This is a genomic window from Bacteroides sp. AF20-13LB (genome assembly GCF_003603065.1).
In the GTDB taxonomy this organism is placed as follows: Bacteria; Bacteroidota; Bacteroidia; order Bacteroidales; family Bacteroidaceae; genus Bacteroides; species Bacteroides uniformis.
Window position 1 is genome coordinate 230,687 of record NZ_QTMH01000001.1, and the last position, 57,671, is coordinate 288,357.

31 protein-coding genes and 1 tRNA gene (2 of these 32 running past the window's edge) are annotated in these 57,671 nt (G+C 48.2%); 28 read left to right on the forward strand and 4 right to left on the reverse strand.

Annotated features, from left to right (window positions below; all coding sequences use genetic code 11):
• The 9 genes from DWX62_RS00940 to DWX62_RS00980 form a co-directional block, all read left to right on the forward strand.
• Positions 1-656, forward strand: the 3' portion of a protein-coding gene (locus DWX62_RS00940; RefSeq protein ID WP_005824968.1) for a DUF4922 domain-containing protein. It extends 277 nt beyond the left edge of the window; 656 of the gene's 933 nt are visible here — the last part of the coding sequence; the start codon falls outside the window, past its left edge; its stop codon occupies positions 654-656.
• A 41-nt stretch (positions 657-697) separates the two neighbouring features.
• Entirely contained in the window at positions 698-2,017 is a 1,320-nt protein-coding gene (locus DWX62_RS00945) for a SpoIID/LytB domain-containing protein (RefSeq protein WP_005834675.1), read from the forward strand.
• Positions 2,018-2,044: 27 nt separating this feature from the next.
• Complete coding sequence (locus tag DWX62_RS00950) at positions 2,045-3,367, forward strand: MFS transporter (protein WP_005824972.1); 1,323 nt, start codon at positions 2,045-2,047, stop codon at positions 3,365-3,367.
• Between the two features lie 48 nt (positions 3,368-3,415).
• Positions 3,416-4,657: a DUF1343 domain-containing protein gene (locus tag DWX62_RS00955; RefSeq protein WP_005834674.1), complete on the forward strand. Its 1,242-nt coding sequence runs from the start codon at positions 3,416-3,418 to the stop codon at positions 4,655-4,657.
• Between the two features lie 175 nt (positions 4,658-4,832).
• Entirely contained in the window at positions 4,833-7,793 is a 2,961-nt protein-coding gene (locus DWX62_RS00960) for an FAD-binding and (Fe-S)-binding domain-containing protein (protein WP_120172526.1), read from the forward strand.
• A 33-nt stretch (positions 7,794-7,826) separates the two neighbouring features.
• Positions 7,827-9,011: a heparan-alpha-glucosaminide N-acetyltransferase domain-containing protein gene (locus DWX62_RS00965; protein WP_008662773.1), complete on the forward strand. Its 1,185-nt coding sequence runs from the start codon at positions 7,827-7,829 to the stop codon at positions 9,009-9,011.
• 129 nt (positions 9,012-9,140) lie between these two features.
• Positions 9,141-9,980, forward strand: a complete 840-nt coding sequence (locus DWX62_RS00970; protein WP_005824980.1) for a BadF/BadG/BcrA/BcrD ATPase family protein — start codon at positions 9,141-9,143, stop codon at positions 9,978-9,980.
• A gap of 53 nt (positions 9,981-10,033) precedes the next feature.
• Positions 10,034-10,843, forward strand: coding sequence for an N-acetylmuramic acid 6-phosphate etherase (gene murQ / locus DWX62_RS00975; protein ID WP_005824981.1), 810 nt, complete (start codon positions 10,034-10,036; stop codon positions 10,841-10,843).
• A gap of 28 nt (positions 10,844-10,871) precedes the next feature.
• On the forward strand, positions 10,872-12,728 hold the full coding sequence (locus DWX62_RS00980) for a serine hydrolase (RefSeq protein WP_034532758.1): 1,857 nt from the start codon (positions 10,872-10,874) through the stop codon (positions 12,726-12,728).
• Between the two features lie 153 nt (positions 12,729-12,881).
• Here DWX62_RS00980 and DWX62_RS00985 read toward each other — a convergent pair whose 3' ends face one another.
• The 3 genes from DWX62_RS00985 to DWX62_RS00995 form a co-directional block, all read right to left on the reverse strand.
• The gene (locus DWX62_RS00985) at positions 12,882-13,526 is read right to left on the reverse strand and encodes an FKBP-type peptidyl-prolyl cis-trans isomerase (RefSeq protein ID WP_008662765.1); all 645 of its coding nucleotides are present in this window, start codon (positions 13,524-13,526) and stop codon (positions 12,882-12,884) included.
• Positions 13,527-13,593: 67 nt separating this feature from the next.
• Entirely contained in the window at positions 13,594-15,135 is a 1,542-nt protein-coding gene (locus DWX62_RS00990) for a glycine--tRNA ligase (RefSeq protein WP_057253822.1), read from the reverse strand.
• A 246-nt stretch (positions 15,136-15,381) separates the two neighbouring features.
• Complete coding sequence (locus tag DWX62_RS00995; RefSeq protein WP_120172527.1) at positions 15,382-16,908, reverse strand: hypothetical protein; 1,527 nt, start codon at positions 16,906-16,908, stop codon at positions 15,382-15,384.
• Positions 16,909-17,046: 138 nt separating this feature from the next.
• On the opposite strand from DWX62_RS00995, the gene DWX62_RS01000 reads away from it, so the two are divergent.
• Positions 17,047-18,147, forward strand: coding sequence for a glycoside hydrolase family 43 protein (locus DWX62_RS01000; RefSeq protein ID WP_008662759.1), 1,101 nt, complete (start codon positions 17,047-17,049; stop codon positions 18,145-18,147).
• 81 nt (positions 18,148-18,228) lie between these two features.
• On the opposite strand, the gene DWX62_RS01005 is transcribed toward DWX62_RS01000, so the two are convergent.
• Positions 18,229-20,226 carry a glycoside hydrolase family 2 gene (locus DWX62_RS01005; RefSeq protein ID WP_057253820.1) on the reverse strand — a complete coding sequence of 666 codons (1,998 nt, stop codon included), beginning with the start codon at positions 20,224-20,226 and terminating at the stop codon, positions 18,229-18,231.
• Positions 20,227-20,470: 244 nt separating this feature from the next.
• Between DWX62_RS01005 and DWX62_RS01010 the strand changes: the two genes are divergently transcribed.
• The 18 genes from DWX62_RS01010 to DWX62_RS01095 all read left to right on the forward strand — a co-directional run.
• Positions 20,471-24,481 carry a hybrid sensor histidine kinase/response regulator transcription factor gene (locus tag DWX62_RS01010; RefSeq protein WP_120172528.1) on the forward strand — a complete coding sequence of 1,337 codons (4,011 nt, stop codon included), beginning with the start codon at positions 20,471-20,473 and terminating at the stop codon, positions 24,479-24,481.
• 119 nt (positions 24,482-24,600) lie between these two features.
• Positions 24,601-27,777, forward strand: a complete 3,177-nt coding sequence (locus DWX62_RS01015) for a TonB-dependent receptor (RefSeq protein ID WP_005830275.1) — start codon at positions 24,601-24,603, stop codon at positions 27,775-27,777.
• 43 nt (positions 27,778-27,820) lie between these two features.
• Positions 27,821-29,443, forward strand: coding sequence for a RagB/SusD family nutrient uptake outer membrane protein (locus DWX62_RS01020; protein ID WP_005830278.1), 1,623 nt, complete (start codon positions 27,821-27,823; stop codon positions 29,441-29,443).
• A gap of 40 nt (positions 29,444-29,483) precedes the next feature.
• Positions 29,484-30,941 carry a glycan-binding surface protein gene (locus DWX62_RS01025; protein ID WP_034525954.1) on the forward strand — a complete coding sequence of 486 codons (1,458 nt, stop codon included), beginning with the start codon at positions 29,484-29,486 and terminating at the stop codon, positions 30,939-30,941.
• A 130-nt stretch (positions 30,942-31,071) separates the two neighbouring features.
• Positions 31,072-32,505 (forward strand): cellulase family glycosylhydrolase, encoded by a 1,434-nt coding sequence (locus tag DWX62_RS01030; RefSeq protein ID WP_005830286.1) that lies wholly within the window; start codon positions 31,072-31,074, stop codon positions 32,503-32,505.
• A 31-nt stretch (positions 32,506-32,536) separates the two neighbouring features.
• A complete protein-coding gene (locus DWX62_RS01035; RefSeq protein ID WP_057256297.1) occupies positions 32,537-34,609 on the forward strand; it encodes a glycoside hydrolase family 97 protein in 2,073 nt (690 codons plus the stop codon).
• Positions 34,606-38,331: a glycoside hydrolase family 2 TIM barrel-domain containing protein gene (locus DWX62_RS01040; protein ID WP_229126651.1), complete on the forward strand. Its 3,726-nt coding sequence runs from the start codon at positions 34,606-34,608 to the stop codon at positions 38,329-38,331. Before DWX62_RS01035 ends, DWX62_RS01040 begins: the two co-directional genes overlap by 4 nt.
• A gap of 26 nt (positions 38,332-38,357) precedes the next feature.
• Positions 38,358-40,418, forward strand: a complete 2,061-nt coding sequence (locus DWX62_RS01045; protein ID WP_035447046.1) for a beta-galactosidase — start codon at positions 38,358-38,360, stop codon at positions 40,416-40,418.
• 22 nt (positions 40,419-40,440) lie between these two features.
• Positions 40,441-43,548, forward strand: a complete 3,108-nt coding sequence (locus tag DWX62_RS01050; protein WP_117588734.1) for a glycoside hydrolase family 2 TIM barrel-domain containing protein — start codon at positions 40,441-40,443, stop codon at positions 43,546-43,548.
• 57 nt (positions 43,549-43,605) lie between these two features.
• A complete protein-coding gene (locus DWX62_RS01055; RefSeq protein WP_117588735.1) occupies positions 43,606-45,222 on the forward strand; it encodes an alpha-L-fucosidase in 1,617 nt (538 codons plus the stop codon).
• A gap of 14 nt (positions 45,223-45,236) precedes the next feature.
• Positions 45,237-47,627, forward strand: coding sequence for a TIM-barrel domain-containing protein (locus DWX62_RS01060; protein WP_057256301.1), 2,391 nt, complete (start codon positions 45,237-45,239; stop codon positions 47,625-47,627).
• 49 nt (positions 47,628-47,676) lie between these two features.
• On the forward strand, positions 47,677-50,517 hold the full coding sequence (locus tag DWX62_RS01065; protein WP_229031904.1) for a family 43 glycosylhydrolase: 2,841 nt from the start codon (positions 47,677-47,679) through the stop codon (positions 50,515-50,517).
• On the forward strand, positions 50,517-50,801 hold the full coding sequence (locus DWX62_RS22115; protein ID WP_070100546.1) for a hypothetical protein: 285 nt from the start codon (positions 50,517-50,519) through the stop codon (positions 50,799-50,801). The genes DWX62_RS01065 and DWX62_RS22115 overlap by 1 nt, the downstream gene beginning before the upstream one ends.
• Positions 50,802-50,938: 137 nt before the next feature.
• Entirely contained in the window at positions 50,939-53,620 is a 2,682-nt protein-coding gene (locus DWX62_RS01075; RefSeq protein WP_009037727.1) for a DNA gyrase/topoisomerase IV subunit A, read from the forward strand.
• 61 nt (positions 53,621-53,681) lie between these two features.
• Positions 53,682-54,536, forward strand: coding sequence for a DUF3316 domain-containing protein (locus DWX62_RS01080; protein ID WP_005830316.1), 855 nt, complete (start codon positions 53,682-53,684; stop codon positions 54,534-54,536).
• Between the two features lie 44 nt (positions 54,537-54,580).
• Positions 54,581-55,597: a S41 family peptidase gene (locus tag DWX62_RS01085; RefSeq protein WP_085931088.1), complete on the forward strand. Its 1,017-nt coding sequence runs from the start codon at positions 54,581-54,583 to the stop codon at positions 55,595-55,597.
• A 76-nt stretch (positions 55,598-55,673) separates the two neighbouring features.
• A tRNA-Leu gene (locus DWX62_RS01090) sits at positions 55,674-55,755 on the forward strand.
• Positions 55,756-55,923: 168 nt separating this feature from the next.
• A protein-coding gene (locus DWX62_RS01095) for a hypothetical protein (protein ID WP_005830320.1) crosses the window boundary here: on the forward strand, positions 55,924-57,671 show its 5' portion. It continues 1,117 nt past the right edge of the window; the window shows 1,748 of its 2,865 coding nt (coding positions 1-1,748); its start codon is at positions 55,924-55,926; its stop codon lies off the right edge, out of view.

A 57,671-nucleotide genomic window follows, 5' to 3' on the forward strand; every position in this document is an offset into this window, starting at 1 on the left:
CGTTCCCCATCTTCCCCCGCCACCTGACAGTACCGGAACTGGCACATACCCCTCAACGCATAGCCACCCGCTTCACCGACATGCTGGAGCTGGCCGAGGCGCTGACGGATTACACCATCTTCTACAACGGTCCCAAATGTGGTGCTTCCGCCCCCGACCATGCTCATTTCCAGGCAGGAAACAAAGGGTTCATGCCTATTGAAAAGGACTGGCGCGGACAGACTGCCGGGAAAATAGCCGATTATAGGAAAGCAGCACTGTGGTATCTTGACGACGCTCCCCGTGCCACACTTGTGATTGAATCCACCTCCAAAGAGGACGCGGCAGACTTGTTCGACATCATTTACCGTTCTCTGGACGTGAAACCCGAAGAAGACGAGCCGATGATGAACGTACTGGTCCTATACGAGGCCGACCGTTGGGTGGTCTTTGTCTTCCCGCGCGAGAAACACCGCCCCGCCTGCTATACTGCCGAAGGAGAAGCCAATCTGTTGAGCAGCCCGGCATCCGTCGACTTGGGAGGTGTCTTTATCACCCCCGTAGAAAAGGATTTCTTGAAAATCACTGCGGAAGACGTGGCGCAGATATTAAGTGAAGTATGCCTCTCTGCCACAGATTTCCACAAGGTACGGCAGCGTATCAGGGAAAAAATATGACTTCTGAAATCCAAGAACTCTAATTTTAAAGAAATACCATTATGAAAGAGCCCAAAGTACAAGTAGGCATTCTGTTTGAACCGCAGATAGAATTCGTTTTGCTGAATCCGTATCGCATGGACGGAACGGAAGTCAGCGGCAAGCAGGTAGTGACCTACGACGAAGGCAAGATTCTCTGGAATGGACGCCGGTATGACGAACTGCTGTTTGAACCGCAACACGAGCAGACCGATGCCTTCGAACTATTGGACGTTACCATCGGCATCAATTTCCATTGGGAGCGCAAGGAAGACCAGCGTTTTCTGGGTGCTCTCAAAATCATCGTTGAGAATGGAAAGCTCACCGGCATCAACGTCATCCATGTAGAAGATTATCTGACCAGCGTCATCTCCTCCGAGATGAGTGCCACCGCTTCTCTGGAGCTGCTCAAGGCACACGCTGTCATCTCCCGAAGCTGGCTACTGGCACAAATACAAAAGAATAAGGAAATCACCGAAGCCCAAGCTAACTACTCGGCCTTTACGCAGACCGACGAAGAGCTGATTCGCTGGTACGACCGAGAAGACCACACACGTTTCGATGTATGCGCCGACGACCATTGTCAACGCTACCAGGGCATTACACGTGCCTCTACCGATATTGTGAAACAAGCCATCTCCGCTACCCGCGGCCAGGTACTGACATCTGATGGTAAGATTTGCGACGCCCGTTTCTCCAAATGCTGCGGCGGTGCTTTCGAGGAGTTCCAATACTGCTGGGAAGACATCAAATACCCCTATCTTGCCCAACAACGAGACAGCAAAACGCACGCCACACTGCCCGATTTGACGCAGGAAGTCGAAGCGGACCGCTGGATTCGTACCTCCCCCGAAGCATTCTGCAACACCACCGACAAGAAAATCCTCTCGCAGGTACTCAATAACTATGACCAGGAGACTACGGACTTCTATCGCTGGAAAGTGGAATATACCCAGGAAGAGCTTTCAGCCCTCATTCTGAAACGTTCAGGCATTGACTACGGACAAATCATCGACCTTATCCCCATAGCCCGCGGAACCAGCGGACGCCTCTGGAAACTGAAGATTGTGGGAACCAAACGCACACTCACCATCGGCAAGGAACTGGAAATCCGCCGCACGCTCTCCACTTCACACCTCTACAGCTCTGCCTTCGTGGTAGACAAAGAGGAGTTGTCCGCCGAAGGCATTCCCGGACGCTTCATCCTCACCGGTGCCGGTTGGGGGCATGGTGTGGGACTTTGCCAAATAGGTGCAGCCGTGATGGGCGAGCAAGGGTATAAGTATGATGCAATACTGTTGCACTACTATATAGGTGCCAGCATTGACAAGCTGTATGAATAATCGAATAGAACACAATAAATCAATATCATGAACCATACAAAAAACATATCGCCATGGGCATGGGTACCCACCTTGTACTTTGCACAAGGCATTCCATATTTTATCGTAAACAACATCTCCGTGATGATGTTTACCAAAATGGGCGTACCGAACGGAGAAATGGCCTTGTTCACAAGCCTGCTCTATCTGCCATGGACTATCAAACCCTTCTGGAGCCCGTTTGTCGACATCATCAAGACCAAAAGATGGTGGACCCTTTCCATGCAGATTCTGATGTCTGTGGCATTCATCCTGCTGACGCTGTCCATTCCACGGCCGGACGAGGCGACTATGGCGGCCGGAACAACCCCCATCAGCATGTTCAGCATCACGCTGATGCTGTTCATCATCACGGCTTTTGCCTCTGCCACACACGACATTGCCGCCGACGGCTTCTACATGCTGGCACTGAAACAGAGTGACCAGGCAGCCTTCGTTGGCATCCGAAGCACGTTTTACCGGCTCGCCTCTATCTTCGGACAAGGCGTGCTCGTAGCCATTGCCGGCGCCATCGAACTGAGAACCGAAAACATTCCGCTGTCATGGACCATCACGATGCTGGTTACAGCCGTTCTGTTCAGCCTGGTGACGTTCTATCACCTCTTTGCAGTCCCCAAACCCACCTCAGATAAGTCAACACTGGCTGCCGATGCCGCCACTGCAGGAGCTATATTCAGAGAATTCGGACGAACATTCGCCACCTATTTTACCAAACCGGGCGCATTGCTGGCCATCGTGTTCATGTTGCTGTACCGCCTGCCTGAAGCATTCCTCATCAAAATGTGTATGCCTTTCCTGGTTGCCTCCAAAGAATCGGGAGGTCTGGAACTATCGACAGCAGAAGTAGGTATCGTATACGGCACCATCGGAGTCATATTCCTCACCCTGGGCGGTATCCTCGGAGGATTGTTCGCATCACGCATTGGCTTGAAAAAATCCATCTGGTGGATGGCAGGATGCATGACTCTGCCATGCCTGACGTTTGTCTATCTTGCCATTGCCCAGCCCGACAATCTGTTTGCTATCTCAACCGCCATCGCCATCGAGCAATTTGGCTACGGCTTCGGTTTCACGGCCTACATGCTCTACATGATGTACTTCTCCGAAGGTGAATTCAAAACATCCCACTATGCCATCTGTACCGCATTCATGGCACTAAGCATGATGATACCAGGTATGTTTGCGGGATATATCCAGGAGGCTATCGGATATACGGACTTCTTCTGGTTGGTAATGATATGCTGTTTCGCCACGGTTGTTGTCACCATTTTTGCAGACAGAAGGATAGACCCGGAATATGGAAAAAAATGATTAATGGTTAATGATTAATGTTTTGTGAGTAATATTTAGTGATTGGTTATGAAGAGGACTATTATTATATCCTTGCTCTGCCTCCTTTGCGGAGGTGCGATGCAAGCACAGAAGATCAGAATAAAGACCGGTATCGAGGTACTGAAAGAACAGAATTTCCGATGCCTGGAAGGTAAGCGTGTAGGATTGATTACCAACCCGACGGGGGTGGACAACCGGATGAGGTCCACCATTGACATCCTGCACGAGGCGCCCAACGTGAACCTTGTGGCACTCTACGGCCCCGAACACGGCGTGCGCGGCGATGTGCACGCAGGCGACCATGTGACGGACATCAAAGACGCGACTACCGGACTGCCCGTCTATTCGCTTTACGGAAAGACCCGCAAGGCCACGCCGGACATGCTGAAAGATGTGGATGTATTAGTGTATGATATCCAAGACATCGGTTGCCGTTCCTTTACCTACATCAGCACCATGGGACTGGCCATGGAAGCCGCTGCCGAAAACGGCAAGGAATTCATTGTGCTGGACCGGCCCAATCCCGTAGGCGGATTGAAGATTGAAGGCAACTTGGTTGAAGATGATTGCATTTCTTTTGTAAGCCAGTTTAAAATTCCGTACCTTTACGCCCTCACTTGCGGTGAGCTGGCACTGATGCTCAATGGCGAGAAGATGTTGAAGGATGGGGAACAATGTAATCTCCACATAGTGAAGATGAAAGGCTGGAAACGCAAGATGGATTATACCCAAACCGGACTGCAATGGGTTCCCTCCTCTCCACACATTCCACATCCTCATTCTGCATTCTTCTACCCCGTCAGCGGCATTCTGGGCGAACTAGGATATATGTCTATCGGCGTGGGGTATACCATTCCGTTCCAGATGTTTGCCGCACCATGGATGGAAGCGGAAAAGCTGGCCGGAAACCTGAACCGTCTGAACGTACCGGGGGTCATCTTCAGACCGATGTACCTAAAGCCGTTCTATAGTGTAGGCAAAGGCGAGTTGCTGCAAGGTGTGCAAGTGCACATCATGGATTTCGGCAAAGCACCGTTGAGCGACCTGCAATTCCTGGTCATGCAGGAAGTCGCCGCCCTCTATCCTGACCGTGCCGTGTTTGACCATGCCGACAAGGGACGTTTCAACATGTTCGACAAAGTAAGCGGTTCGCGGCAGATACGCGAGCGCTTCTCGAAACGGAACCGTTGGGAGGACATACGCGACTACTGGTATAAAGATGCCGAAGACTTCCGTAAGTTGTCGAAAAAGTATTATTTATATAAATAAATTTACAGATAAATAAGGAAGGGAAAAGAGCCTGATACGGAGACTATTTCAGTCGTATACAGAACCACATTCAGTCGTATACTTAAATATATTCAGTATACGACTGAATGTACCCCCTCGTAAGACACGTTTACAGAGCACTTTGAAGCGAAGTGATGCAATAAAAAAAGTGAACATGAAAGAGCATAGTTACATGGCTTTCCTGCAGGAAGCAAAACAATTCATTCCGCAGGAAAGGATTTACACCGACGAACTTCGCCGGCTGGCTTGGGGTACGGATGCCGGTTTTTACCGACTGATTCCCCAGATTGTAATCCGTTCGAAAGACGAAGATGAAGTTTCACAACTGTTGAAACTGGCGAGCCGCCACGGGCTGCCCGTCACCTTCCGAGCGGCAGGGACCAGTTTGTCGGGTCAAGCCATTAGCGACTCCATCCTCATCGTAGCCGGTAAGAATTGGGAAAAATACAGCATATCCGCCGACTACGAACAGATAACCCTCCAACCGGGCATCATCGGACAACGTGTGAACGAACTGTTGGCTCCCTACGGCCGTAAGTTTGCACCGGATCCCGCCTCGGTGAAAAGCGCCATGGTAGGCGGTATTGTCATGAACAATGCTTCCGGCATGAACTGCGGTACGCACGCCAATAGCGACAAGGTGCTTGTTTCCGCCCGTATCATCCTAATGGATGGTACCCTGCTGGATACCGGAAATCCCGTCAGCCGCGCCTCCTTCGAAGTGAGTCACCGTGACTTCATTCGCCGCATCTGCGAACTGCGCGATGAAATACGTACCAACGAAAAACTGGCCGAACGCATCCGATACAAATATTCCATCAAAAATGTAACCGGGCTCAATCTGCTGCCCTTCGTCCGTTTCGACGACCCATTCGAAATCATTGCCCACCTCATGGTAGGTTCCGAAGGTACACTGGCGTTCCTTTCGGAAGTGACGATGAAGACTGAATATGATTATCCCTACAAGGCCAGCGCTATGCTCTACTTCAAGACCATCAAAGAAGCGAGCCGCGCTGTGGTAGCCATGAAGAAGCTGGTCGACGAAACCGGCGAATGGACAGTAAAAGGGGCTGAAATGCTAGACTATAAGAGCCTTTCTTCCGTCAATGACCCCGTATTCCTAAAATACAAAGGCAAAGTTGCCTCCTCTGCCCTCCCCGGCGTGGAGCCCGGCGACGAAACCGGGTTGACAGCAGTGCTGACCGAAACCAAAGCCCGTACCCCGGAAGAACTGCAACAGAACATATCTGCCATTGAAGCTTGCCTGCAAGCCTTCACCACCTATATTCCGGTACGCTTCACCGACCGTCCGGAGGAATATTCCAAATACTGGGCCATCCGTTCCGGCATCTTCCCCTCTGTGGGAGGTACGCGCCAGCCGGGAACCACTTGCCTCATCGAAGACATCGCCTTCCACATTGAAGACCTTCCGGAGGCAACGGCAGAACTGCAACAGCTCATAGCCCGCCACGGATATAATGACGCCTGCATCTACGGCCATGCTCTCGAAGGCAACTACCACTTCATCATCAACCAGTCCTTCAGTACCCAAGCGGAAGTGAAACGCTACGAAGACTTGATGAATGACATCAAGACCTTGGTAGTAGATAAATATGACGGTTCCCTGAAAGCCGAGCATGGCACGGGCCGGAATATGGCTCCCTTTGTCTGCCATGAATGGGGAGATGACGCCTACAAAGCCATGAAAGCCGTCAAAGAGCTGTTTGACCCACAAGGATTGCTAAACCCCGGTGTCATTTTCAATGATGACCCGCAATGCCATATCAAGAACTTCAAGCCGCTGCCTTTATTAGTGATGAGTGACAAGAGACAAGCTACGTCACTCGTAGCTGACAAATGCATCGAGTGCGGTTTCTGCGAAGTCAACTGTCTCTCCTGCGGCTTTACCCTTTCCTCGCGCCAGCGTATCGTGTTGCAGCGCGAAATATCCCGGCTGAAACAAAGCGGCGAGGACCCGACACGCCTTGCACTGCTCGAAAAACAATACCGCTATCCCGGCAACCAGACTTGTGCCGGAGACGGCCTCTGCTCCATGTCGTGCCCGATGGGTATCAATACGGGCGACCTTACCCATATAATCCGCCAGGAAGCATTACCCAAAGGCAGTCTGGGATACAAAGCCGGAGACTTTGTCGCCAATCATTTCGCTGGTGTCAAGAGTGCACTGCGTCCCGTATTGTCCTTAGCCAACTTCGGACATTCACTATTAGGGACAAAGGCGATGAGCGGCATTACCAAGGGGCTGCACAATGCATTAGGCATACCTCTATGGACGCCGGCTATGCCGAAAAGTTATCAGTTACAAGCTACGGAGTTACAAGCTACAAGCACTATGCAGCATAATAGCGCAGCACTTGTAGCTCGTAGCTCTGTAACTCGTAACTACAAAGTCGTCTACTTCCCCAGCTGCATCAACCAGACTATGGGTCTGGCAAAGAAGTCTCCCGTAGAGCAGCCATTGGTAAATAAAATGGTGTCCTTGTTGCAAAAAGCCGGTTACGAAATCATCTTCCCGAAAGATATGGACAAGCTTTGCTGTGGCACCATTTGGGAAAGTAAAGGGATGCTGGACATTGCCGATCGCAAGACAGCCGAACTGGAGGCCGCACTTTGGGAAGCCAGCGAACAAGGCAAATACCCCGTCCTCTGTGACCAAAGCCCTTGTCTGCACCGCATGCGCGAATGTATCAAGAAGATGAAACTGTATGAACCTGCAGAATTCATCTATACATTCTTACGTGAGAAGCTGATTTTCACACCTATTAACCGCCCCGTAGCAATCCACATCACCTGCTCCATGCGGAAAATGGGACTGGCAGATACCATTATAGCCCTTGCACGCCTTTGCTCCAATAAAGTCATCGTGCCGGAAGAAGTAGGTTGCTGCGGTTTTGCCGGAGACCGGGGATTCACCTATCCTGAGCTGAACTCGTACGCCCTACGCAAACTCCGCCCGCAAATAGAAGCGTCCGGAGTGAATATAGGCTACTCTAACAGCCGTACTTGTGAAATCGGATTGACAACAAACTCAGGTATCCCCTATGTATCCATTGCCTATCTGGTAGACGAATGTACAAAGGCAGCTGATAATTAGGATTGATAATTAACTTAACACACAAATATTACAATGAACAGTACAAAAGTAAGTAAACGCATCCTTGCACTCGACATTCTCCGTGGTGTCACCATCGCAGGTATGATTATGGTAAACAACCCCGGTTCGTGGGGACATATCTATGCCCCCTTGCGGCATGCAGAGTGGAATGGTCTGACCCCCACCGACCTCGTCTTTCCCTTCTTCATGTTTATCATGGGAATTTCCACATACATTTCCCTGAAGAAATACAACTTCGAGTTCAGCCACGCCGCCGGCATGAAGATACTGAAACGCACCATCGTCATTTTCCTTATAGGCATGGCTATCGGCTGGTTCTCGCGTTTCTGCTATTACTGGGCCTCCGCTCCGGACGACCTCAGTTTCGGAGAGAAGCTATGGGCTTCCGTCTGGACATTCGACCGTATCCGTATTCTGGGTGTCATGCAACGGCTGGCCCTTTGCTACGGAGCAGCCTCCATCATTGCACTAACCATGAAGCATAAACATATACCTTATCTGATAGCCGGCCTATTGACAGGCTACTTCATACTGTTGATGTGCGGCAACGGTTTCGCCTATAATGAAACAAACATTCTTTCCGTGGTAGACCGTGCCATCCTGACCCCTGCACACATGTACAAGGATAACGGCATAGATCCCGAAGGTTTGTTAAGCACCATTCCTGCCATTGCACATGTGTTGCTGGGCTTCTGTGTAGGGCGGCTGATGCTGGATGGCAACAAGTCGGAAGACCGTGCCTCATTTCTCAATTCGCAGCTTATCACACTGTTGCTGGTAGGTGTTATCCTTACTTTCTCCGGTTTCCTGCTAAGCTACGGTTGCCCCATCAACAAGAAAATATGGTCTCCTACCTACGTACTCGTCACTTGCGGACTGGCATCCAGTTTTCTGGCATTGCTTATCTGGATTATTGATGTGAAAGGCTATAAGAAGTGGAGCATGTTTTTCGAGGCATTCGGTGTGAATCCGCTGTTCATGTATGTATTGGGCGGCGTACTTAGCATACTTTTCGGTAGTATCAGTTTCCCGTGGGGAAACAGCAGCATCAGCATACACGGATTCTTATACAATATAGTCCTCATGCCCGTTTTCGGTGAAACCGCCGGTTCCCTTGCCTTTGCCCTGCTGTTTATCGCCATTAACTGGTGTATCGGCTACCAGTTGTACAAACGAAAAATATATATCAAAATATAAGGATTAGGGGTTAGTGATTAAGGATTAGTGATTAATACGTTGCCTATAATTAAGAAACAGTATCACCTACCATTAATCACTAATCCTTAATCACTAACCCCTAATCCCTAATCATTAAACATTATTTATATGATTCTAATAGCAGACAGTGGCTCTACAAAGACCGATTGGTGTGTTGTAGAGAATGGAGTACTTCTCCAACAGATATTCACGAAAGGGACGAACCCTTTCTTTCAGTCGGAAGAGGAAATCAGTAATGAAATAGCAACAGCGCTATTACCTCAGCTGAAGACAAGTGAGCTGGATGCCGTATACTTTTATGGTGCAGGATGCGGATTTCCCGACAAGATAAGTATGGTGCACCGTGCCATAACCAAACACCTCAGTGTGAAAAATGAAGTGGAAGTCAATACCGATATGCTGGCTGCCGCACGTGGCCTCTGCGGACATGACTCAGGCATTGCCTGCATCATGGGGACCGGCTCCAACTCATGTTATTATGACGGAAAAAGCATTGTCACCAATGTATCTCCTCTGGGATTCATCTTGGGAGACGAAGGCAGCGGAGCCTGCTTGGGCAAACTGTTGGTAGGCGATATCTTGAAAAATCAGATGACACCCGAGCTGAAAGAGAAATTCCTCAAACAGTTCGACCTGACACCTGCTGATATCATCGACCGTGTCTACCGTAAACCTTTCCCCAACCGTTTCCTGGCAAGCTTGTCACCATTTCTTGCACAGAATCTGGGTGAACCTTGTGTACGCGCTCTGGTACTGAACAGCTTTAAGGCATTCCTTAAACGCAATGTCATGCAATATGAAGACTATCAGCATCAAAAAGTACATTTCATCGGTTCCGTAGCCTTCTATTACAAGGAAGTTCTGGCAGAAGCTGCCAAAGAAATGGGTATCCAACTGGGTGCAATCATCAAGAGCCCCATGGAAGGACTCATCAAATATCACAACTGAAAGTGACAAATCGTAAATAGTAAATAGTAAATCGTCAAATAGTAAATAGCCTTATGTTCGTAAAAATCTCAGAGCAACCATCGCTCTACAATGACTTGGAAAAGAAATCAGTCCGTGAAATTCTGGAAGACATCAATACCGAAGACCAGAAAGTGGCGCTTGCCGTACAGAGGGCAATCCCTCAAATAGAAAAGTTGGTAACCCAGATTGTGCCCCGCATGAAACAAGGCGGACGCATCTTCTACATGGGTGCGGGTACCAGTGGACGTCTGGGCGTACTCGACGCTTCGGAAATTCCACCGACTTTCGGTATGCCCCCCACGCTGGTTATCGGCTTGATTGCCGGTGGTGACACTGCATTGAGAAATCCGGTAGAGAATGCCGAAGATGACATTCACCGCGGTTGGGAAGAGTTGACGGAACGCAATATTACAGATAAGGATACGGTCATCGGTATTGCTGCATCCGGTACCACCCCCTACGTGATTGGTGCCATGCACGAGGCACGCGAACACGGCATACTGACCGGCTGTATCACCAGCAACCCGGACTCTCCAATGGCAGCAGAGGCAGATGTAGCCATCGAAATGATTGTAGGACCTGAATATGTGACGGGAAGCTCACGCATGAAATCGGGAACAGGACAGAAAATGATACTGAATATGATTACCACTTCCGTCATGATACAGTTGGGACGCGTGAAAGGCAACAAAATGGTGAATATGCAACTCAGTAACAAAAAGCTTGTGGACCGTGGTACCCGTATGATTGTAGAGGAACTCGGACTGGACTATGGCAAAGCCAAGGCGCTGCTGTTGATGCACGGTTCGGTGAAAAAGGCAGTGGATGCATACCGGATTTAGCTATTACTCACTCTTAAATTCCTTTATTATGAAAGCAATATATTTTTTTCTCTTTTCTCTTTGTCTGCAAGCTGCCACCGCGCAACCCTTGCAACGCGTAGCCCCTGAACAAGTGGGAATGGACTCACGCAAGTTGATGTATGCTGACGAAGCGATTGAAACAGCCATCTCCAACAAGGATATTCCCGGTGCCGTACTTGCTGTAGTACGTAACGGCAAGATGGCCTATCTGAAAGCTTACGGCAACAAGCGTATTTATCCCAATGTGGAGCCTATGACTGCCAATACTATCTTTGATATGGCATCTTGCAGCAAATCCATGTCGACCGCCGTATGTACGATGATACTGGCAGAACGCGGCAAGCTCCGTATGCTGGACCCCGTCAGCCTCTACATACCCCATTTCAAGAATTGGGAAAGCGAAGACGGCAAAGAGAAAAAGGTAATCCGCATTGCCGATTTGATGACACACACTTCCGGTCTTCCTCCCTATGCACCGGTAGCCGAGCTAGAAAAGCAGTACGGTTCTCCCAATCCCGATGGTCTCATAGAGTATATCGCTACTTGCAAACGCGACTTCAAGCCACAGACAGATTTCCAATACAGTTGCCTCAACTTCATCACCCTGCAACATATCATCGAGACAATAAGCGGCCAGAGCCTGCGTGACTTTGCCCGTGAAAACATATTCGATGTACTCGGCATGGAGCATACCGACTATCTGCCCTGCCAACGTGACAAGAATGGCAAATGGATAAATACAGCGGACGCAAACTGGGCAGGTATCACCAAAGGAGACTGGCACAATGCCATCGCGCCAACCGAAAAACAACCTGACGGGCAAGTCCTCTACGGACAAGTACACGACCCGCTGGCACGTATCATGAACGGAGGCATCAGCGGCAACGCCGGAGTATTCTCCTGTGCCGAAGATATTGCCGTGCTCTGCGCAACCCTGCAGAACGGAGGCGAATGGAACGGCCGCCGCATCCTGAGCCCGCTGGGCGTAAAAGCCATGCGTACCGTGCCACGCGCCACTGCCAGCCTGGGACGCACTCTCGGCTGGGACTGCTTCACAGCATATGCCTCCAACAACGGGGACTTGTTCGGCCCGAACACCTATAGCCATACCGGATATACGGGTACTTCCATCGTTATCGACCCGGACAATGACACTTCCGTCATACTGCTTATCAATGCCGTGCATCCGGAAGACGGGCATAGCGTGGTTCGTCTGCGTTCATTGGTTGCCAACGCTGTAGCCGCTTCTATCTGTCCCGTTCCACACGCCTATACAGACCACTATTACAAACGCTTCCTACAGTTTATGGATGAGCCTGCCATTACAAGCAAAGACATCGTCATGCTTGGCAACAGCCTGACTGAAGGCGGCGGTGACTGGTCGGCACGCCTCGGCAAGAAGAACGTACGCAACCGCGGCATTATCGGTGACGAAGTGATGGGTATCTATGACCGTCTGCACCAGATACTCCCCGGACATCCCGCCAAGCTGTTCCTGCTTATCGGAGTCAACGACATTTCCCACAATCTGACGTCGGATAGCATTGTAAGTATGATTCGTATGACAATAGAACGTATTCGGAAAGAATCTCCCGATACGAAACTCTACCTACAAAGCCTGCTTCCTTTCAACGAAAGTTTCGGCCGGTACAAAAGCCTGACCGGAAAAACCGATATGGTGCCCGAAGTCAATGCCCGCTTAGAAGCACTTGCCAAAGAAAAAGACATTGCCTATATCAACCTCTTCCCCTTGTTTACAGAGAAGGGAACGAATGTACTGCGTAGTGAACTGACCGGCGACGGACTACATTTGAACGAGGATGGATACAGGATTTGGGTAAAGGCCATCAAGAAGAAAATATAGAACGAACCGGCATCCGAGCGTCTGCCACCACCAGCAGGCAGAAGAAGACATACCCAACCCCCATTAAGCAAATTCCCCCTGCCATAGATGTCTATGGCAGGGGGAATTTGCTTAATGGGGCGTTTCGGCACACACCCTCTTTTATCTTTTATTTCATTCGGCAAAGCTAACCAGTTGCAAGTCAAACGTCAGCAGAGATCCTCCGGGGATTGTATTTGTAGAATAAGGAGCAGTATAATCATTTATACCATATCCGCTTTGATAAGGGATATACAACATCCACCGCTCACCCGTCCGCATAAGCTGCAAAGCAGCTGTCCAACCGGCAACGACACCCGAAACTTCAAAATCCACGAATGAATCAAAAGCCGTAGGTTCTTTTACCGGAGGAATAGGTATATCACGGTCAATAGCACTATAACCGTCAAAGCAACCGTCGAATTCTTCGCCGTTCACATAAGTCCCATAATAATAAGCATTCACCTTTGAATGATAACCCGTATACAACGGACGTTCACCCGTCTCATTCTTCACAAGCTTTTTGCAATAGACATACTGAGCGCCTTCAGAAGTGCTTGCAGTCGTCTGTATGGCATACAGTTTCCCGAGTTCCATAGCATCGGCCTGCTCTGCTGTGGCGACATAGTTATCGCCGGTCAGCCTTCTTATCGAGTCAACAAAAGCCTCGCCGCGCTCTCTCCAGTTATCATACTTTCCAGCCTCTTCCACTTCTTCACAAGAGATAAAAGCACCCACCAGCAACAGCAGGAAAGGCAAAAACAAAAGGGACTTTTTCATTTACTATTTTATTATTTACTATTTACTATTTCAGTTTGTTCACGCACCAGTCCATTCCATAACCGATTTATTGCAACGTTTTCAGCAGCGATGTGATGCTTACGCGGTCTGCAATGATATTGTTCAGTTCGGAGATAGCCACGCGTTCTTGCTGCATGGTATCACGGTTACGCAAAGTCACGCAGTTGTCTTCCAAAGTCTGATGGTCTACAGTTACGCAGTACGGAGTACCAATGGCATCCTGACGGCGGTAACGCTTGCCGATGGAGTCTTTCTCGTCGTACTGGCAATGGAAGTGGAACTTCAGGTTGTCGATGATTTCGCGTGCCTTTTCGGGCAGTCCGTCTTTCTTTACCAACGGCATCACAGCCAGCTTCACCGGAGCCAGGGCAGCGGGAAGTTTCAATACTACGCGCGTTTCACCATTCTCCAGCTTCTCTTCACAATAGGAAGCAGACATGATGCTGAGGAACATGCGGTCTACACCAATCGAGGTCTCGATGACGTACGGGGTATAGCTTTCGTTGGTTTCAGGGTCGAAATACTTGATGTTCTTGCCGGAGAACTTCTCATGTTGGGACAAGTCGAAATTCGTACGGCTGTGGATGCCTTCCACTTCCTTGAAGCCGAAGGGCATCAGGAACTCGATGTCCGTAGCCGCATTGGCGTAGTGAGCCAGCTTGTCGTGGTCGTGGTAGCGGTAATGGTCGTCGCCGAAGCCCAGCGCCTTGTGCCATTTCAGACGGGTAGCCTTCCAGGTCTTGAACCAGTCGAGTTCCGTACCCGGCTTCACGAAGAACTGCATTTCCATCTGCTCGAACTCGCGCATACGGAAGATGAACTGACGAGCTACGATTTCGTTACGGAAAGCCTTACCAATCTGGGCGATACCGAAAGGAATCTTCATACGACCGGTTTTCTGTACATTCAGGTAATTTACGAAGATACCTTGTGCCGTTTCCGGGCGAAGGTATATCTTCATGGCACCATCGGCAGTGGAACCCATCTCTGTTGAGAACATCAGGTTGAACTGGCGCACCTCTGTCCAGTTCTTTGTACCACTGATAGGACAAACGATTTCTTCGTCAAGGATAATCTGACGGAGTTCGTCCAGATTATTATCGTTCAAAGCCTTGGAAAAGCGTTCATGCAGGGCATCACGCTTGGCCTGGTGTTCCAGCACACGACCGTTGGTACTGCGGAACTGAGCCTCATCGAAAGCCTCACCAAAACGCTTGGCAGCTTTGGCCACTTCTTTGTTTATCTTGTCATCGTACTTGGCAAGCTGGTCCTCTATCAACACATCGGCACGATAACGTTTCTTGGAATCGCGGTTGTCAATCAAAGGGTCATTGAAAGCGTCCACGTGTCCGCTGGCTTTCCAGATAGTGGGGTGCATAAAGATAGCCGAGTCGATGCCGACAATATTTTCGTGCAGCAGTACCATACTCTGCCACCAGTATTGCTTGATGTTATTTTTCAGTTCCACACCCATCTGACCATAGTCATACACAGCTCCCAGTCCATCATAAATCTCGCTGGAAGGGAACACAAAACCATATTCCTTACAGTGTGATACGAGTTTCTTAAAAACGTCTTCTTGTGCCATTTTCTGTTGTATCTAAATTAATTTGAATCTTATTTTCAGCTAAAAAGCGCCACAAAGATAGGGATTTATATCGTAAGTAGGACACGGAGGGTATTAATTTATCTTATTCCACCTTTTGAACGGACGCACCGAAGCATAAAAATTACAATTCCCTATCGGTAGGATACGAACGTTTCTACACTTGAAAATAGATACAAGCATAAATACTTACCCTCATTACTTCCACCTACAAGAAGACATTAAATATTACATTTTACCCTTTCCAACCAGCCGATATGCTTCCCTGACCACTTCCTGCGGATAGCCGCACATCTCGATAATCCGGATGGCATTACGTTCCGTCACCGGTCCCGGCTTCAACTTATAATCAAAAGACAATGTATTGTCGGCAACACACTCACAAAAATGAAACAATTCATATTCGTCCTCAAGTAAGGAAGCCAGTTCGACATCGTGAGTGGAAGCAAACACAATACTGTTCTTGTGCGCCAAAGCAGACAGCACAGCTTTGGCTATAGCTATCCGTTCCACCGTATTCGTCCCCTTGAACAACTCGTCCAGCAGGAAAAACCGCCAACACTCCTTTCCGGCTTCCAGCATCTCTCGAACAATTTGCACCTCCTGCAGAAAGAAACTTTTTCCTTCCATCAGACTATCCTCCAGATGGATAGCAGAATATAATGCAGTATCCATAGGAAAACGGAAACTGCGGGCAAAACAAGTATGGAGCACTTGTGCGGAAAGCAGGTTAAGTCCGATGGCACGGATAAAAGTTGTCTTACCGGACATATTGGAGCCGGCAACAAGGACAGATTTGCCACAGAGTGTAATGTCATTAGGGATACAACGTTCTATAAGCGGATGATAAAGCCCTTCTGCATGAAACGTTTCACCCTCGCTGCAAGCTTCCGGTAAAACATAATAAGGCAGCCCATCCCGGAGTTCGGAAACAGAGCAAAGCACATCCACCAATCCGAAATAGCGGAAAACCTCTTCAATCTGTTCCTGTCTACCCCGCAATAGAAAGAAAGCCTTGGAAACCGGAATAACTTCCCGCAGAAAAAACACATTCACTATCTCGGTGAAGAAATAAGCGAAAATGGCGATGTCGCTCTCCAGTCTGATACTGAAACGGAAAGTGGAAAGTTTCTTTCGCAACGGATGCAATGCCTGCAAAGTCTTTTGGATATCCCGATGCACGGATGCACACAACGGAATCTGTGCCAACTTCTCCGCTTGCCTGAGCAACTGCCATAACTGAGGAATGGAAAAGAAATAGCCCTGAATCCGCGCCTTGCTGCGATAGTGCAGTACCATGTTCACCAATACCGATGTGCACAAAATCCCCAGAACATAAAGCGAAGACGTAATGTAAACTATTCCCAACAAAACAAAAGGCGCGAATTGCAAGATAGTCAGCAAACGGTAAAAGCGGCGGGAATACACGGGATGGGAAATGGAGAATAGCGATGCAATGGTATAAGCATCCGGCGTATCCAGTTTCCGCAACTCCGACCGGATTTCTGCACGCAACTCCTTGTCAGCAGAAAACTTACGAATCACTTCCTCTTGTTCCGAAATCTCCGAAAGACGGTTGTAATGCAACACGTCGTAGAGGTACTGTCGGCCCACACAAGAAGAGGTACGGTCAGCCCATTCGAAAAAATCATCCAGATTGAGGTCATCCCAGGTTTTCTGCGACACCAAATGTTCTGTCTCCCTCGCCGACCGGTACTCGTGGTATAGCGATATATCCGAAAATGACTGTTCCATCAAAGAATTATTTGGAATGATGCACAAAAATAATGAAAAGATTGCATTCTATCTAATTTCCTTGCTGCTTTCCCTATATTATGTTTACTTTGCGAATACAAACACTTTTCATTACTTCACCATTAAAATTATAACAAGATGAAACACACTTTTTTCACATTGACACTGTTTTTACTGGCCTTACTGTCAACATCATGCGGAAACAAGAAAGTAGCATATCAGAATCCCCTGCCCATGGCCTTCGGAGACCCGTTCCTACTGAAAGCCTCCGACGGCAAATACTATATGTACGGAACGGGCGGAGTATCGAACGGTTTTAAAGTATACTCCTCCGATGACCTGGTGACATGGACAGACGAGGGTCCCATCTATCAAGGCGGCACCTCCGACTCATGGACCACCGACTGTTTCTGGGCACCCGAAGTGTATGAACGGGACGGCAAATACTACCTATGGTTCAGCGCCAACTGGAAGGAAAATCCCACTAAGGAGCAAGAGAACTTCCGTATCGGTGTAGCCGTAGCCGATAAGCCTACCGGCCCTTTCAAAGACCTGTTCAACCAACCGGTATTCGACCCCGGCTATCCTATCATCGACGCAAACATACTCTTTGACGATGCTTCCGGAAAGACCTACCTCTACTACTCCCGCTGCTGCTACAAACATGCCGTTGAAAGCGAAGTTTCAGCATGGGCTAAAGAAAAGGGCTGGTTTGACGAGATTGAGGAAAGTTGGATTTACGGCGTGGAACTGAAACCAGATTTCTCTGGTATCATCGGAGAACCGGTAGCACTGCTTTGCCCGCCCCAGACAATGGACGACCCTCAAGCGGAATGGGAGAACCGCTCGGTGACTTCACATGAAGTCAACAGACGCTGGACAGAAGGTTCGTATATCGTGAAGCACAAAAATCTTTACTATATGCTGTACTCTGCAAACTTTTTCGGAGGGAAAAATTATGCGGTGGGTTATGCTACCTCCCAGAACCCCTTAGGACCATTCACAAAAGCTGCCAACAATCCAGTGCTGCAAAAGGATACAGAGCAAGGCGGCATCGTGACCGGAACCGGACATTGTATGCTCATCGATATTCACAACCGCCTCTACTGTGTCTATCATGGACGCACCGAAACCACTGGTGACGAACGAATGGTATTCATCGACCTCATAGACATCCAACCAGACGGGAAACTGGTGGTCTACGGACCGAATACGGATTTACAGAAAATCACATATTAAAGCTATCAGGCGCAGACTGTACAGCATTTCACGGTTCATTATTCCCTGTGGCTCTCCTATACATTCCGCGCCTGATGAAAATTAAAAAGGACATATCCATACACAACAATCCGCTCCATATTTGTTCCTGACTTCAATTCTATTTTCACCGGTATCCAATACAATGCCTTTCCATTCCAGTACATTTACGGAATCAGGTTTTGCAGTCCCATATGCTTTGCCATTGATATACAATTTGGCAGCTCCGCTATTGCTGAATACTTGCACACCAACGATTTTGCGGGTTCTGTTTACCAATCGTTTTCCTGCGATATATACAAACTTATCTTCTTGATTCCAGTTTGCCTTATAAAAGTAAAAGGCATCTTTCTTTATTTTCCGGTCGTAAGTCACCAGCCCCTTATCGTTGCGTCCCATAATGGATCCCTCCCTACGGCCTGCCGCCGAAAAGTCGAACATGCACCAGATGAAGTTGCACCACAAGAATTCGCGTTCCTGAAGCTGTTTCCAATTCTCCACATGATAATAAGTCTGCCAGTTTTCGGGATGCCATTGCCCCCACGGTTCCGGATGCCTCAGCGAGTCCTCCTGCTGGAATACGCATGCCCCGGCACCATACTCGCTGATGCCCATCTTCCGCTCCGGATGTGCTGCATGCTCGCGGTCTATCCAGCGCCCCATGTCATCCATGTTGTCGCCATACCAGCCGAAATACTTGTTGAAAGCAATCAGGTCGGTGAATCCGTTGAAGTCGTCATCCTGATTACTGGCTCCCATAGTGGGACGGCTCGGGTCCAACTGACGGGCCAAAGCATGAAGCTCTGCCGCCATACGCGAAGGACGGTCCAGCCAACCGGAATTTATCTCATTGAACAGCCCCCAGAACAAAATGCAGGGGTGATTGTAGTTCTGTAAAATCAGTTCCTTCAATTGCAGGCGCAAGTTTTCATCATAAGCAGGATTATTCACATAAACATTGACAAAAGGAATCTCAACCCATGCCACCAGTCCCCGCTTGTCCATCTGTTGATGCATGTATTTGGCTTGCGGATAGTGGCAAAGACGCACGGCATTGCATCCCATTTCCTGCATCAAGTCCAAATCTTCGTCATGGTCTTGCGGATAAAATGCCGAAGCGCGTTCCGCCCTGTCCTGATGCCGGTTCACGCCATTCAAACGATAAGGCTTTCCATTCAGAAAGAAACCTTTTTCCGCATCGGCATGAAAGTAGCGGAAACCTATCTCTTCTTCGCGGCGGTCTATCTCTTTCCCATCCTTACGCAATATCACCACTCCTTTATATAAATAGGGGTCCTTCACTCCATCCCACAAATGAGGCCTTTCAAGCACCATGTCCATCACCACCTTTTTATCCTCACCCACCTCTGCACTGGCAACACGGCAAAGCAACTTTTCCTTGTCATATAGTTGAAACTCCACCTCGCAACCGGTCACAGTAGTTTCCCTTGCCGAAAGCAGTGCTTCAATTTTCAAATGGGCCTTTTTCTCCGATACATCGGACTGAGTGAAGAATACACCTGAAGAGGCATAATAAGCAGGTTCTATGCAGACATCCTCCGTTACCAGCAGCTCCACTCCCCGATACAACCCGCCAAACATATTGAAGTCACCGCAAATGGGAGCGATATCCATAGTCTGAGCATTGCTGACACGAATTTCCAATACACTTTCTTTTCCCGGAACCAAGAAATCAGTCAGTTCTGCTACAAATGCCGTATAACCACCTTTATGTTGCATCACAAAATAATGGTCGATAAAAATGTCGGCAACCGTCTGTGCAGCCATCACTTTCAAGAAAAAACGTTTGCCCCGATAATGGGCAGGAACAGACAACTTACGACTGTAATTGCATAATCCCCTATAATAATCGGCATTGCCAAACATGCCATCGCCCGCATTCCAAGTGTGAGGCAAAGTAACCTTCACTATTTCCGAAGCAGGTGCCTGAAAACCCCGGTGGAAATTCCATCCTTCATTCAGTGGAATCACCTCTACGGCAAATACACATGTTGACAATATTCCCAAAGAGAATAAAAATAAAATGATGAATCTGTTCATTTTCGATAAAGTATTAGAAGGTTAATCATATTGGCAGGAACCAGTCCTTCCCTGCAAAGGTATGAAATAAATGTTGAATAATAAATGAGAAAAACACTTCAAGACACGCAAGACAACAAACGGATGACATGTTTAAGACTTATACGACCGCGATGCAACATTACAGACCTATTAATGCAACATATTTACGTTTATTTAAATAAGATATTGCTATCTTTGAGAATTCAATTTCAGATTATATAGTATGTCTTTTACAAACTATTTACACAAATTAGTGTTCCCCCTCATTATTCTGTTACTGGCTTATCTGCCGTTAGCAGGACAAACTCCGTATGTATTTCGCCATCTGAAAGTAGAAAACGGGCTTTCAAACAATAACGTAAAAACCATATTGAAAGACTGTGAAGGCTTTTTATGGATAGGGACCGCCAATGGATTGAACCGATACGACGGATATAGCTTTAAAGTGTATCAACCCAAAGAAAAAGACATCCATTCTTTATTGTCTAACGACATCTGGAACTTACAGGAAGACGGTTTGGGCAATTTGTGGATTGGAAGCGAGGCAAGATATTGTATATACGACCGAGACAAAGACAACTTCATTACCGATATTCCCTCATACCTCCTTAAAATAGGCATCCAGATAAATGGTACCTACAAAGTACATGTTGACAAAAGACACAATTTATGGGTACTGCAAGGCCAAAATGCTTTTTACTTCAATTTTTCTCATAAAACCCTTAAAACATTCAAAATAGAAAACTTTCCAGAAGAAACTCCGGAACTGAGTATCAGCGATGATGGTGAAAACCTATATCTTCTTTGGAATTCGACCTTATTGAAACTAGAGAACAACGCAAAGAAATGTAAACGGGTAGATAACATCAGCTTACCCTCCAACTCTATTATCGAAAAGCACATATACATTGATTATCATGGAGGCATCTGGCTATATTCATATACCGATGAACAAATATTCTATAAGAAAAACATAAAATCGGAATGGAACCAAATCAATCTCCATTCTAAAATAGAGACAAAAAGTAATGCGGTAAGGAGCATACTGGATGACTCGAACGGACATGTCTGGATAGGAACGGACCATAAAGGAGTATTCATTTATGACTACGTAAATGATAACCTTGTCAACCTCCTGAATACCCCTATGTCTTCCACATCCCTTGCTTCCAACAGAATAAATACAATCTACCGTGATGATTCAGGCGTCATTTGGTTAGGAAATTTCAAAAAAGGAGTTTCTTATTATCACGAAAGCTTCCATGAATTTATTGATACCCAGCATAAAGAATGTGGTGATATAGCCTCCATTTTAGAGGATAAGGCCGGAAACATTTGGCTGGGAACAGATGGGAACGGACTTTATGTAAAAGAAAAGCAAAAAGGATTTGCCATTCGCAAACTATCCATCCCCGACATAGCCATCATCAGTCTTCTCGAAGACCATAAAGGACGGATTTGGGCAGGAAGTTATCAAGACGGATTGTTCTGCTATGAGAACAACAGTATTCGCCATTTTACTCCAGAGAACAGCCAACTGCCATACAGTGGCGTATGGAGTATGAAGGAAGACCGATATGGAAACTTATGGATAGGTTATGTACTGGAAACTTTGGTTTGTTTTAATCCGGACGCAAATACTGCGACAAGTTATCTACTACCTGATGGGAATAATATCAATGTACTCAATATCTGTTATGACTATGGAGACAAAATGTATATTGGGACTACATACGGACTCTGTGTAATGGACATCGTGACGAGAAAACCCGAAATGATTTATGCCAATCGAAAAGAGACACAGCCATTCAAGCAGCTCTTCATTTCCACTGTATTCAAGGACGACAGAGATATATTGTGGTTAGCCCATAAACAAGGATTGACTGCCTGGGACTTAAAAAATGATTCACTACACTGGTTCGACGTAAACAACGGATTGTGTGACAATCTCATTAACAGTATAACCCAAGACAATCATGGTAACATGTGGCTTGCAACAAGTAACGGATTGTCTATATTGGAAGTAACCCCAGACACCCAGGAAGGAGTAGACTTTTCTTTCAAGAATCTTTCTACCAGAGACGGATTGCCAGAAAATCATTTCAACTCCCATTCCGCTTGTAAATTGTCCAGCGGAGATTTACTGCTGGGAGGCACCAGTGGCTATACATCTATAAATCCGAACAAGCTGACCGAAAAGAGCCGACCGCTGGCAAAGGTGTATTTTACAAATCTGACCATTGGCAATCAACATATAGAAGTAGACTCAATATATGAAGGGCGTAAACTATTAACAACTGTACTTGGCAGAACCCCATCATTGTCTGTCAGATATGACGATTATTTAATCTCCATCGAATTTGCCGCAGGCGATTTGCTGAATGCTGATAAAATAAGATATGCCTATAAACTGGAAGGATTAAATACCCAATGGTACTATACAAACGAGAACAAAATAGCTTTCACCACCCTTCCTCCTGGCAATTACAAACTATTGATTAAAGCTTGTAACAGTGACGGTATATGGAATGACGAAGCTAGTGAGTTGAATATAACCGTTTCATCTCCAATATATTTATTTAATGTTGCTATCATCTTATACATATTGTTTGCCATTGGTATAATATCCTATGTAATATACCGATTCAAAAAGCATCACAACATAAGACTGGAGCAACAACGAGCAAAACTGGAGCAAGAACAAAAGTTGCTCCTGAATGAGATGAAGCTAAAGTTCTTTACAAATATAAGCCATGATTTACGTACACCACTGACGCTTATCATTAGCCCGTTACAAATGTTATTGTCAGAAACCCTGGATGACGGAATACGCAAAAAACTAAATACAATCAATAAAAATGCACAACAATTACTTACATCGATAAACTCTCTGCTTGATTTCCGGAAACTGGATGTAGGAGCCGAGACAGCTCATTACAAATCGGGAGATATTGTCAACTTTATCCGCGAGATTTGCAGTACTTTTCAAGAGTATGCTCTTGACCATACCATCAGCTTCTGTTTCATGTGCGAAGTAGAAAACCTGAACATGTCCTTCGATCCGGTTAAAATAAAAAAAGTAATGAACAACTTGTTGTCCAATGCCTTCAAATACACTCCTGATAAAGGAGAAATCAATGTACATCTTTATCGCGAAGATGACAATGTATGCATCTGTGTGGCAGACAACGGACAAGGTATCATAGACAAAGACAAGAAACATATCTTCGAACGTTTTTATCAGGTGCAACAAACTTCGGAAAAAACCGGCAGTGGAATCGGCCTGCATATTGCAAACGAATATGTACATCTACACAAAGGAACAATCTCCGTTACAGACAATTTTCCTAAAGGTTCCGTATTTACCGTTAAATTGCCTATCGTCACATATGCCAGTGAAAAGGAGGAATTACTTCCGGAACTGCTAAACAATGACAAAGCTCCGAATGAACTTCCCGTTCCAAATGCGGAAGAATTGCGGTATACCATCTTGTTGGTGGACGACAACAAGGATTTCTGTAGTTTCATGTCTGAATACCTGTCCGATGAATACGCCATACAGGTTGCCTACAATGGAGCAGAGGCATTGAAGATATTAGAAAAAAACAGTGTCAATATTGTAATAAGCGACATCATGATGCCAGTGATGAATGGAACAGAGCTATGTCGGCAAATCAAAACAAACATGCAATGGTCCCACATTCCCGTTATATTGCTTACAGCCCGTATGGCAGAAGAATACAAAAGTGAAGGATTTGAGCAAGGAGCCGATGACTATATCGTAAAGCCTTTTGACTTCAAATTACTAAAGCTGCGCATCAGGAAATTTATTGAATGGACAGAAAAAAGCCATCGTAAATTCAGTCAGAAAATAGAAGTGACACCTAATGAAATAACAATCACTCCACTAGACGAACAATTTATTGAAAAAGCTATCAAAATAGTAGAAGAGCGCATGAGTGATTCCGACTTCTCTGTGGAAATGTTAGGAGCAGAATTGGGGTTGAGTCGTAGCCATCTCTACAAAAAGCTGATGTGTATCACCGGTAAAGGTCCGGCAGAATTCATCCGGATTATCCGTTTGAAGCGCAGTAAGCAACTTCTAAAGGAAAGCCAGAAACAAATTGCAGAAATTGCCTATGAGGTGGGATTCAGTTCTCCAAAAAGGTTCACTGTAAACTTCAAGAATGAATTTGGAATATCACCATCTGATTACATCCGCAGTCTAAAATGATAACTTGAAACATAAAGGTATGTTATTTGAGACATGATAGACCTATGCTATTATGATAACTTTCCATATTTGCAGTAGCTTTTAATAACAGTTATTTTTAAATCTTAAATTAAAGTATTATGAAGTTACACGCAAATGTATGCTCTCAATGGGAATGGACAAAATTGAGACAATTGCTTGTTATCGTGTTACTAGGTTTGGGTATTGTTTCCACGTATGGACAAACCAAAACAGTATCCGGTATCGTTAAATCAGAATCGGGCGGTGAGCCACTTGTAGGAGCCACCGTCAAAGTGAAAGAAACCAATACGGGCGGCATTACCGACATCGACGGCCGTTACACCATCCAGGCAAATCTGGGACAAACATTGATAGTCTCTTACATCGGCTACCGCACCAAAGAGGTGAAAGTAGAGCGCACCATCCGCATCGACATACTGCTGCAAGAAGACAATGAGATGCTGGACGAAGTAGTAGTAGTGGGATACGGTACGATGAAACGCAGTGACCTGACCGGTTCCGTAGTCAGCGTGACGGGTGACGAACTGAAAAAGTCCGTAGTCACCTCGCTCGACCAAGCTTTGCAAGGACGTGCCGCCGGTGTGCAGGTGACCCAGAATTCCGGAACTCCGGGTGGCGGTATCTCGGTCAGCATCCGTGGTATCAACTCCTTGAACGGCAACGAACCGCTCTACGTTATCGACGGTGTAGCCATCTCAGGCAACAACACCAGCAACAGCAGCGTGCTCAGTTCCATCAACCCTGCAGACATCGTTTCCATGGAAGTATTGAAAGATGCATCGGCCACAGCCATCTATGGTAGCCGCGCCTCCAACGGTGTAGTACTCATCACCACCCGTCAGGGCGAAGAGGGCAAAACGAAGGTCTCCTACGAAGGTTACTATGCCTTGCAACAGCTTCCCAAGAAACTGGAAACACTGACACTCCCCGAATATGCAGTTTACCAGAACCTCCGCGCCGCCACCATCGGCTTCGGTGCACGCGAAGAGTTCAAAGACCCCTCACTCCTCAGCCGCGGTACCGACTGGCAGAATGAAATCTTCCGCACTGCCCCGATGCACAACCATCAGATAAACATCTCCGGAGGTTCGAAGAGCATGAAATACTCGCTCTCCGGCGGCTACATGCAGCAAGACGGTATTGTATTCGGTTCGGACTTTGAGCGTTTCTCTTTCCGCGTCAACATGGACAACGACATCAACAAGTGGCTCACCACCGGCTTGCGCGCCTCCGTAGCCCGTACACAGCAGACCAACAACGTAGACGGTTCGGGTGCCATCTACAATGCCCTAAACCAGCTCCCCGAAGTGCCTGCCCGCAACCCGGACGGCAGTTTCGGCATGCAGACGGAGAACATGTATGGAACTTACTTCTCCAACCCCCTCTCCGACCTTATCCAAAACGAAAACTATAGTCGCAACACACAAGTCTATGTCAACGCCTTTGCCGACATCAAGCTGTGGAAAGGACTCGTATTCCGCACGGAATATGCCGCCAACTTCAATTACAGCAACGACTATAAGTTTACCCCCTCCTACGACTACGAGCACTTCAAGCAGCAGTCGTCAGCAAGCCGTGGAGCCGGCAACGGAAGCAACTGGACATTGAAAACTTACTTTACTTATAATAATACCTTCGGCAAACACGGCCTCTCTGCCATGCTGGGACACGAAGCGCAAGAAAACAAGTACGAGTCGCTGAGCGGCAGCCGTACCAACTTCCTCTTCAACTCCGTACACGAACTGGATGCGGGTGATGCCACAACAGCAAAAGCCAACAGTTCCCGTGGTTCATCCGCCATCGAATCATACTTCGGCCGTCTGAACTACAACTACAACGACCGCTACTTGCTGACCGCTACGCTCCGTGCCGACGGTTCGTCTTCGTTTGCCAAAGAAAGTCGTTGGGGTTGGTTCCCTTCGGTAGCATTGGCTTGGAAAGTCAACAACGAAGCTTTCCTCAAAGATGTGGAAGCCATCAACTCACTGAAACTCCGCCTGGGTTGGGGTGTAGTAGGTAACCAATGGGCGGGTTCCTATGCCTACGGCGTCACCATGGCTTCGGCAGCCTCCATCTGGGGTACTGGTTTCTATGCAGGCAACTATCCTAATCGTGAACTGAAGTGGGAAGAAACAAACTCCTTCAATGTAGGACTCGACCTCGCCCTCTTCAACAACCGCATAGAGTTCATCGCCGATGCTTATTACAAGAAAACGGACAATCTGCTGATGCAAGCTTCTCTTCCTACCTACGTAAGCGGTCTGATTCGTGCACCGTGGGTCAATGCCGGTGCCATGACCAACAAAGGTGTAGAATTTACCCTGAACACGCACAACATCCAGACACGTGATTTCACCTGGACCTCAGGACTCACCTTCTCCATCAACCACAACGAAGTGACGAAGCTCTACTCCGAATCATCCGCTATTTCGGGAATCAACGGTTCGGAAACACTGACCTACACCATGGTGGGCGAACCGGTCGGGCAGTTCTACGGCTATAAAGTAATCGGTATGTTCAAGGAAGAAGGAGATTTCTACAAGAAAGGTGCCGACGGCAACTTCCTGCTCGACGAAACGGGCAACCGCATCCAAGTAGCCATCCCGAAAGACCAGACCATCGGCAAATCGGGCATCTGGGTAGGTGACTACATCTATGAAGACCGCGACAACAACGGTGTAATTGATGAGAAAGACCGCACGTTCCTCGGCAATCCGGCACCCAAATTCACGTTCGGCTTCAACAACTACCTTTCTTATAAAGGATTTGACCTCAACATCTTCCTGAACGGCTCGGTGGGCAACAAGGCTATCAACCTGATTCGCCGCACCTTCACCGATCCCATGCGTAACAGCAACCTGCTGAAAGAAGCTACCGGCATTGCCCAAATCGCCATGCACGACCCCGAAGTGGGCGACGAGGTACTTTCCAATGTTTACGTGGCCAACGCCGATGCAGCCAAAGTACAACGCATCACTACCAGTAGCGCCAACGACAACAACCGTATCTCCGACCGCTTTGTTGAAGACGCTTCCTACCTCCGCATAAAAAACATCTCGCTGGGGTACACCTTCCCACAGAAATGGTTGCGCCGTTTGCAGATAGACCATCTGCGCCTCTACGTCAACATCCAGAACCTCTGTACCATCACAGGCTACAAAGGCTACGATCCCGAAATAGGCGCTTTGAACTACAATGTATTGCTACGTGGTGTGGACGATGCGCGCTATCCTTCGCAACGTATCTATACATTTGGCCTTAACTTCAATTTCTAATGAGCCAGACAAATCATTTATCATTTAAAATCTCAATATAGTTATGAAACACAGATTTCTAACCCTTATATCATCGCTCCTTCTGCTTACGGCATGCAGCGACTCATTTTTGGAACGTGCTCCCGAAGGAAACTACGTAGATGTGACATACTACACTTCCGACGATGCACTCGAACAAGCCACTGCACCGCTTTACAACCGTGCATGGTTCGACCTCAACTCCCGCGCCATCGTGCCGCTGGGCAGTAACCGTGCCAACGATAACTTCAGTCGCTGGGGAGCTCCCGAGTTCACCAACTTCAAGGTGACAGCCCTGAGCGAAAACCTTGCCAATGCATGGACAGGTTTCTACTCGGTCATTACAATGGCCAATGCAGTTATCAGTGATGTGCAGACCAAATGTAGCAACAGCGTAAGCGAACGTGCCAAGCGCACAGCCATTGCCGAAGCCCGCCTGATGCGTGCTTGTGCCTACTTCTACATGGTTCGCCTCTGGGGACCGGTTATCATCATCGAAGACAACGACAAAGTGGTTGCCAATCCCATGCAACCGCTCCACCGCGAAGAAGATGTGCTGGAACTCGTTATTCGTGACCTCACTTATGCAGTCGAGAATCTTCCTGAAGTGGCAACCGCCAAAGGACGTGTCAACGCATGGGGTGCAAAAGGCATGCTTGCCAAAGTCTACCTCGCCCGCTCAGGCTGGAAAGGAGGCACACGCGACAACGCCGACCTGGAGAAAGCCAAGGAACTGGCCGCTGACGTGATAAACAACAGCGGCATCAGCCTTTACGAAAACTATGAAGACCTCTTCAAGTATAAGCACAACAACAATCCCGAATCGCTCATTGCCATGCAGTGGGTGCCACTGGGTGATTGGGGCGTATGCAACACTCTGCTTGCCGACCTCGCCGGCAACAGCAAGATGACCGGCGGTGTAAACGTATGGAGCAGCTATCAGGCAAGTATAGATATGCTCCAGCAATATGAGTTGGGCGACACTATCCGCCGCAACGCCACCTTCTGCACACCGGGTACATACTATTCATACATCTGCATTGCCGACGGTGGTTATACTTACGACGGCGCCACCTCTTGCATTAAAAAAGGTGTACCGGGCGGTCCGGACGACGACAACGACGGTTATATCCAGTCCATGAACTCTCCGCTCAACACCTACATCCTACGCCTTGCCGATGTTTACCTGACCTATGCCGAAGCTTGTCTGGGCAACAGCGAAGAACTGGCCGGTGGTCCCGGCCTGGAAGCATTGAACCAAGTGCGCGACCGTGCACGTATCCCCCGCAAGGAACGCGTAACCTTCGAAGACATCATTCGCGAACGCCGCGTAGAGTTCTCGATGGAGTATTGTAACTGGTATGACATGGTATCGTGGTATCACTGGAAACCCGACTACATGCTGAATTACTTCCAGAACCAACACCGCGGCTACACAGTAGACCTCATCGTGAAAGACGAAGACGGTTACCTCCACTTCGGCAAGAAAGAAGGCGACACTTTCCTCGAAGGCATAGAAAATTGGCAGGAACCGGGCGAGAACATCGAAATCCACCACGGCAACATCCTGATGCCTTATCCGGAAAGCGATGTCATCCAGAATCCGCTACTGAACGAAGAACCGGTAGCATACGAATTCAGTGAATAAACCAAGTTATACATTCATTATCTCAAATAACGACTTTAATATGAAATATATACATTTTCCTTTTGTGTTGCTCACCATCCTGTTGGCATGCAACCTTTTCACCGCCTGCAACGATGACGAGGGCGGCGGTGTTCCCGTAATCCACCACATCCGTCTTGTCGACCCAGAGAAGGCCGACAGTACGTTCACCGATGTAAATCCGGGCACCATGATTGTAGTCATCGGCGAAAATCTGAATGATGTGCGGAAAGTGTTCATCAACGAACAAGAAGTTTCGTTCAATAGCAACTACGGCACTTCCACCAGTCTCATCCTCACTATCCCCGGCGAATTGCAACTGACGGGTGCCAACCCCGAACTGAAAGGCGAACTGCGTATCGAGACCTCGCACGGCATTGCCACGTACTCCATGCATGTACTCTCGCCCGCACCCTACATCACCCGTGTAGCCACAACCTTCCCCGTGGAGACGGGCACGCCTCTGCGCATCGTGGGCGGTAACTTCTACGAAATTCAGCGCGTTTATTTCACCACTGCCGTGGACGACATCACCAATGCACCTGTTTCGGTAGAAGTAACGGACTACACGGTAAACAAGAACTTTGACGAAATATCATTCAATGCTCCCGCAGGCCTGATTGATGAAGGCAGTCTGGTAGTGGAGTGCTATACCGCATCCGCATTTACTCCCTTCCGTCGCACAGCCCTCCCACCAAGTATCAGCAAGGTAAGCTCCATGATGCCTATCACGGGTACCACAGTTACCGTACTGGGACAGAATTTTATGGATATCGTCTCCATCACAATGGGCAATCGCTCGGTAGATCTCTCTACTGTTACCGTAAGCGAAGCTAACGATATGCTTACCTTTACCATGCCGCGTGCACCGCAAGGCACTTGCTCACTCGCCATTACCACAATGGGCGGTACTGCCGAAGTTCCGGGCTTCTATCCTTTGGAGAATATAGTATTGAACTATGACAACATCGGTTGGTTCTCCTGGGGCGGGCAAGCTGTACCCGTCACTGCCGACGGTACAGCAGCTCCTTTCTTCTCGGATGGTAAATGCTACAGCATATCAGGGGAACTTTCAGCATGGAATTACTGGTGGGGCCAATTGCAGAACGGTGCCGTATGGGGCATTGACACAGCCTTCCTGCCTACCGATACACCGACTTCCGAACTGGCTTTGCAGTTCGAATGCTTCGTGGCAGTGGAATATGGCGAAGGTCCTGTATTCCGCATCTACCTCAAAGGGAATGAGGCTCACAACTACACGAACTATCGTCCGGTGAGCGACTTCACCGGAAAAACCGAAGTAGGCCAATGGATGCAGTGCAGCATTCCGCTCTCCGAACTGGTAGACGAAACCACTTGGGGCGAGTTCCAAAAACGTGACGGTGACGAGTTGGCACTCCAGATGACAAACCCCAGCGAAAACGGTCCATACAACATCGAAATGTATTTTGATAATTTCCGAGTTGTCAAGATACAATAATTTGAATTAAATTCTGGCACAGGATTACACAAAGTGACACCTTCTTTTAAACTCTTAGACGCTGATTCAATTGAATCAGCGTCTAAAAATAAATACACCGAAATTATTAAAACGAAATTTTACCGATACCATGACACAAATCTTCAAGAAAACCTTATTAACCAGCCTGGTTCTATTTCTGATGACAGCTTGCTCTGACGATAAAAAGGAGCTGAAAATCATCGTAGAGCCTACTTCTTTCCATTTTGAACAAACGGGTGGTAGCAAGAAATTCGGTATCACCCCCAATGAACCAGCCACTTTCCAAAGTTCGGAAGCATGGTGCAAAGTAACCTCGGAAAGCAGCACTCCCGTACAGGCAATCTATAACATAACCGTAGAACCCAACACTACGCCCGACGTGCGCAACGCCATCATCACCGTCAGCGTAAAGGAGCATATACAAGAAATCAACGTGGAGCAGGCGGCCTATATCCAAAGCGATGAACCGGAAAAATACACTGTACGCGAGAATCTCACAACCCACCAACTGATTAACGAAATGGGACTGGGCATCAACCTAGGCAACACGCTGGATGCCGTGGGCGACTGGATAGACCCAAGCAACATTCTCAATTACGAACAAGCATGGGGAAGCCCTATTATCACACAAGAAATCATTGAAGGATATGCCAAAGCGGGCTACTCATCTCTGCGCATACCGGTCAGCTGGGGCAATCTGCTGTCCGACGACTTCAAAGTGCATCCTGACCTGATGGACCGCGTAGAGAAAATCCTAAACTGGACCCTCGACTGTGGCATGGTGGCTATCATCAATATCCACCACGAAAACGAATGGATTAAACAAGTACCCACCGACAGCAAAGCAAAAGAAAAATTCACTTCCATCTGGAAACAGATATGTGAACGCTTCGAAAAGTACGGTGACCACTTACTGTTCGAGCCAATGAATGAAATCGGATACGATGAGATTTGGACTCCGTGGGGCGGTAGTGAAGCCGACAAGGCAAAGGCACTGGGATACGTGAACGACCTCAACCAGCTCTTTGTCGACATAGTAAGAAACAGTGGCGGCAACAACGCCAAACGTCATCTGTTGGTGGAAATCTACAACACCAACTTGGAGTATGCTTACGACCCCTTGTTCAAGATGCCGAATGATCCCGCAAACCGACTTGCTCTTACAGTGCATTACTATACTCCCGCAAACTTTGCCATACTGGGTGGAGGCGAGGTTGTCGATTGGGGTGTAGGCCGGGAAAGCTGGGGAACGGAAGCTGACTTCAAGGAACTGAACGACAATATGGACCTACTGAAGAAGAATTGCGTAGACAAAGGAATCCCCGTCATCATAGGCGAATATTGCGCCGACTCCAGAAACAGAACAAAGGAAGTGATAAGACTCTTCTGTGTTTCCGTAACCGAAGCCATCTACTCGCGCGGCATGTGCCCAATGCTATGGGACACTCCGGGGGGACAATACAACCGACAGACTTGCCAGTTCGACGACCCTCTCTTCTTAGAAGAAATGATGGCTATTCCGGTTAAATATCCACGGAATTAAACAAATATTCATAATCAATAATCAAATAAAAATGAACAGAATCAGCACTTGTTTCGCCAGCCTATTGCTTTCTTGTGCATTGACGGCACAAGCACAGCAATATCAACTGAATTCACCGGACGGAAAACTAATTGTCAACATCGAAGCCGGACAAACCCTCAACTGGGCGATTGCCCACGACGGTACCACCGTTCTTTTGCCTTCAGACATTGCCATGCAATGCACCGAAGCTGAGGGAAAGCCCATTGCTTTCACCTTCGGCAAAAATGTGAAGGTGACCAAAGCTACCCGTACTTCCGTCGACACTTCCTTCCCCACTCCTTTCTACAAAAAGGCGAATGTGAAGGACACTTATAACCAACTCACGCTGAAATGCCGTAACGGCTATAGCATACAGTTCCGCGCCTACGACGACGGAGCCGCCTATCGTTTTGTTTCCGAACTGCGCAAACCTTTCTGCGTGAAGGACGAGATTGCCGAGTTCAACTTCGACCGCGATTACCACGCTTTCGTGCCCTATATTAACGACAATCGCGCCGGCGAGCGTTACTGCTACTCCTTCGAGTCCTACTACGATGAGGCCCCCCTCTCTCGCATGTACAAAGACTCGCTTGCCATTACTCCGCTGATGGTAGAACTGGAGAACGGAAAGAAAGCCGTCATTATGGAAGCCGGATTGTCCAACTATCCCGGCATGTTCCTCACTGCCAACCCACAGATGCCCCACGGAGTGAAGGCAGAATTCGCCCCCTATCCACAGGAAACAGTCATCGGAGGCTATGACCGCTTGAACCTCGTCCCTACCAAACGTGCCGACGTTATCAGCAAGCCCAACAATGCCCCCTACTTCTGCCCCAACGGGCGTCCCACAGGGAAACAGACCTATCCTTGGCGTGCCGTGCTTGTTGTTACCCACGACACACAACTCGCCAACAACGACATGATGCAACGCCTCGCACCCGAATGCCGCATCGCTGACACATCCTGGATTAAACCCGGAAAAGTGGCATGGGACTGGTGGAATACTTGTAACCTGACCGGCGTGGACTTCAAGGCAGGCATGAATACGCCCACCTATAAGAAATACATCGACTTTGCCGCCGAAAACCAGCTGGAGTATATCATCATCGACGAAGGTTGGAGCGGAAAGGAATCATTAATGGAAGACATCAGTCCCGAAATCAATCTCGAAGAACTGGTGGCATACGGCAACCAAAAGGGCATAGGCATCATCCTCTGGGCAAGCTGGCGCAATCTTACGGGAGGAGGCGACATCTCCCCTGCCGTGGAACAAGTTATCAGCCACTACGCACAAATGGGAATCAAAGGTTTCAAAATTGACTTCTTCGACCGCGACGATCAAATCGCCATCTCTTCTACCGAACAGCTCGCAGCATGCGCCGCCAAACATCACATGTTGCTTGACCTACACGGACTGAAACCCTTTGGTATCCAGCGCGCCTATCCCAACATCCTCAACTTTGAAGGTGTGAAAGGACTGGAAAACAGCAAGTGGGAGCCCATCGTGAACGGTGCGCCCTTGCATGACTTTCCACGCTACGACGTTACCGCTCCCTATCTGCGCCAACTCGTCGGTCCGATGGACTATACGCCGGGAGCTATGGTAAATGCCACCCGTTCCTTGTTCCGCTCCGTCAACGATCACCCCATGAGCCAAGGTACGCGTGTACACCAGATGGCTATGTACACCGTCTTCGAGGCACCCTTGCAGATGCTTGCCGACAGTCCCAGCAAATACATAAAGGAACAGGAATGCACCGACTTCATCGCCAAGGTTCCCACTACCTTCGACGAAACCATTGCCCTTGATGGTAAAATAGCCGAATACATCACGATAGCACGCCGCAAAGGAAACACTTGGTTTGTAGGCAGCATGACCAACTGGACTCCGCGCAGCTGCACCATCGACCTCTCCTTCCTCGGCGAAGGAAACTATGAAGCTGAAATCTTTGCCGACGGCGTCAATGCCGACCGTGAAGCTACCGACTATAAAAAAGAAGTACGCATCGTCACTGCCAAAGACAAACTCAATGTACAACTGGCACCCGGCGGTGGATGGACAGCACGAATTACAAAAAAATGAATCTGAGAAAACTGTTTCTGCCATTGTGTTCAGTAGCCTTGTGCCTGCAATCCTATGCACAAGACAAATCCTTCCTTAAGGATATGCTCTGGTATATAGACAACCCTTCTGTATTTGAAAAAGGACAAGAGGAAGGACACGCTTGGCATATGCCCGAAAAGAGCATGCTACTGAATGGGACATGGAAGTTTTTCTGGTGCGATACACCGGAAGGGATACTTGCACACTTTTTTAACCCCGAATTCCCGGATAAGCAATGGGGCGACATCAAAGTTCCCTCAAACTGGGAAATGCAAGGTTATGGTGACAAGCTGTTCAGAAATGTATCTGCTCCCTTCGGGGTGAATCCACCACATGCTCCCAAAGAGTATAACCCTACCGGACTATACCGGCGAACATTCAAGGTACCTGCAAGTTGGGCAGCAAAAGACCAGATATTTTTAAGGTTCGAGAAAGTGGCATCCGCTTCTTTTGTATGGGTCAACGGTCATGAAGTGGGCTACAATGAAGGAGCACAAGAACCTGCCGAATACAACATCACTCCTTATTTGAAGCCGGGCGAAAACACGCTGGCTGTCTGTGTACTAAAGTATTCGGACGGCTATTACCTGGAAGGACAAGATTATTGGCGACTGGCCGGAATCTTTGACGACGTATGGTTGTACGCCACACCTGCTGTCAGGATATTCGACTGGCAAGTAATCACAGAGTTTGATAATACGTATACCGATTCGCAGTTAAGTATTCAGGTAAAAATCAAGGACTACCAAAAGAAGCCAAATGAGAATTATGGATTGAAAGCTTACTTAAAGGATAAAAACGGCAAGATTATCTGTAACTTTTCCGCAGCTCCATTTGAAATGGACGCTGCGGAAAAGACAATACAGTTGCATACCTTGGTACAAGAACCCCGGAAATGGACAGCCGAGACACCCGAGCTTTATACGCTCGGTCTGGAATTATCCAATCCGGCCGGTCTGCAGAAAGACAAGATAGAAACGGTCATCGGATTCAAAAAGACGGAAATCAAAGACGGTGTTTTTTATCTTAACGGTATCCCACTGAAAGTCAATGCACAAAATTCGCACATGCAGCATCCCGAAGAGGGACATGTCATGGACGAAGCCACCATACGCAAGGATTTTGAATTGTTGAAACAGTTTAATTTCAATGCCGTACGTACCTCTCACTATCCTCCGGTGAATAAGTATTTGGAACTGGCCAATGAATACGGGCTTTATATCATAGACGAGGTGGGCGATGAAGCCCATGCCTCGGAATGGATTTCAAGTCTCCCGGAATACGAAGAGATGTATCGCGAGCGATGCCGCAGAATGGTGTTACGGGACAGAAACCATCCCTGCGTCTTGTTCTGGAGCGCAGGAAACGAAAGCGGTGAAGGTATCAACATTACCCACACCATTGAAGAAGGGAAATCGCTGGACCCCACCCGCTTCTGGATGTATGGCGGAAATGCATTCTCCCATCCGGCAGAAGATATTATCGGACCCCGTTACCCTACTCCTATGGAACTGGAAATGCAGGTAGGCATAGGAGAGGATTCCCGACCATCGTTTATGGATGAATACTTATCGGTTGCAGGCAATGCCGGCGGTGCCCTGGACGATTATTGGGAAGCCATCTACCGACATCCCCGCCTGATGGGAGGGGCCATCTGGGATTTTGTAAGTCCGGGACTGACCGAACGGATAAGGCAAGTGGACGACCTTTCGCCCTTCCATACTCCCGCCCATCTGATGGGAAATGCCCGCTTAGTGAAGGAAGGAAAGAACACGGTGCTGGACTTGAACGGTCACGACCAATGGGTAGAGGTCTATCGTGCAGACAATGTGGAGTTGAACAGTAATGAACTGACACTCACTTGCAGAATCTACCCCCGGAAACTAGTAAGCAGTTGCGGCTCATTCATCACAAAAGGCAATTATCAGTTCGGGCTGCAACAACGCGGTAAAGACAAACTGGAATTTTATATCTATACTGATAAAAAGCATTCCGTATGCGCCTCCTTGCCTACTGACTGGGAATACAACTGGCATCAAGTGACGTGCGTCTACGACGGACAGAAAATGTCCATCTATATAGACGGAGCAGAAAAGGCCTCCACACAAGCATCGGGCAATATCCGGAACTTCCCCTACCCCGTCAACATCGGTCGGAATGCAGAAACACACGGCCAAGAGACTTCGGTCTACATCTGCGATGCTCAAATGGACGAAGTCGGCATTTTCGCCAAGGCACTGACTTCCTCTTTTCACCCGGAAGAAGCCGCTCTGTGGCTAGATTTTGAGCAAGAGACGGAAAATGGTACATTCTACAGTTACGGTATCGGTGCACGTACGTACGGCAGCATCTGGCCCGACCGTAGCGTACAGCCCGAAATGTGGCAAATGAAGAAAACCGGACAACCTCTTTCTTTTTCCATGTCGGATGTGACAGAGGGAGTCGTTGAGTTATGGAATCGCAATCATTATACAAATGCTTCCCGATATGCCATACGATGGGAATTGAAAGAAGATGACAAGGTTATTCAATCGGGCGACTTGGCACTCTCAACAGCGCCGCTTAGCCAAGAGCTGGTGCACATACCTTATAAGAAGCCAGCCCTGATTCCCGGCAAAGAATACCGCCTGATGCTTCATGCCGTCCTGAAAAAAGATGAATTGTGGGCAAAAGCCGGACATGAGGTGGCATGGGAAGAACTTGAACTGCCTTGGAGCCTGCCATGCTCTTCGGAAGAAAAGGCTCAAGGCGTACCTTCCTATTCACTTTCGGAGAAAGAATTGGTTGTCTCCGGAGATGGCTTCAAATATGTATTCAACCGTACCGACGGACAACTGACGTCGATGGTTGTTCAAGATATGGAACTGCTGGAATCACCGCTCCGGCTGAATCTTTGGCGTGCCCCGCTGGCCAATGAGCTGGACAACTGGAATGCCTCCAGCGCCCGCTCCTCCAACTGGAAAGAAGGTTACGGATACACGGTAGCCACAGAAATGTATTCTGCAGGGATTGACCGCCTGACACATCAGCCCCTCTCTTTTTCGGTGTCCGAAACCACCGAAGGCGTACATATACACATCATTGATGCGGAATTGATGGGCAAAGGAGAAAAAGAGAAAAAAGACCTCTACATCGAAGGAATACAGAACAACGGCATCATCAACCACTATGAGTATATTATCAATAGTGAAGGGACGATAGAGATACGCCATGTATTGAAGCCTGAAGGGAAAATGCCGCTTTGGTTTCCTCGCATAGGACTTACGCTGACCGTAAGCGATGCGCTCGACCAAGTGAAATGGTACGGCCGAGGACCGCAAGAGAACTATCCGGACCGGAAAACCGGCTATCCGACGGGGATATATGCCTCTACCGTACAAGCTATGTACGAGCCCTATCTAATGCCACAAGATTACGGATTGCGGACAGATGTACGCTGGCTGCAACTGACCACGGACAAAGGCATCGGCCTTCAATTCAAGATGAACGAATGGTTCAACTTCAACATTTATCCGTACAGCACAGACAATCTGACGAAAGCGATGTATACCTACCAATTGCAGAAGCAGAAAGGCATGACCCTGAATCTCGATTATGCCACTACCGGGGTCGGCTGTACGGCCCGCGGTGTATTCGGTGCTTACAAGGCGATGCCGCAGGAATATCGGAGAACCATCAGCATAAGACCTATGATGAAATAAAAATATTGTATCGGACTGGTAAGATTATGAAAAACAAAAATTACTTTATTCTATTAGTGTTGTTTTTAAGCGCTTTACAAATAAAAGCGCAGTATTCATTCGACAACGTGCTTTATGGTGCAGCCTACTATCATGAATATATGCCCTATGAGCGACTGGATGAAGATATCCGGCTGATGAAAAGAGCCGGCCTGACAGTAGTGCGCGTTGGAGAATCTGCCTGGGGAGTATTTGAGCCGCAAGAAGGAAATTTTGAATTTGAATGGATGGACCGCATTCTGGACAAGATGCATGCAGCAGGAATCAAAGTCATCTTGGGAACTCCCACCTATTCCATTCCTGCATGGCTGGCATACAAACACCCGGAAGTGCTGGCAGAACACGCCAAAGGAAACAAAGCCTATTATGGAATCAGACAGAACATGGATTTTACAAACCCGACCTACCAATTCTATTGCGAACGGATTATCCGCAAGATGCTGGAAAGATATGCACAGCATCCGGCAGTCATCGGGTATCAAGTGGACAACGAAACAGAAGCGCGCGGAGTAAACAACAGAGACTATTTCTTCGGATTCAGGAACTACATCAAACAGAAATTCAACAATGACCTGAATCTGCTTGCCAAGGAATGGGGAATGAACTACTGGGGAATGAACATCAACACCTGGGAAGAGTTCTATCCGCGCGATGGAGTGACAAGCCCCTCGTACAAGAATGAATGGGAACGCTATAACCGGAAGGAAGTGGCCGATTTTCTGAATTGGCAGTGCGACCTTGTAAATGAATACAAGCGTAAAGACCAATTTGTCACCCACTGCTTTATGCCCGACTTCCATAATATAGACCAAGTGGAAAGTTTCAGGCAGATGCAATATCCTGCCATCAATGTCTATCACGATGTACAGGATAAACAAGACGGCCAGCGCATCGCTTATGCCGGTGACTTCGTGCGCACCGTGGCCGACAACAATTACATCGTCATGGAAACCAACGCACAAGGCATCGGCTGGGATGCCCGCACCCAGTTTCCTCCCTACGACAACCAGTTGCGGCAGAATGTGTACGCACATTATGCTTCCGGAGCCAATATGGTGGAATACTGGCACTGGTCTACCCTGCACTACGGGCAGGAGACATACTGGCGAGGCGTGCTGGGCCATGACCTCCAGCCCAACCGCATATACAAGGAATTCACCACCACCGCCAAAGAGTTGGAAAGAATAGGCAGCCACATCGTGAACTTGAAAAAGAAAAACCGGGCAGCTATCCTCTACAGTCATGATTCTTATCATGCTCTCGGCTTCATGCCCTACACTTACAAGAGCAATTATCCCATTGATATGGTGCATAAAGCCCTCTATTTCCAAAACATAGAAACGGACATCATCCCTTGTGACAAGACAACCGATTTCAGCGGATATGACATGCTTGTCATTCCCCCTTTGTATGTGGCTACCGACCAATTGCTATTAGCCATTGATGAATTCGTACAGTCCGGCGGACACGTGGTAATGATGCACAAAAGCGGTTACTGCAATGAGCACTCCGCAGTTCGGGCCACCTTGGCTCCCGGGCCGCTACGCAAAGCCTGCGGCTTCCATTACCAGGAATTCTCCACTATCGGTGACTTATCATTAAAGGATAACCCCTTTCAATTAGAGGGAAAGAACCAGATAAGCGACTGGTATGAATTCCTGATTCCCGAGACAGCCACCCCGTTGGCTTATGCAGAGCATCCGTTCTTCGGCAAATGGCCCGTTGTCACCGAAAACAAGTATGGCAAAGGCAAACTGACCTACATAGGAGCCTACCCTTCGCAGGAATTGCTGAATGCCATCGTGCGAAAGGCAGCCATCCATGCCGGTATCATCTCTTCAGAGAGCGACGTGTTCCCCATCATACAGCGTTCGGGAATAAACAAAGCCGGAAAAGCCATCCGTTACTTCTTCAATTACAGCAGCGAGAGCAAAGAAATCACTCATAACTATCCGACGTCCAAAGAGCTGATTTCCGGCAAGACTGTAAAAGAAGGAGACCATGTAACATTGCCCCCCTGGGGAGTTCTCATCATGGAAGTTTATTGACCATCAGAAAACATGAGAAAAAATGAGAAAAAAGATATTTGCCTTTCTATTGCTAAGTGCCCTATATGCCGGCGCCCAAGAAGTTCCGGACTGGGAGAATCCTATTGTAGTCGGCATCAACAAAGAGCCGTATCATGCCACACTGACATTGCCTTCGCAAAAAGCCGATTGCAAAGAAATCATATCCCTGAACGGCAAGTGGCGATTCCAATGGTCTGCCGACCCGGGAAAGCGCCCGGCCGACTTCTACAAGAATGATTTCAATACCGACACATGGGATACCATCATAGTACCGGGAGCATGGCAATTGCAAGGTTATGGGAAACCTATCTATTCCAACGTAAACTATCCCTTCCAGAAGGATGCACCCAAAGTGACAAGCGAGCCTCCCGCCGAATATTACAGTTACGGGCACAGAAATCCCACAGGCTCTTATGTCACCACGTTCGAAGTGACGCTCGATATGAAAGACAAGTGCCTATACCTTCACTTTGAAGGAGTAAAATCGGCCATGTATGTCTGGGTAAACGGAGAGCGGGTAGGCTACAGCCAGAATTCGATGTCGCCTGCCGAGTTTGACATAACCGAATTTGTGAAGAACGGAACCAATCGTCTGGCAGTGGAAGTGTATCGGTGGTCGGACGGCAGTTATCTGGAAGACCAGGACATGTGGCGGCTTAGTGGAATACTCAGGCCGGTAGAGCTATGGGTACGTCCCCGGACAAATATCCGGGACTATAGGTTCAGCAGCGACTTGTCGGACGACATGCGTTCAGCTACATTCGGAACCGAAATTTGGATAAGAAACCAGACCGACCGCAAAGTAAAAGACCTGACCGTAGAAATAAACCTGGTGGGGAAAGACAATAGAGGAAATAAACTCGACAAAAAAATGGTGGCTCCCGTAGGTACTATTCAGGCCTTTTCTGAAACGAGCGTCACACTGTCCGAAATGCTCCGGGAGCCTCAACTATGGTCTGCCGAAAAACCGCATCTATATGACATCCACATCAAGCTTCGCAGGAAGAATGAACTTTTGGAATCGTTCGAATACCATTGGGGCATACGGAAAATAGAAATCGCGGGAGACGTCTTCAAAGTCAACGGGAAAGCCGTCAAGCTGAAAGGAGTGAACCGTCACGATTTCCATCCCCGTATGGGATTCTTTGTCGACAGCCGGACGATGGAGAGAGATATCCGGCTGATTAAACAAGCCAACATCAACATGATACGCACGTCCCACTATCCACATCTGCCATTGCTGTACGAGCTATGTGACAAGTATGGAATCTACGTAATGGACGAAGCGAACCACGAAAGTCATGCCTACGGCTTGGGGAACAAAGTATTAGGGGACAACCCGCAATGGACACTGGCCCATGTGGACAGAGCAGCGGCCGTGGTGGAAAGGGACAAGAACCATCCGTGCATCCTGTTCTGGTCATTGGGCAACGAGGGCGGAAGCGGTGCCAATTTGCGAGCCATGGCAGACACAGTCCGCGCCTTAGATTCCACCAGGCCGATATACGACGATACAGACCGCACCGTATCCGACGTCTATGACGAAGCCTATCTGCATCCCGACGCTTTGAAGGAACTTGGCGAGAAAATAACCGACCGCCCCGTATTCATGAGAGAGTATGCCTACGCCATGGGAAATTCCATCGGCAACCTCAAGGAGTATTGGGATGTGATTGAAAAAGACGAGAGTATCATCGGAGCTGCCATTTGGTGCTGGGTAGACCAAGGCATTCCTAAAAAGCTTAACGGTGCACCGTTAAGTTTCGGCGAGAGCCCCTCGTCACTCCCATTACTGCCTGATGAATTCTGGGCGTATGGAGGAGATTTCGGGGACTATCCCAACGACGGTCCCACCGGCATTAACGGGCTGGTATCTCCCGACCGGGTGCCTCACCCCCACTACTATGAGGTACAAAAAGTATATCAATACATCAAGTTTGAAAAGAAGGGAACGCGGCAAATCAAATTGACCAACGGGTATGCGTTTTCCGATTTGGATGAGTTCGATTACAGCTATGAGTGGATATGTAACGGAAAGGCAGTAAGCAGCGGCGACCTCCAGTTGTCCGAAGGGAATCTGCTGGAGGTACCTTCAAGACCGGATAAGTGTGGGGAACTTTGCCTCAATGTATATGCCACGTTGAAGGAATCCACGACGTGGGCAGAGAAGGGCTTCAAAGTTGCCAAGGAACAACTTACGTATCATGACTATGAATTCCCACAATTGAAGGATGACGGCGGGAAGGCCACGTTTAAGGAGACACCCGAAGCGGTGGAAATTATAGCCGCCGATGCCTTGTTCACCATAGAAAAAGGTACCGGTGCTTTGGTGAGTTGGCGAGTCAAGGGAGAAGAGTTGTTGTACAGTGCCTTGGAACCCTATTTTTGGAAACCGGCAAATGACATTCAGGTCCGCAACGGCTACAATGAACGTTTGAGCGCTTGGAAAAATGCAGAGCAAAAACGTATCGTAAAGGCATACCAAGCAACCGTAAACGATGGTATGGTGATAGTGGATGCCAGTCTCTCCCTCCCCCGGATAGGAGCCGGTTACCATCTCCGCTACACTGTGGACGGCAAAGGCCGCATACAAGTAGAAGCAACCTATCAGCCTGAAAAGGAAGATATTCCGCTGATGCCCAAATTCGGTATGCGCATGAGAATGCCCTCGGCGCTGAATCGGATAGCCTGGTACGGACGCGGCAAGTTCGAGAACTATCCCGACCGCAAGAGCTCCGCTTTCCTGGGAGTCTACGAGTGTGGCATACACGAATTTATCACGAACTACATCGTACCGCAAGACAATGCCAACCGGTGCGATACACGCTGGTTCATGCTGGGAGACAGTGAGCGATGGAAAATACAAGTCAAAGGCCTGCAACCCCTATGTTTCCGTATATGGCCCTACGGGGAAGAAGACCTGGAAGGGAAAGAACATGCGCACGAACTGCCCGAACGCGACTTCATCAACCTGAATATCGACTCCAACATACACGGAGTAGGTGGAAACGACGGATGGGGCGCACAGACCATGAAGCCATACACCATTGACGGCAATCGCTCCTACCGATATGGGTTTATCATGGAGTATATGGACAAAACAGAATAATCCGTTCATCAATGTATTCAAAAAGGAAATAAACATTTTGTAAACAACAATAAAGGTATGAAAAGAAACATCTTTAAAACAATTCTCCTATCTGCCTGCATCCTGCAAGGGGGCAGTGCATTGGCACAACAAGAGAAAGCAGAACCGGGCAAGTTCTCACCCACCTGGGAGTCATTGTCCCAATACGAAGTGCCCGAATGGTTCCGCAACGCCAAATTCGGCATATGGGCACACTGGGGTCCGCAATGCCAACCCGAAGCCGGCGACTGGTACGGTCGTGGCATGTACGAAGAGGGCGGTGCTGCCTACAAGTGGCACTTGGAGCATTACGGACATCCTTCGGAATTCGGCTTCAAGGATGTAATCAACGAATGGAAAGCCGAGAAATGGAATCCGGAGAGGCTGGTAGCCCTTTTCAAGAAAACCGGTGCCCGATATTTCTTTGCCATGGGTAATCATCACGACAACATGGACTTGTGGGATAGTAAATACCAATCATGGAACTCCGTCAACATGGGCCCCAAGCGAAACGTACTGGGCGAATGGGAGAAAGCGGCCCGCAAAAACAAACTGCCCTTCGGTGTCAGCATCCACTCCTCCCATGCTTGGACATGGTATGAAACTGCACAAGGAGCCGACAAGAAAGGCCCATACGCAGGAATCTCCTACGATGCCCGCGTAGTGACTAAGGAAGACGGCAAGGGAAAATGGTGGGAAGGCTACGACCCGCAAGAGCTATACGTACAGAATCATGCCCTGAGCGGACATGCTTGGGTGGCATGGGACTGGCCCGAAGGAACCTCTGTCCCCCCGCAGAGTTACTACGACAACTTCTTCGACCGCACAGTGGACATGATAAACAAATATCATCCCGACCTGGTCTATTTCGATGACAGCGTACTCCCCTTCTGGCCCATCAACGATACGGGGCTGAAAGTCGTGTCGCACTACTATAACCAGAACATGAAGCTTCACAAGGGCAATCTCAATGCTGTAGTCTTCGGAAAGAAGCTGGAAGCTAAACATAAAGAGGCCATCGTATGGGATGTAGAAAAAGGGGTTCCATCGGAATGCCAGGACAAGGCGTGGCAAACCTGTAGTTGCCTCGGTACTTGGCACTATAACCGCTCTGCTTACGAAGACAACTGGTATAAATCAGCCGGGACCGTCATCCACATGCTCATTGACATCGTCAGTAAAAATGGCAACCTATTACTAAGCGTACCAATGAAAGGAAACGGCACCATCGACGACAAGGAAGAAAAAATTCTGGAAGACATAGCCGCCTGGATGGAGGTGAACGGAGAAGGAATATTCGACACACGTCCCTGGTGTATTTATGGTGAAGGTCCCTCCACAGAAACAGCAATACCTTTGGACGGAGCAGGATTCAACGAAGGCAAGAACGCACCCTACACTTCTGCCGACATCCGGTTTGTGAAAAAAGGGAAATACTTGTATGCCCATATCATGAAATGGCCCTCAGACGGAAAAATACAGATAAAATCACTGGCTACCGGCAGTCCCTACTGCAAAGGAGAAATCGAAAAGGTAGAATTATTAGGAGGCGGAAAGGCAAAGTTCAGAAGAACTTCCAAAGGCTTGCTTATTGACCTTCCCAAAGACAAGACACCCAATCCTATTTCTTTGGTACTGAAAATCACTAACCGTTAAACTGCTGATATTGTATGAAAAAGGGATTTTTTTTAAGATTATTTGTCCTGCTGATGCTGACATTTTTCATAGCAGAACAAGGCAGAGCACAAACCTACCAACGCACCTCACAAGGCATAAAAAGCACTGTGCAAGGTATAAATATAGATATTAGCTTCTTCTCTCCTGTCACAGTGAGAATCTTAAAATCGCCTGACGGCTGGAAGTATACCAAAGAAAGCTTGTCGGTCATCGGGCAACCGGAAAAAGTAAAACTATCCGTCTCTTCGAAAGGGGGCATATTGACTATCAAAAGCCATCAGCTTACAGTCCATCTCAACGAAGAGACCGGACAAATAACTTTTGCCTCTTCCGATGGAAAATCGCTGTTGCAAGAACAAAATAAAGGTGCACGTTTTGATGATTTCAACGATGCCGGCACAAAAACCTTCAGCGTTTATCAATCGTTCACCTTAGAGAAAGACGAAGCTATTTATGGATTGGGACAATTGCAAAACGGCAAAATGTCGCAACGTAACCAGACCAAACGCCTTATCCAAGACAATCTTGAAGATGTGATTCCCTTCTTCCAGTCCGTCAAAGGCTACGGTCTCTTTTGGGACAACTATTCGCCAACCATCTTCAAAGACAATCAAGAAGAGACATCCTTCCTTTCTGAAGTCGGCGACTGCATTGACTACTATTTCATGTACGGCGAAAATGCCGATGGAGTAGTTGCCCAGATGCGCTACCTCACAGGACAAGTGCCCATGTTTCCATTATGGACATATGGATTCTGGCAAAGCCGTGAACGCTACAAAAGCCAAAAAGAGATTGTTGGCGTAGTGCAAAAATACCGCGAACTGGGTGTGCCCCTCGATGGAATTATCCAGGATTGGAGATACTGGGGAAGCAACTACCTGTGGAACGCAATGGATTTTTTGAACGAAGAATTCTCCGACCCCCAAAAAATGATGGAAGACATACACGGAATGAACGCCCACATTATTATCTCCATTTGGTCAGCTTTCGGACCACATACCAAACCCTATCGCGAGTTAGACAAAGGGAACATGCTCTTCAACTTCCGCACATGGCCCGAATCCGGTTCCGAGAAGTGGCCTCCCAATATGGACTATCCATCCGGTGCCCGCGTGTACGATGCCTACCATCCGCAAGCACGCGACATCTATTGGAAGTACCTGAACGAGAACCTACGTTCTGTGGGTATAGACGGCTGGTGGATGGACTCTACCGAACCCGACCATTTTCACCCCATTCCTGAAGATTTTGACACGCCCACCTATTTGGGGTCATTCCGTAAAGTACGCAATGCCTACCCTTTAATGAGTGTAGGTGGAGTGTACGACCACCAGCGTGCCGTAACTTCAGATAAACGCGTATTTATCCTTACCCGCTCAGCCTTTGCCGGCCAGCAACGTTATGGTGCCAATACATGGACAGGAGATATCACAGCATCATGGGAAGTTTTGGAGAAGCAAATACCTGCGGGATTAAACTTCTCACTATGTGGCATTCCCCATTGGAACAGCGATATCGGCGGATTCTTCCTATGGCAATATCCCTTGATGCTGGATGACCCGGATTATCGCGAGCTTTATGCCCGTTGGATACAGTTCGGTACATTCTGTCCCATGATGCGGTCACATGGGGAAGGTGCTCCCAGAGAAATCTATCAATTCGGCAAAAAAGGCGAGCCAATATACGATGCGATTGAGAAATACATTCGGTTACGCTACAGTTTGTTACCATACATCTACACAACTGCCTGGGAGGTAACTGCCAATCAGTCCAGCTTCATGCGTGCCTTGGCAATGGATTTTGCCCACGATCGCAACGTGTGGAACATCCACAATCAGTATATGTTTGGCAAATCCCTATTGGTATGCCCTGTAACCCAACCCATGTATACCCAAACAGTTTCGGACACCATCCGTGTAGAAGATTTCAGTACCGTTAAGTCTATACGAATATATCTGCCTAAAAATACGGAATGGTATGATTTTTGGACCAATCAGAAACACTCCGGCGGACAATATATCGTGAAAGATACCCCTATTGACATTTTACCACTTTATGTGAAAGCAGGTTCCATCCTGCCAATAGGTCCCGAAGTGCAGTATAGCACCGAAAAATCATGGGACAACTTGGAGATAAAAGTGTATCCCGGTTGTAACGGCGAATTCACACTTTACGAAGACGAGAATGACAACTACAATTATGAAAAAGGAATGTACAGCACCATTACGATGAAATGGAATGACCGTACTCGCATGCTCACTATTGAAAATCGGAAAGGAGAGTTTTCCGGTATGTTGAAAGAACGGAAATTCAACATAGTAACTGCTGATGGCGCAAAAAAGGCAGTGGCTTATAATGGGAAAAAAGTAACGGTTAAAATGTAATGGTTTCTAAAAACAGCTATTAATTTGCATTATGGAAATAAATACTCGTATGAAAAAATACCATCATTATCTTACCCTTTTAAGTTTATTTATGCTGCTCGGCATCCTGAAATTGCAAGCAGCGATACAACTCCCTGCCATATTTTCCAACCATATGGTGCTACAACGTAACTCAGAACTTACTTTCTGGGGATGGGGTATTCCGGGAGAAACAATTTCCATCGCCCCCGAATGGATGAAAGGAGAAATAATCAAAACCCAAGTCAATAATACGGGGAAATGGTCAGCCCGTGTACCTTCCGGCGAAGCCGGCGGACCTTATGAGATTCGTTTCAGCGGCTCGTCAGAAGTAACCTTGACCGATGTCATGCTAGGCGAAGTTTGGCTGTGCAGCGGACAATCCAATATGGAATGGAGCGCCAACCACGGCATAAAGAACGGAGACGAGGAAACGGCAAATGCCCATTGTCCCAATCTCCGAATTTTTCACGTGGCCAGAATAGCCGCCCCGTTCCCTCAAGAAAACTGTTTCTCGCAATGGACACAGTGCACGCCCGAAACGATGCGCAGCACGAGTGCCCTGGCCTACTTCTTCGGCCGCAACATCCAGGAAGAGCTGGACGTGCCGGTAGGAATCATCGTAGCCGCATGGGGCGGAACCACCGCCGAGACATGGACGCCCCGCGAATGCGTAATGAGCGACCCGGTCTTGTGCGACTATCCGTATGAATCCAATCCTTGGTTTCCGGCTGAAACAGGCACGTTGTACAACAGCATGATTTATCCCGTGATGCCCTACGGCATTGCCGGATGCATCTGGTATCAGGGAGAAGCCAACCAAGGCCGTGCCAGCTCCTACGCCCGGGTGATGCAGCGGCTGATAGGCTCGTGGCGTACCGGATTTAACAAGGAATTCCCATTCTATCTGGTCCAGATAGCCCCCTTCCAATACCACTCCAAAGACAACGGACCGGCACTGCTACGCGAGCAGCAGGCCATGTTGCCCGAAATGCTGGACAAGGTCAAGATGATTACCGTGTCAGATTTGGTGGACAATGTGCAGGACATCCATCCACGTGACAAAAGAAGCGTAGGCAAACGTCTCGCCAATCTTGCACTGGACGATACATACCATATATATGCAGGCCCCTATAAAAGCCCGGTCTTTGAAAGCGCCTGCCGCAAAGGCAACCATGTGACAATCTCTTTCAAAGACATAAAGAACGGACTGGCCGTACACGGGAAAAGGATAGAGGGGCTGATGATGGCCGCAGCCGGCCAGGAATGGCAAGAGGCCCGGGCCAGGATAGACGGGGGAAAGCTGATTGTCCCGGTAAAAGGAATCGAAAGCCCGGTTTCCATTCGCTACTGCTTCAGTGACGCTGCTCAAGGCAACCTTTTTTCAACGGAAGGCATCCCCTTAGCCCCCTTCCGGGCAGACAGCATTGCCTCTTCTGAAAACATTCCGGTTTCTACAGACAGCGCTTTGGAAGAATCTTTTGAATTCTCGCCCAAGTTCTCTACCGGCAATGCCAATCCCCTTCTCGACTTCCAATACATGGCCGACCCCACAGCAGTGGTGCACGACGGCCGCATTTATGTGTACGGCACTAACGACCACCAGCAATATGATGTAGTGGGCCGTAACGGGAAAAACACCTATCAGCACATCCATTCGCTGACGATGGTCTCTTCTGACGACATGGTGAACTGGACTTATCACGGAGTAATCAATGTAAAGGCTCTGGCTCCCTGGGGAATGGCTTCGTGGGCACCTTCCATCGCTTCGCGCAAGGAGGCCGACGGCAAAACCCACTTCTATCTGTACTACTCCAACAGCGGTTCCGGTGTAGGTATGCTGACTGCCACTTCCCCCGTGGGGCCCTGGACAGACCCATTGGGCAAATGTGTGGTAGACGGTAATACTCCAGGACTCGGCAAGTGTAAAGCTCCCTTCGATCCGGGAGTAGTCATCGACGACAAGGGCATCGGCTGGCTCTCCTTTGGCGGGGGCGACAGCGACGACTACATTCCCGGAGACGCACGCATCGTGCGGCTGGCAAATGACATGAAGACGCTGGACAGCGAAATAGTTGAAATAAAAGCGCCATACCACTTTGAAGCAAACGAACTGAACTATCTGAACGGCACTTGGATTTACACCTACAACACCAACTGGAAGAACCGGGATGCATGGCCCCACAAGGATATAGACAAGCCGAGCCGGTGCTGCATGAGCTACATGACGAGTCGCACGCCACTTGAGACAGACAGCTGGACCTATCGGGACAACTACTTCAAAAATCCCGGCGACTATGGCATGTCCGACAGCAACAACCATACACATCTGGTAAAATTTCAAGGGAAGTACTATCTCTTCTACCACTCACTGGGCTTGCAGGACAGCCGCGACCTCAAAGTGGGTGTCCGCAGTATCTGCGTGGAAGAAATAGAGGTGGACGAAAAGGACCTCACTATCCACATGGGCACAGCCACAGCCAAGGGCGTTTCACAAATCAAGCCTCTCGACCCGTTTGCGCAGCAACAGGCCGAGACCACAGCCGCCACACGCGGCGTTGCCTTTGAACCTACCGGACAGACAGGCAACATGTCTGCCGTAGGAAACAAGAGCGGACAGGCCATCTGTGTCCGCGGTGCGGAATTCCCGCAATCACCTCAAGCCATACAGATGAAGATAAAAGGGAAAGGCTCCATCGAAATACACATGGACAGTCCAGACGGTCCGCTCCTATCCACCTTGACCTTTGATACCGATACGTGGCAAACATTGACAAAGCCGTTGGACAAACGGATAAAAGGCAAACACGACATTTACTTCGTATTCGGGAACGGAAAGTTCTTATTTGACGAATGGAAATTCACAAAATAATGAATCCGTCGGCAGAATCTGCCCAGTATCTCTTCACCCTTGTGATGATATCGCTGCACAATTCGAGCCAACACACAACAAGCCAGCAAGTTACTTTGCCAGCGTTTTGCCACCATATTGGCAAAGTTTTGCCATGCCTTTGGCAAAGCTTTGCCAATGTGGTGGCAAAACCTTGCCAACTTGTCGGCAAGAAAGACAAAAGCAACATCGCTGTCCGCAAAGAGGCGGAAGCACGTCCTCAATATAATTCCGCTAACGGGAAAGAGACAGATTGGTTCCATTAACGGGCAGAAGTTTTAAAAAATGGGAAGGATTTGGCACAATAGTTCCGCGCAAATTCTCATTTATCGAACAAAAATTGTATTTTTGCCTGCGACTGAAAAATCAGTAATATCATAGAATAGACAATTCCCGAACAAATATGAGCGAAGATTTTGAAGCACCGAAAGATGATTTGGACAAGGAACTCCCGGCCGGGAGCGAAGAACACTCGGATTACAAACCTGCGGACGCAAAGGATGCCAATATAAAGCACCAACTGAGCGGCATGTACCAGAATTGGTTTCTGGACTACGCCTCATACGTTATATTGGAACGTGCCGTACCCCATATCATGGATGGTCTGAAACCCGTACAGCGGCGTATCCTCCACTCCATGCGCCGCATGGAAGACGGGCGCTACAACAAGGTGGCGAACATCGTAGGACATACCATGCAGTTCCATCCGCACGGTGATGCTTCTATCGGCGATGCTCTGGTACAACTGGGACAAAAGGACTTGCTCGTGGATTGCCAGGGAAACTGGGGTAACATTCTGACGGGTGACAGCGCCGCTGCCCCCCGTTATATCGAAGCACGTCTCTCCAAGTTCGCACTGGACGTGGTATTCAACCCCAAGACCACCGAATGGAAACTCTCTTATGACGGGCGAAACAAAGAACCGGTTACACTACCGGTAAAATTCCCACTGCTGCTTGCACAAGGTGTGGAAGGTATTGCCGTAGGCCTGTCATCCAAAATATTACCACATAACTTCAATGAGCTGTGCGATGCTTCCATCAGCTATCTGCACAACGAAGAATTCAAGCTGTACCCCGACTTCCAGACGGGAGGCAGTATCGATGTATCCAAATACAACGACGGTGAACGTGGCGGTGCGATACGCGTGCGCTCCAAAATAGAAAAGATAGACAACAAGACACTTGCCATTAAGGAAATTCCTTACGGGAAAACGGTGGCCAGTGTATGCGACTCCATCGTAAAGGCCAGCGAAAAAGGAAAAATCAAGATACGTAAGGTAGAGGACCTAACATCCGGCAGTGTGGAAATATTAGTGCATCTAGCCCCGGGTGTATCATCCGACAAGACCATCGATGCCCTCTATGCCTTCACCGACTGTGAAGTGAGCATCTCTCCCAACTGCTGTGTCATCGACGACCAAAAGCCCCACTTCCTCACCGTGAGTGATGTATTGCGCAAATCAGTCGACAACACATTGGCACTGCTACGCCAGGAACTGGAAATCCGTAAGGGAGAGATACTGGAAAGCCTGCATTTCGCTTCACTCGAAAAGATATTCATTGAAGAACGTATTTACAAGGATAAGGAGTTTGAACAAGCCAAAAACATGGATGCCGCCTGCGAACATATCGATGAGCGCCTGACTCCCTACTACCCGACTTTTATCCGCGAAGTGACCAAGGAAGACATCCTCCGGCTGATGGAGATAAAGATGGCACGTATCCTCAAATTCAACTCCGACAAGGCAGAGGAACTGATAGCACGCATGCGAAAGGACATAGAGGAGATAGACTGCCATCTGGCAAACATCGTGGAATATACCGTCGACTGGTTCCGTATGTTGAAGGACAAGTACGGCAAAGCCTTCCCCCGCCGCACGGAACTGCGTAACTTCGACACCATCGAAGCAACCAAAGTCATCGAAGCCAACGAAAAGCTGTACATCAACCGCGAAGAGGGTTTCATCGGAACTGGATTGAAGAAAGACGAATTCATAGGCAACTGCTCGCCCATAGATGACGTGATTATCTTCTTCCGCGATGGAAAATATATCATCACACCGGTGGCCGACAAGAAGTTCGTGGGCAAGAATATACTTTATGCCAACATTTTTAAGAAGAACGACAAACGTACCATCTACAATGTCTGCTACCGTGACGGCAAGGAGGGGACAAGCTATATCAAGCGTTTTGCCGTCACTTCCGTGGTGCGTGACCGCGAATACGATGTGACGCAAGGTACTCCCGACTCCCGTATCACCTACTTCACCGCCAATCCCAATGGAGAAGCTGAAATCATCAAGGTAACCCTGAAACCCAATCCCCGTGTACGCCGTATTATCTTCGAGGAGGATTTCAGCAACATCAATATCAAGGGACGGCAGGCCATGGGAAATATACTCACGAAACTCCCCGTACACAAGATAGCCTTGAAACAACGTGGAGGCTCCACGCTGGGTGGACGGAAAGTCTGGTTCGACCGTGATGTGCTACGTCTCAACTACGACGGGCGCGGAGAATATCTCGGAGAATTCCAGAGCGAAGACACCATCCTTGTCGTACAGAACAGCGGAGAGTTCTATGCCACCAACTTCGACTTGAACAATCACTATGACGATGGCATACGCGTATTGGAGAAATACGATCCGAACAAAGTATGGACCGCCGTACTCTACGATGCCGACCAGCAGAACTATCCTTACATCAAGCGTTTCTGCTTCGAGGCAACCGCCCGCAAGCAAAACTACTTGGGAGAAAACAAGAACAGCAGCCTCATTCTGCTGACAGACGAGTGCTACCCGCGTTTAGAGGTGGTGTTTGGCGGCCACGACAATTTCCGAGAGCCGATGGTGGTGGAAGCCGACGAATTCATCGCCGTGAAAGGCTTCAAAGCAAAAGGTAAGCGCCTGACCACCTATACTATAGAAACCATCAACGAGCTGGAGCCTACCCGTCAACCGGAACCCTCGCAGAAAACCGAAGAGCAGGAAACGGATGAAGAACCGGAAATTCTGGACCCCGACCACGGTAAAAGCGAAGGGGACATACTGGACGAGATGACAGGACAGATGAAACTCTTTTGATGAAGGACGGAAATGAAGTATTAGTGGCTAACGATTACTAATTTGTAATTGATAATTTAATATGTACATATACAAGATAATAATCCTATGCGGACTGCTCTTGGGAAGTGTCGGACTGAAAGCACAAGAAGCACAATGCAGCATCGACCGGAAGCTACGGGCTGACTCCACCAACCGTAACCGTATTATCACCCGTGCCACCATGTATGGTGTCGGCTTCACCAACGTGTTCGACACTTATCTTTCACCTCAGGAGTATAAGGGAATCGATTTCCGTATCTCCCGCGAAAGCATGCGGATGACACGGTTGATGGACGGCAACGTGTCTCTGCAAACTTTCTTCCAGGCAGACTTGGGATATACACACAACAAAGTAGACAATAACAATACATTCTCCGGACTGGCCAACTGGAACTACGGCCTGCATTATAATTTTCCAATCACGGGCAATTTCAAACTGCTTGCCGGAGGAGTCGGCGACTTCAACGGTGGCTTTGTCTATAATCTGCGCAACGGAAACAACCCCGCCCAAGCACGTGCCTATATCAACCTTGCCGCATCGGGAATGGCTATTTGGGACTTGCGCATCAAGAACCGTCCCATCACACTACGCTATCAGGTAAATCTTCCCTTGGCAGGTATCATGTTCATGCCCAACTATGGACAGTCCTACTACGAGATATTTACGTTAGGACATTGGGACGGAGTAGTGAACTTCACCTCCCTGCACAACCAGCCCTCTCTGAGACAAATGCTGACCGCAGACTTTCCGGTGGGACGTGCCCGGATGCGTTTCGCTTACATATGGGACGCACAACAGTCCAAAGTAAATGAAATAAAGACACATACTTACTCGCACGTATTCATGGTGGGGTTCGTAAAGGAACTCTATCTGTTTCCTAACAAGAGAAAGTAAAAAGTGACAAGGTGATAAACGATAAGATGATAAGGATAATGTGCATGAAAAGAAGATATATTTTAATAATTTGGAGTATCCTACTCACGTTATTGCCCCTATTGAACGGATGTATTCGTGAGGAAGAGTTCGACAATACCCCACAAGGCAATTTCGAAGCCTTGTGGAAAATAATAGACGAACAGTACTGCTTCCTGGACTACAAGCAAATAGACTGGGATGCCATCCATGACAAGTACCAGCCACTCATTACCCCGGGAATGAGTTACGACGGTCTATTTGAAATATTAGGTAACATGCTTGCCGAGTTAAAAGACGGACATGTCAACTTGTACTCTTCTTCCAACATGGCGCGCTACTGGGACTGGTATCTGGATTATCCTCGTAACTTCAACGAAAGTATCATTGAAAAGTACCTGGGAAGAGACTACCGCATTGCTGGAGGCGCCAAATATACCATATTGGAGGACAACATAGGATATATCTATTACGGTGATTTCTCCAGCGGCATCGGAAACGGCAACCTGGATGAGATTCTGTTATACCTTTCCGCTTGTAACGGCCTGATTATCGACGTGCGCAACAATGGTGGCGGCAACCTGACAAACGCCACCCGAATGGCACAACGCTTCACGAATGAAAAAGTACTGACGGGATATATTCAGCACAAGACCGGCAAAGGCCATAGCGATTTTTCAGATCCGACTCCCATTTATGTGGAACCTTCCAACAGTATCCGCTGGCAAAAAAAGGTAATTGTCCTGACCAACCGTCATTCCTATAGTGCAACCAATGATTTTGTCAACTCCATGCGCTGTTTTCCCAATGTCACCCTGGTTGGTGACAAAACCGGCGGCGGGTCGGGCCTGCCATTCTCTTCGGAACTGCCCAACGGATGGGGGGTACGCTTTTCTGCCAGCCCGCACCTCGATGCCCAAAAACAGCATATCGAGTTCGGCATCGACCCGGACAAGAAAGTGGATATGAGCAAAGAAGATGAGAACAATGACTTGGACACCATCATTGAGGAAGCAAGAAAAATACTGAAAGTGACTTTCTAAAACGACTTTATCTACAAAACAATTTGCCAAAACGAAAATTCTTTCTATCTTTGCTCCCGCTAATCGGAATTATTCCGCGGATGTGGCGTAATTGGCAGCCGCGCCAGACTTAGGATCTGGTGCCGTGAGGCGTGTAGGTTCGAGTCCTATCATCCGCACAATCCCTATAATAAATTTCAAAAGACAAACAACTAAGAGGGGAGGATATTCATTAAGAAGCATCCTCCCTAACCGCTTCAAGTACCTTTTTTATCTCATCAAAACACAATATTTAGAATACTTATTGTATCTTTGCTTCCAAGAAACACTTCGATTAACCTGAAAAAATGAAACAAAATACGATAAGACCGATGCTTTTCAAGTATTGGGTAGTGTGCCTTCTATTGTTCATCCTCTTCATCCAGGCCAGGGCTTCTTCCTTCATGCCCGCCGTCACCAACTATCTTGCCAAAGACTATGAAGCCGGTTATCAGAACTGGGCATGTGCGCAAGGCAGCAACGGCGAAATGTATTTCGGCAACAGCCAGGGGCTCCTGGTATATGACGGTTATCGCTGGACTCTCCACAAAGTGCCGGGGAACCATATTGTCCGTTCGGTGTATGTGAAAGAAGACCGTATCTATGTGGGGGCATTCGAGGAATTCGGCTATTTCAAGTATTCGGAGGCAGGCACTCTCCGGTACCATTCTTTGAGCAAATTCCTGAAAAATTTCCCCATGGAGAACAACGAGATATGGAACATTGTAGAGCTGGACGGTCGCATCTACTTCCAGTCGTTCAGCGCCTGGTTCTCCTACGACGGGAAGATGGTACACGCTTTCCGCAACAGACAGCAACAGCCGCTCTACTTCTACACCCAAAACGGACATATCTACACACAGATGATTGATGAGGACTTCTATGAATTCGACGGCAAGGATTTCCTTCATCTCTTCCCCCGCAGCCAAGTGAACGATGACAATGTAGTGGCATTACTGCCCGACGGGGACGACAGCTTCCTGATGGTCACAGAGAATAACGGATTGTTCCGCTACAACGGTGACATCACCCCCTGGAAAACAGACATTGATGCAGAGCTGAAGAAACAGCGGGTGAACCGCGCCGTCATGACCAATGATTCCATATTCATGATAGGTACAGTCTTGAATGGCATATACGCCATCGACCGCAAAGGACATTGCCTCTGGCACTTCAATCTGGATAACCGTCTGGACAACAACACAGTCCTGGGCTTGTTCTGTGACAAAGACAACAACGTATGGGCAGCATTGGACGACGGCATCGCATACATCCACCACAACTCACCCGTCATGCTGCTGACTCCTGCCAACCATGAAACCAAACTGGGCATGGTGTACGACATAGCCCACCGGGGCGACTGTTTCTATCTGGCCACCAACCAGGGCTTGTACGAATACCACCAGGTTACCGAGAATCTGCGCCTGCTTCCCCATACTGAAGGACAGAACTGGTATGTGAAGGACATTGACGGGCAACTCTTTGCAGGCAACAATGCCCATACCTTATTAATAGGCGAAAAAGGGAATGTTTCCGTCATAAGCAATACCAACAGCAGTACGTGTCTGATAAAGTGCACCCTCTATGGCGAAGAGATACTGTTGGAATCATCCTACGCCAATTTGCGTATCTATAAAAAGAAGAACGGGCAATGGACCTTTTCGCATGTCATAGACGGCTTCATTGCACCGGTCATGCACTTGGAGGTGGACCAAAGCGGTGTCATCTGGGCTTCACACATGTATCAGGGAGTCTATAAAATAGTCTTGAGCGATGACTTGTCGGCTGTAAAAAGCGTACGGCACATCTCCCATTTAGGCTCGGAATATATCATCGGCCCTATCCAAGTAATGAAAATGCGAGGACGTATCGTCTTTTCCAGTCCCAACGGCTTCTATACCTATGACGACATCACCCGGCAGATTATCCCCTTCCAAAAGCTGAATGCCATTCTGCCTTACATCAGGAATGCTCATTCTGTGGTATCCGTCACGAACGACCGCTTCTGGCTGTCCGGTTCACATGAGTACGTACTGGTAGAGTACGCAGAAGGAGA

Excerpts from the sequence above, each read along its gene's own strand:
- DWX62_RS00945 (WP_005834675.1), top strand. The coding sequence starts at position 698 with ATGAAAGAGCCCAAAGTACAAGTAGGCATTCTGTTTGAACCGCAGATA.
- DWX62_RS00950 (WP_005824972.1), top strand. The coding sequence starts at position 2,045 with ATGAACCATACAAAAAACATATCGCCATGGGCATGGGTACCCACCTTG.
- DWX62_RS00955 (WP_005834674.1), top strand. The coding sequence starts at position 3,416 with ATGAAGAGGACTATTATTATATCCTTGCTCTGCCTCCTTTGCGGAGGT.
- DWX62_RS00960 (WP_120172526.1), top strand. The coding sequence starts at position 4,833 with ATGAAAGAGCATAGTTACATGGCTTTCCTGCAGGAAGCAAAACAATTC.
- DWX62_RS00965 (WP_008662773.1), top strand. The coding sequence starts at position 7,827 with ATGAACAGTACAAAAGTAAGTAAACGCATCCTTGCACTCGACATTCTC.
- DWX62_RS00970 (WP_005824980.1), top strand. The coding sequence starts at position 9,141 with ATGATTCTAATAGCAGACAGTGGCTCTACAAAGACCGATTGGTGTGTT.
- murQ (WP_005824981.1), top strand. The coding sequence starts at position 10,034 with ATGTTCGTAAAAATCTCAGAGCAACCATCGCTCTACAATGACTTGGAA.
- DWX62_RS00980 (WP_034532758.1), top strand. The coding sequence starts at position 10,872 with ATGAAAGCAATATATTTTTTTCTCTTTTCTCTTTGTCTGCAAGCTGCC.
- DWX62_RS00985 (WP_008662765.1), bottom strand. The coding sequence starts at position 13,526 with ATGAAAAAGTCCCTTTTGTTTTTGCCTTTCCTGCTGTTGCTGGTGGGT.
- DWX62_RS00990 (WP_057253822.1), bottom strand. The coding sequence starts at position 15,135 with ATGGCACAAGAAGACGTTTTTAAGAAACTCGTATCACACTGTAAGGAA.
- DWX62_RS00995 (WP_120172527.1), bottom strand. The coding sequence starts at position 16,908 with ATGGAACAGTCATTTTCGGATATATCGCTATACCACGAGTACCGGTCG.
- DWX62_RS01000 (WP_008662759.1), top strand. The coding sequence starts at position 17,047 with ATGAAACACACTTTTTTCACATTGACACTGTTTTTACTGGCCTTACTG.
- DWX62_RS01005 (WP_057253820.1), bottom strand. The coding sequence starts at position 20,226 with ATGAACAGATTCATCATTTTATTTTTATTCTCTTTGGGAATATTGTCA.
- DWX62_RS01010 (WP_120172528.1), top strand. The coding sequence starts at position 20,471 with ATGTCTTTTACAAACTATTTACACAAATTAGTGTTCCCCCTCATTATT.
- DWX62_RS01015 (WP_005830275.1), top strand. The coding sequence starts at position 24,601 with ATGAAGTTACACGCAAATGTATGCTCTCAATGGGAATGGACAAAATTG.
- DWX62_RS01020 (WP_005830278.1), top strand. The coding sequence starts at position 27,821 with ATGAAACACAGATTTCTAACCCTTATATCATCGCTCCTTCTGCTTACG.
- DWX62_RS01025 (WP_034525954.1), top strand. The coding sequence starts at position 29,484 with ATGAAATATATACATTTTCCTTTTGTGTTGCTCACCATCCTGTTGGCA.
- DWX62_RS01030 (WP_005830286.1), top strand. The coding sequence starts at position 31,072 with ATGACACAAATCTTCAAGAAAACCTTATTAACCAGCCTGGTTCTATTT.
- DWX62_RS01035 (WP_057256297.1), top strand. The coding sequence starts at position 32,537 with ATGAACAGAATCAGCACTTGTTTCGCCAGCCTATTGCTTTCTTGTGCA.
- DWX62_RS01040 (WP_229126651.1), top strand. The coding sequence starts at position 34,606 with ATGAATCTGAGAAAACTGTTTCTGCCATTGTGTTCAGTAGCCTTGTGC.
- DWX62_RS01045 (WP_035447046.1), top strand. The coding sequence starts at position 38,358 with ATGAAAAACAAAAATTACTTTATTCTATTAGTGTTGTTTTTAAGCGCT.
- DWX62_RS01050 (WP_117588734.1), top strand. The coding sequence starts at position 40,441 with ATGAGAAAAAAGATATTTGCCTTTCTATTGCTAAGTGCCCTATATGCC.
- DWX62_RS01055 (WP_117588735.1), top strand. The coding sequence starts at position 43,606 with ATGAAAAGAAACATCTTTAAAACAATTCTCCTATCTGCCTGCATCCTG.
- DWX62_RS01060 (WP_057256301.1), top strand. The coding sequence starts at position 45,237 with ATGAAAAAGGGATTTTTTTTAAGATTATTTGTCCTGCTGATGCTGACA.
- DWX62_RS01065 (WP_229031904.1), top strand. The coding sequence starts at position 47,677 with ATGAAAAAATACCATCATTATCTTACCCTTTTAAGTTTATTTATGCTG.
- DWX62_RS22115 (WP_070100546.1), top strand. The coding sequence starts at position 50,517 with ATGAATCCGTCGGCAGAATCTGCCCAGTATCTCTTCACCCTTGTGATG.
- DWX62_RS01075 (WP_009037727.1), top strand. The coding sequence starts at position 50,939 with ATGAGCGAAGATTTTGAAGCACCGAAAGATGATTTGGACAAGGAACTC.
- DWX62_RS01080 (WP_005830316.1), top strand. The coding sequence starts at position 53,682 with ATGTACATATACAAGATAATAATCCTATGCGGACTGCTCTTGGGAAGT.
- DWX62_RS01085 (WP_085931088.1), top strand. The coding sequence starts at position 54,581 with ATGAAAAGAAGATATATTTTAATAATTTGGAGTATCCTACTCACGTTA.